The organism is Halobacillus seohaensis (genome assembly GCF_042663045.1).
GTDB classification, from domain to species: Bacteria; Bacillota; Bacilli; order Bacillales; family Halobacillaceae; genus Halobacillus_A; species Halobacillus_A seohaensis.
The window spans coordinates 1-45,953 of sequence record NZ_JBHSZV010000030.1 but is presented as its reverse complement, the minus strand read 5'-3'; the positions used below and the strand labels follow the sequence as shown (position 1 = coordinate 45,953).

Annotated in this window: 38 protein-coding genes, 1 pseudogene and 1 riboswitch; of the genes and pseudogenes, 11 read left to right on the top strand and 28 right to left on the bottom strand. The window is 38.2% G+C overall.

Features of this window, described 5'->3' with window-relative positions:
• Window positions 1–296: 296 nt before the first annotated feature.
• From ACFQIC_RS12165 to liaF, 3 genes are read right to left on the bottom strand one after another with little or no spacing between them, the layout of a single operon-like run.
• The gene (locus ACFQIC_RS12165) at window positions 297–929 is read right to left on the bottom strand and encodes a response regulator (RefSeq protein ID WP_204711194.1); all 633 of its coding nucleotides are present in this window, start codon (window positions 927–929) and stop codon (window positions 297–299) included.
• Window positions 930–932: 3 nt separating this feature from the next.
• Window positions 933–1,991 (bottom strand): HAMP domain-containing sensor histidine kinase, encoded by a 1,059-nt coding sequence (locus ACFQIC_RS12160; RefSeq protein WP_204711193.1) that lies wholly within the window; start codon window positions 1,989–1,991, stop codon window positions 933–935.
• A 14-nt stretch (window positions 1,992–2,005) separates the two neighbouring features.
• Window positions 2,006–2,785, bottom strand: coding sequence for a cell wall-active antibiotics response protein LiaF (liaF, locus tag ACFQIC_RS12155; RefSeq protein WP_204711192.1), 780 nt, complete (start codon window positions 2,783–2,785; stop codon window positions 2,006–2,008).
• A 579-nt stretch (window positions 2,786–3,364) separates the two neighbouring features.
• Here liaF and spoVB point away from each other — a divergent pair.
• Window positions 3,365–4,888: a stage V sporulation protein B gene (spoVB, locus tag ACFQIC_RS12150; protein WP_204711191.1), complete on the top strand. Its 1,524-nt coding sequence runs from the start codon at window positions 3,365–3,367 to the stop codon at window positions 4,886–4,888.
• A 197-nt stretch (window positions 4,889–5,085) separates the two neighbouring features.
• Here spoVB and ACFQIC_RS12145 read toward each other — a convergent pair whose 3' ends face one another.
• Window positions 5,086–5,241: a DUF1540 domain-containing protein gene (locus ACFQIC_RS12145; protein WP_204711190.1), complete on the bottom strand. Its 156-nt coding sequence runs from the start codon at window positions 5,239–5,241 to the stop codon at window positions 5,086–5,088.
• 180 nt (window positions 5,242–5,421) lie between these two features.
• On the opposite strand from ACFQIC_RS12145, the gene ACFQIC_RS12140 reads away from it, so the two are divergent.
• The 5 genes from ACFQIC_RS12140 (at window position 5,422) to asnB (ending at window position 12,726) form a co-directional block, all read left to right on the top strand.
• Window positions 5,422–6,978: an ABC-F family ATP-binding cassette domain-containing protein gene (locus ACFQIC_RS12140; protein ID WP_204711189.1), complete on the top strand. Its 1,557-nt coding sequence runs from the start codon at window positions 5,422–5,424 to the stop codon at window positions 6,976–6,978.
• Between the two features lie 56 nt (window positions 6,979–7,034).
• Window positions 7,035–8,261: a DUF2515 family protein gene (locus tag ACFQIC_RS12135; RefSeq protein ID WP_390217121.1), complete on the top strand. Its 1,227-nt coding sequence runs from the start codon at window positions 7,035–7,037 to the stop codon at window positions 8,259–8,261.
• 59 nt (window positions 8,262–8,320) lie between these two features.
• On the top strand, window positions 8,321–9,262 hold the full coding sequence (locus ACFQIC_RS12130) for a nucleoside hydrolase (protein ID WP_204711188.1): 942 nt from the start codon (window positions 8,321–8,323) through the stop codon (window positions 9,260–9,262).
• A 1,269-nt stretch (window positions 9,263–10,531) separates the two neighbouring features.
• Complete coding sequence (locus ACFQIC_RS12125; RefSeq protein ID WP_204711187.1) at window positions 10,532–11,026, top strand: L,D-transpeptidase family protein; 495 nt, start codon at window positions 10,532–10,534, stop codon at window positions 11,024–11,026.
• A gap of 197 nt (window positions 11,027–11,223) precedes the next feature.
• Window positions 11,224–12,726, top strand: coding sequence for an asparagine synthase B (gene asnB, locus ACFQIC_RS12120; RefSeq protein ID WP_204711186.1), 1,503 nt, complete (start codon window positions 11,224–11,226; stop codon window positions 12,724–12,726).
• An 857-nt stretch (window positions 12,727–13,583) separates the two neighbouring features.
• Here asnB and cysI read toward each other — a convergent pair.
• From cysI to ACFQIC_RS12080, 8 genes are all read right to left on the bottom strand, one after another.
• Window positions 13,584–15,302, bottom strand: a complete 1,719-nt coding sequence (gene cysI / locus ACFQIC_RS12115; protein WP_204711185.1) for an assimilatory sulfite reductase (NADPH) hemoprotein subunit — start codon at window positions 15,300–15,302, stop codon at window positions 13,584–13,586.
• Window positions 15,303–15,340: 38 nt separating this feature from the next.
• Window positions 15,341–17,173: an assimilatory sulfite reductase (NADPH) flavoprotein subunit gene (locus tag ACFQIC_RS12110; protein ID WP_204711184.1), complete on the bottom strand. Its 1,833-nt coding sequence runs from the start codon at window positions 17,171–17,173 to the stop codon at window positions 15,341–15,343.
• Between the two features lie 54 nt (window positions 17,174–17,227).
• A complete protein-coding gene (locus tag ACFQIC_RS12105) occupies window positions 17,228–18,034 on the bottom strand; it encodes a uroporphyrinogen-III synthase (RefSeq protein WP_204711183.1) in 807 nt (268 codons plus the stop codon).
• A 33-nt stretch (window positions 18,035–18,067) separates the two neighbouring features.
• Window positions 18,068–18,811 carry a sirohydrochlorin chelatase gene (locus tag ACFQIC_RS12100; protein ID WP_204711182.1) on the bottom strand — a complete coding sequence of 248 codons (744 nt, stop codon included), beginning with the start codon at window positions 18,809–18,811 and terminating at the stop codon, window positions 18,068–18,070.
• A gap of 15 nt (window positions 18,812–18,826) precedes the next feature.
• Entirely contained in the window at window positions 18,827–19,594 is a 768-nt protein-coding gene (gene cobA / locus ACFQIC_RS12095) for a uroporphyrinogen-III C-methyltransferase (RefSeq protein ID WP_204711181.1), read from the bottom strand.
• A 62-nt stretch (window positions 19,595–19,656) separates the two neighbouring features.
• A complete protein-coding gene (gene cysC, locus ACFQIC_RS12090) occupies window positions 19,657–20,250 on the bottom strand; it encodes an adenylyl-sulfate kinase (RefSeq protein ID WP_204711179.1) in 594 nt (197 codons plus the stop codon).
• A 16-nt stretch (window positions 20,251–20,266) separates the two neighbouring features.
• A complete protein-coding gene (gene sat, locus ACFQIC_RS12085; RefSeq protein WP_204711177.1) occupies window positions 20,267–21,406 on the bottom strand; it encodes a sulfate adenylyltransferase in 1,140 nt (379 codons plus the stop codon).
• Window positions 21,407–21,458: 52 nt separating this feature from the next.
• Window positions 21,459–22,184 carry a phosphoadenylyl-sulfate reductase gene (locus tag ACFQIC_RS12080; protein WP_204711175.1) on the bottom strand — a complete coding sequence of 242 codons (726 nt, stop codon included), beginning with the start codon at window positions 22,182–22,184 and terminating at the stop codon, window positions 21,459–21,461.
• Window positions 22,185–22,275: 91 nt separating this feature from the next.
• Window positions 22,276–22,395: riboswitch (SAM riboswitch) on the bottom strand.
• Between the two features lie 307 nt (window positions 22,396–22,702).
• Between ACFQIC_RS12080 and ACFQIC_RS12075 the strand changes: the two genes are divergently transcribed.
• Window positions 22,703–23,089, top strand: a complete 387-nt coding sequence (locus ACFQIC_RS12075; RefSeq protein WP_204711173.1) for an SET domain-containing protein — start codon at window positions 22,703–22,705, stop codon at window positions 23,087–23,089.
• A gap of 382 nt (window positions 23,090–23,471) precedes the next feature.
• On the opposite strand, the gene ACFQIC_RS12070 is transcribed toward ACFQIC_RS12075, so the two are convergent.
• Entirely contained in the window at window positions 23,472–25,109 is a 1,638-nt protein-coding gene (locus tag ACFQIC_RS12070; protein WP_204711171.1) for a flavin-containing monooxygenase, read from the bottom strand.
• A 61-nt stretch (window positions 25,110–25,170) separates the two neighbouring features.
• Window positions 25,171–26,109 (bottom strand): alpha/beta hydrolase, encoded by a 939-nt coding sequence (locus ACFQIC_RS12065; RefSeq protein WP_390217119.1) that lies wholly within the window; start codon window positions 26,107–26,109, stop codon window positions 25,171–25,173.
• Between the two features lie 142 nt (window positions 26,110–26,251).
• Between ACFQIC_RS12065 and ACFQIC_RS12060 the strand changes: the two genes are divergently transcribed.
• Together ACFQIC_RS12060 and ACFQIC_RS12055 are read left to right on the top strand one after the other, a co-directional pair.
• The gene (locus tag ACFQIC_RS12060; RefSeq protein WP_390217118.1) at window positions 26,252–26,950 is read left to right on the top strand and encodes a response regulator transcription factor; all 699 of its coding nucleotides are present in this window, start codon (window positions 26,252–26,254) and stop codon (window positions 26,948–26,950) included.
• A gap of 309 nt (window positions 26,951–27,259) precedes the next feature.
• Window positions 27,260–27,439 carry an H-type small acid-soluble spore protein gene (locus ACFQIC_RS12055; RefSeq protein ID WP_204711169.1) on the top strand — a complete coding sequence of 60 codons (180 nt, stop codon included), beginning with the start codon at window positions 27,260–27,262 and terminating at the stop codon, window positions 27,437–27,439.
• A gap of 334 nt (window positions 27,440–27,773) precedes the next feature.
• Here the strand turns inward: ACFQIC_RS12055 and ACFQIC_RS12050 are convergent, their stop codons facing one another.
• Window positions 27,774–28,853: a phosphotransferase gene (locus ACFQIC_RS12050; protein ID WP_204711167.1), complete on the bottom strand. Its 1,080-nt coding sequence runs from the start codon at window positions 28,851–28,853 to the stop codon at window positions 27,774–27,776.
• A gap of 138 nt (window positions 28,854–28,991) precedes the next feature.
• On the opposite strand from ACFQIC_RS12050, the gene ACFQIC_RS12045 reads away from it, so the two are divergent.
• On the top strand, window positions 28,992–30,212 hold the full coding sequence (locus ACFQIC_RS12045) for a LysM peptidoglycan-binding domain-containing protein (RefSeq protein ID WP_204711165.1): 1,221 nt from the start codon (window positions 28,992–28,994) through the stop codon (window positions 30,210–30,212).
• Window positions 30,213–30,594: 382 nt separating this feature from the next.
• Here ACFQIC_RS12045 and ACFQIC_RS12040 read toward each other — a convergent pair whose 3' ends face one another.
• From ACFQIC_RS12040 to ACFQIC_RS11990, 13 genes and pseudogenes are all read right to left on the bottom strand, one after another.
• On the bottom strand, window positions 30,595–31,122 hold the full coding sequence (locus ACFQIC_RS12040; RefSeq protein WP_204711164.1) for an RNA polymerase sigma factor: 528 nt from the start codon (window positions 31,120–31,122) through the stop codon (window positions 30,595–30,597).
• Between the two features lie 13 nt (window positions 31,123–31,135).
• Window positions 31,136–33,121, bottom strand: coding sequence for a DUF6449 domain-containing protein (locus ACFQIC_RS12035; RefSeq protein ID WP_204711163.1), 1,986 nt, complete (start codon window positions 33,119–33,121; stop codon window positions 31,136–31,138).
• Window positions 33,096–33,994 (bottom strand): annotated as a pseudogene (locus ACFQIC_RS12030) (ABC transporter ATP-binding protein). Before ACFQIC_RS12030 ends, ACFQIC_RS12035 begins: the two are co-directional and overlap by 26 nt.
• A complete protein-coding gene (locus tag ACFQIC_RS12025; RefSeq protein ID WP_204711162.1) occupies window positions 33,987–34,364 on the bottom strand; it encodes a GntR family transcriptional regulator in 378 nt (125 codons plus the stop codon). Before ACFQIC_RS12025 ends, ACFQIC_RS12030 begins: the two are co-directional and overlap by 8 nt.
• A 63-nt stretch (window positions 34,365–34,427) precedes the next feature.
• On the bottom strand, window positions 34,428–34,640 hold the full coding sequence (locus ACFQIC_RS12020) for a hypothetical protein (protein WP_204711161.1): 213 nt from the start codon (window positions 34,638–34,640) through the stop codon (window positions 34,428–34,430).
• Between the two features lie 878 nt (window positions 34,641–35,518).
• Window positions 35,519–36,892, bottom strand: coding sequence for a hypothetical protein (locus ACFQIC_RS12015; protein ID WP_204711160.1), 1,374 nt, complete (start codon window positions 36,890–36,892; stop codon window positions 35,519–35,521).
• A gap of 191 nt (window positions 36,893–37,083) precedes the next feature.
• Window positions 37,084–37,791, bottom strand: a complete 708-nt coding sequence (locus ACFQIC_RS12010) for a lysozyme family protein (RefSeq protein ID WP_204711159.1) — start codon at window positions 37,789–37,791, stop codon at window positions 37,084–37,086.
• A 579-nt stretch (window positions 37,792–38,370) separates the two neighbouring features.
• Complete coding sequence (locus tag ACFQIC_RS21090) at window positions 38,371–38,445, bottom strand: hypothetical protein (RefSeq protein WP_465260869.1); 75 nt, start codon at window positions 38,443–38,445, stop codon at window positions 38,371–38,373.
• 31 nt (window positions 38,446–38,476) lie between these two features.
• Window positions 38,477–38,788, bottom strand: a complete 312-nt coding sequence (locus ACFQIC_RS21085; protein WP_465260868.1) for an avidin-fold protein — start codon at window positions 38,786–38,788, stop codon at window positions 38,477–38,479.
• Complete coding sequence (locus ACFQIC_RS12005) at window positions 38,706–40,172, bottom strand: protein adenylyltransferase SelO (RefSeq protein ID WP_204711196.1); 1,467 nt, start codon at window positions 40,170–40,172, stop codon at window positions 38,706–38,708. The genes ACFQIC_RS21085 and ACFQIC_RS12005 overlap by 83 nt, the downstream gene beginning before the upstream one ends.
• A 937-nt stretch (window positions 40,173–41,109) precedes the next feature.
• Entirely contained in the window at window positions 41,110–41,889 is a 780-nt protein-coding gene (locus ACFQIC_RS12000) for an SRPBCC domain-containing protein (RefSeq protein ID WP_204711158.1), read from the bottom strand.
• 1,039 nt (window positions 41,890–42,928) lie between these two features.
• Window positions 42,929–44,860, bottom strand: coding sequence for a fructose-1,6-bisphosphatase (gene fbp, locus ACFQIC_RS11995; RefSeq protein ID WP_204711156.1), 1,932 nt, complete (start codon window positions 44,858–44,860; stop codon window positions 42,929–42,931).
• A gap of 376 nt (window positions 44,861–45,236) precedes the next feature.
• Window positions 45,237–45,383, bottom strand: a complete 147-nt coding sequence (locus ACFQIC_RS11990) for a hypothetical protein (RefSeq protein WP_390217117.1) — start codon at window positions 45,381–45,383, stop codon at window positions 45,237–45,239.
• Between the two features lie 410 nt (window positions 45,384–45,793).
• Between ACFQIC_RS11990 and ACFQIC_RS11985 the strand changes: the two genes are divergently transcribed.
• Window positions 45,794–45,953 (top strand): ATP-binding cassette domain-containing protein (locus tag ACFQIC_RS11985; RefSeq protein ID WP_390217120.1); only part of this gene is annotated, 160 nt, incomplete at its 3' end.

Genomic DNA, 45,953 nt, shown 5'->3' with positions numbered 1-45,953 from the left:
TAAGGATACCCCACCTTGTTTTTTTAAGCCTAAAACTTACTTACACAGACTATTGTACGTCATCTCTCATACCGATGACGGAACCGCCGCACAATCTCAGTATCGAGTCTTCAATAATCCTGCCCGTTTGTTTAAGTCTAATCGTACTCAGTCGCTATATTTATTTCAACATAAATATTCAGAGTATCTTGTGTAATCAAGCAAAAACTAATCAACTCCAATTTTATGCCAATTTTCAGGTCAAAATGTAGACTTACAATGGTCTATTGTTACCGAACAAATTAGCATACAAATACTTATGTCTTACGAATCAATTGATTTTTATGCGCGTATACAGCCGCTTGCGTACGGTCTTGGACTTCAAGCTTACTTAAGATATTGCTCACATGGGTTTTTACGGTTTTCACACCTATATAAAGGTGGTCACTTATTTCTTGGTTCGTCATTCCTTCTCCGACGCACATTAATACTTCGAGCTCTCGATTAGTCAGATCATCATGCAACTTTTTTTCTCCTGTGCGAAACCGTGTCATCATTTTTGTGGCTACTTTTGGTTCGATAACATTTTCTCCTTTGTATGCCTTCTTAATCGCTTCTGCAATTTCATCGGCAGAGGAGGTTTTTAACATGTAACTAAAGGCACCAGCTTCGAGAGCAGGAAAGACTTTTTCGTCATCGTAAAAACTCGTTAAGATAATAATTTTACACTGTTCAGTAGACATGATCTTTTCAGTTGCTTCAATTCCTGTGCCATTTTCCATAATTAGATCCATTAATACGACGTCAGGCTTAAGTTGTTTGACTACTTCAACAGCTTCGTTGCCACTTGACGCTTCACCAACGATTTCCAGATCATCTTCTGTATTCAAATAAGTGATGACACCCTTTCGTACAACATCATGGTCATCGACAATAACAACTCTTATCATACGTCATTCCTCCTCATCCATTGCTTTCACGGGAATTCTTAAATCGATATATGTTCCCTCTTCTTCTCTTGAGCGAATAGTGAAATCGCCACCGATCTCTTCACATCGTTCTTTCATGTTTTTCAACCCATATGATGCTTTGTTTACTTTCTTTTCTTCAGTATTAAAACCAACCCCGTTATCTTCAATATGTATAAATACTTCTCCGTTGCTTTTTGATAGCAAAATTGTCACTTCAGTGGCGTTGGCGTGTCGCAGGATATTCGAAAGAGACTCTTGAACAATTCTAAAAAGTTGCTCCTCCACCGTCTTTGATAATCCATGTACTTCTTCCATATTCATATCAAAAGTGATGGGACATTTTTGTTTTAATTCCTCAACTAACTGGGTGATCCCTTCAGCTAATGGTTCTCCTGACAAGTCAACAGGTCGTAAATGTAATAAAAGCGCTCGCATTTCTGTCTGAGCTTGTAGGGCTGTTTGAGTAATTTCTGTTAATTGTTCTTTAGCTTGTTCTGGTTTTTTGTCAAAAATTCTCTCCGTAGCTTGGGCCATCATTGTTAGTGCAAACAATTGTTGGCTAACAGCATCATGAAGGTCTCGAGCTAATCGCTGACGTTCTTCAATCGTGGCTGCCTTATGAGCTGAACGGGCAAGTTCCCCTTTTTCATCGGCTAACTTTAATAGCGATTCCTTTTGTTGGGAGAGTTTCTCCCCAAGTTCATTTAACTCATCACCAAGACCGGCAATTTCATCATTTTCGTTAAAGTAAATCCGTGATGATAACTCTCCTCTCGCTAATTGAGTAATCATTGTCGAAATATAATCGATCCGCTGCTTTAAATCACCACTCGATTGGAACCCGGCATACATAGCCATTAGAAATCCAATTATTACATAAGTCATAATAAAAAACAGAATAGCTCCAGTACTCAGCCATGCTGGTTGAAACCATACATATACCGATAGAATAATAGCTAATAAGATAAAAGTATTGAGGACTAGACCATACATATGAGAACGTATATACATGTATCTAATACTATTCAGTTGTTTGAGCATATACCCACTCCCCCTTACACTTGCTCGACATTGATCGATCCTATGCTATAGTCAATATAAAGACTTAGCCTTCGGGATGCTGTTTTATAATCTTCGGTTTCATACGTTAACTCTCGCTGTAAACCGCTCGCGTCTTGATTCATCACCTTAATATCTCCAGTTTTCATTTTAGCTTCGACTCGAAACGGTATATTTTTAGGGATGAGCATTTTCACATCTCCAATCCAGCCACGAACGATAATCGGAGTATCACCGTCCGGAATAAAAGCCTTCGTAAAATCAAAGTGATAGTCCCCAATGCCATTCCATAGGTTCATCGGTTCTACTTTCCAGTTGTCTTTTTTATACTCTTGACTTCCAATCGCCATCCGTGATGATTTAGGTTTATGATTAGAATGGGAATGTCTAAATGTTTCACTTTCCTTCTCATAATGGAACTCTGCTTTTTGCTTGGTTTTATTACCTTTCAAAAAAATACTAAAGCCAATATAAATAAATAATAACGGCCATAACATCAAAAGATCTCCGAAAGCAAAGTCTATTACACCAAACCGATCAAGGATTAACAGGCTGCTAAAAACGAACAAGAACGAACCTAAAATCCAAAAACCTCCTTGATGTAATAAGGCATCTAACCACAACTTCATCCCAACAGCTAACAATAGAAAGGGGTAAATATTCTCCCATGTTATTTTGATTTCCAGTGAGACGATTTCCAAATTCGCTAACAGCAACAGGATTCCAACAATAATTAATCCTGTCGCCACTACTATATTTGTCATTCCTCTTTTCATTTTTGACCACCCTTTTTATTACTCCATCTTTAAATTATTCTCTAGGAATTTTAAAAATCCTTCATGATACTTTTGATCTCTATTCATAGCTAAATGAGCCACTAATCCCAAAGCAAGGAGCCGAGACAATTAAATATCATCAACTTAGACAAGCCACAAAGGCAATGCGGGGAAAGAAAGAAACCCAAAATAAGTTCACTCTTCACTAATGGTTAATAGGACCACTCAGCTCCCATTATATAAATTTAGTAACCTTCTGCTGAAAAAATTGCTCCAATAATTATAAAAGGTTTTGGTTAGTAAAGGTATTTATCCTTTATTTTCTTCCGTTTGTTTTGTGGTTACCACACCGAGTTCCCCTTTACATTGTTCTTACTTTTAATAGTAAAGGGATCGATCATCGTACGTAACGAACTTTAGATGGTTTGTTTCTCCGCCCCTAGACGGAGTTTTCCAAATAAAGATCTATACTTCAGAATTATTCTAATAACATAGGTTAAAAATTTCAAAAAAATAACACATTCCCCTCCCCCCTTCCATATACATCAAATATGGACAAGGTAAAGGGTGAACGTATCCATGACTAAACAAAGTCTTATCAAAGGAACCATCGTTCTAACTATAGCTGCTCTTATCACAAGGATATTGGGCTTTGCTAATGGGATCGTGTTGGCTAATATTATCGGTGCAGAAGGTATGGGTTTGTTAATGATGGCCATGCCAGTAACAGGCTTATTAATAACGTTAACTACCTTAGGTTTACCAGTTGCTATTTCAAAGCTTGTAGCTGAAGCTGAAGTAAAACAAGACCATCAACGAGTGAAGAAAATTCTCGTCATATCATTAACAACTACAGGGGTCATGGGAATCGTATTGATGATTGGCGCTTTAATCGGGGCAAAAGCATTGTCATCGGTTTTTTTGACGGATCAAAGGGCTTACTATTCCTTGCTAGCAGTCATTCCGATCATACCAATTATTGCTGTATCTTCTGTACTCAAAGGGTACTTTCGCGGAAAACAAAATATGAATCCTATTGGTCTGTCTCAAGTAATTGAGCAAGTGGCAAGAATCGCCTGTATCTTTTTTTTCGTACGGTGGCTGTTGCCTTATGGAATTGAATTTGCCGCAGCTGGCGCGGTATTGAGCGGCATTGTCGGTGAAGCAATTTCTTTGTTATATCTATTATCTGCTTTTAAGTGGCTTAAACAAAAACGGTTTAAGCTTCGTAGTGGTTTCACTAATCATATGAGTAAAGGACAAGGCGTGTTAAAAGATTTACTTCACACGGGTTTGCCTACAACTGGCAACGGCCTAATACACTCTGTAACTGGAGTCATTCAGCCGATTCTTATTACACAAAGTTTAGCTATAGCAGGTGTTGGGACAGCATTAGCTACTCAGCAATTTGGAGTGTTAATGGGGTTTGTACTTCCTTTATTAATGCTGCCAGGGTTTATTACACATTCAATGTCAATCGCATTAATTCCTGCAATCAGTGAAGCCAAGGAAAAAAACGCCAAAGGGTTGATTCATAAAAGAACCCAGCAGGCGGTTAGAGTTTCATTAGTCGTCGGAATGCCTTGCACGATCATTCTCTTTCTTTTTGCTGATCAGTTAACGACCATTATTTATAATTCACCTGAAGCAGCGGTACTTTTAAAATTGATGGCACCTTTTCATCTTTTACAATATTTTCGAATTCCCTTACAATCCGTAATTATTGGGTTAGGCAGAGCAAATATCGTAATGATTAACGATATATTGGCTTCTGTGGCCAGGTTAGGATTTATCTTCTTCTTAGCCTCCCAACCTAATTTTGGTATTTTTGGTGTATGTTTAGGAATTAGTGCCAGTATTATCTTAGGGACTTTGCTTCACTTTTTTACAATAGCCAAACTAATCGGGTTTAGCTTCAAGCTAGCCGATGTCGTCAAAGTCTTATTATCTGCTGCTCTTATGGGGTATATAGGGAGATTTCTTTTCACTTTCTTAAGTAGTGAAGTCAGCAACGAGATTTTTGTGTTATGTACTTCCTTAGCGGTTTCTCTACTCATTTATTTAGCATTATTAAAGTGCTTAAACCTTCTTAATTTTAAATAAGACGGATAGCCCGTTTTTAAAGTCGCAACCTAAAAAATTCGGAATTGTTTCGAGCACCTCTTGTTTTTAACAGTATTTGTCTATAATGGTCGTAGCATCTTTCTTACCTTTTAGTAAAGAATCCATTCAAAAAAGTAGTTCGTTTTGGAGTGGTTTTCCCACTCCAAAACTGAACTACTTACTACCTTTTTTCTAAATTAAACCTCTGGAACGAATGTTTTACAATCCGTTTCCTCACTCTTTGCTGCCTTATCACCTGTATGACTCACTACATAGATGGCATCCGCTGTACACTTATTTCCTTTGCCCCAATATTTACAGTTATTAACTTCACACAATACGTCTTGAGCCATGTTATCCTACCCCCTCTCTAATATTGTTTGCAGATTCAGGGGAATGATACTTTTATGATTTTGGAAATTATCATCGTTTTCACACTTTATAAAATCGTCGCTACCCACTATCACTTTTAAGCCATGACCTTTATAATAGATAAGCATGAACAGAACTTTATTAAAGAAAAGGTGTAGCAAATGAGTTTACTCACAGTTAACAATTTAAGTCACGGATTTGGAGATCGTGCTATCTTCGACGATGTATCCTTTCGTTTATTACAAGGAGAACATATTGGACTAATTGGCGCCAATGGCGAAGGTAAGTCCACTTTCATGAATATTATCACAGGTAAATTAGAGCCTGATGCAGGTACGATTACTTGGTCTAAACACGCACGTATTGGTTACTTGGACCAACATGCTGATTTAAAACAGGGCATGACGATGCGAGACGTACTGCGAACCGCTTTCCAATATCTTTTTGATATGGAAACACAAATGAACAATCTTTTCGCAAAAATGGGAGAAGTCAGTCCCGAAGAACTCGAAGAACTCCTGGAAGAAACCGGACGACTTCAAGACTCGCTTACGAACAATGACTTCTATACGATCGACGCTAAGGTTGAAGAAGTCGCCAATGGCTTGGGGCTGGACGATATCGGACTCGATCGTGACGTTCACGATTTGAGTGGTGGACAGCGCACGAAGGTATTACTGGCCAAATTGCTTTTAGAAAAGCCAGATATTTTATTACTCGATGAGCCAACCAACTATCTCGATGTGGAGCATATCGAATGGTTAAGAAAATATCTTCTTGAATATGAGCATGCATTCGTTCTTATCTCTCATGACATTCCCTTTTTAAACAGTGTCGTTAATTTGATCTATCATATGGAAAATCAGCAGGTCACCCGTTATCCAGGGAATCACGATGAATTCCTCCGTGTGTATGAGATGAGAAAACAACAATTAGAATCAGCATATAAGAAGCAACAAAAAGAAATTTCCAGTTTAAAAACCTTTGTTGCAAAAAACAAAGCCAATGCTGCCACAAGTAAATTAGCGAACTCTCGTCAGAAAAAGCTCGACAAAATGGATGTTATTGAGCTGGATTCAGAAAAACCAAAACCGAGGTTTAACTTCAGAAAAGCACGAACTTCTGGTAAGTATTTGTTTGAGACTGATGATCTTGTCATCGGTTACGACGAACCTCTTTCAAGACCGCTGAATTTATCAATGGAACGCGGTCAAAAAATCGCCCTATCTGGAGCAAACGGTATCGGAAAAACAACTTTACTCAAGAGTATCCTCGGTGAAATCAAGCCAGTATCAGGATCTGTTCAATCAGGAGATTACCTTCATATTGGTTATTATGAACAAGAACTAAAAGAACAAACAAACAACACGTGTATCGAGGAAATATGGGAGGAATTTCGTCATTTTACTCACCATGAAGTTCGGTCTTCCTTGGCTCGATGCGGCTTGACGAAAAAACATATTGAAAGTAAAGTTCAAGTGTTAAGCGGTGGCGAAAAGGCAAAAGTACGACTTTGTAAATTGATTAATAAAGAAACCAATCTGCTCGTACTCGACGAACCAACTAACCACCTCGATGTTGATGCAAAAGCAGAACTCAAACGTGCATTGAAAGATTATAAGGGCAGCGTGCTTCTCATATCACACGAGCCGGAATTTTATCAAGACATCGTCACAGACGTATGGAACTGTGAAGATTGGACAACAAAAGTATTCTAAAATGACAAGGACTGTCTTCGTAATGAAGGCAGTCCTTGTTTAGTCCTTCTCCTTGAATAAGCGAAATTGATCACGTAAATACTAATCATTACAATTATTTTCCATCATGGTTCATCCACAGTTGTATATACACGGTTTCATCGAAAGGAGGGCTGACCATATTTAAGCTGTCAAGAAAACATATTAAAGAGTTAAGACAACACTTAAAACAATCCATTCGCCAGAGCAAACAGGCAGATCATCTTACAGAAGATGAAGAAAATTTAATTCAATCGATCCGCTCCCGCACTCAGAAAAGTAATCAAAACAATGTAACAAGAACTCAAGCCTATTTAGACTTTTATCTAAAACATCAAGAGATCCATTGGGCATTACTAGCCCATTTAGTATCACGCAATGCTGGTTGGAATATGACCGACCTTAAAGGTGAATACTTACCAAAACTGTTATCAGAAAAAGAACAAAAAGATTTCTTTGCCTTCCTTGAGCGTGGAAATTGGTTGATTTTCCAAGATGCTTTTCCTCAGCTATTATTATATGAAGAAAGCAAAAAGCAGGGCCGTCCCCTATTTCATTTATTATCCTCAATGGACATCTCTGCCTTTATGGAACCATTTTGGAAACAATTCTGGTCTCAATCAACAAAGCAAGAGCTAACGATCTCTTTGATTATTAATGAACAGCATTATATTGAAGAGCGCGTGGTTCAAAATAAACAATTCAAAGACACAGTACTTGATACGATCATGTTTAAGCTACAGGATGTTTTTGCCTTTAATCACATTTTGTTACCATACATTTCACCTGTACAAAAAAACACACAATTTGTTGGAGGTACTGTTCATCATTTCTCTTCGGTAGAGGATAGAATTACTTTAGGTAAAGGTTTATATGATTTACTTTTTTCGGAACAAAGTCGTTTTGCACAAACTGTGGACTGGGCGAGATCCACTACTCACACAGGATCACGAAAGGATTTTTGGCCACAATTATTCAATGACGTAAAAGAAACAGCTCCCGGTCATGTACACGAGTTACACAACAGCCCCTGCTCCTTTCAACCTAAAGCACCGCGAATTTACAGTCCCTCTCTTACTACCGTATGGCAAGATTATACGCACAAAAAAAGTGAGACTGGTGATTGGTTTAAAGATAAGAAGATGCTTCAATTTGTGAAAAAACCTGTGAAAGTTTTGAAAGGCGATATTCAAGATACGTATTGCAAGAGAATTGAAGAACTTGAGATGGCCGCCTTTACAAAAAATAGATTTTTAAATAAATGATTATTTAACCATAATTTCCCACCCTTTATAATACAGTAATTTAAAAGGGGGGTATAAGCTTGAAAAAAATTTTATTAATTGTCGATCCCGGAATTGATGATTCTTTTGCCATCATGTATGCCTTGCTTTCTCCTAAGATCGACATAGTCGGAATTGTGTGTCAGTTTGGAAATGTTAGTCGTGAGGATGCACTACGGAATAGCAGTTTCCTGCTGAACCTAGCTAGAAGAGAAGATATCCCTCTAATTAATGGAGCCAGCGCCCCACTTTCAGGTCTTCCACCCGAGCATTATTACGATATTCATGGTACTCATGGTATGGGTGAACTTAATATAAAGAATACCATGTTCAAAAATATCTATCCTTTTCACAAGATCTACGATTTGATAACTAAATATGGGAAAGATCTGACCATTGTAAGCCTTTCACCTTTAACATCGCTAGCTCTCACCTATCTTCATGCTGGAAGTAATATACGCGATGTTAAAGAAATTTTTGTAATGGGTGGGGCCTTTTTAGTACCAGGGAATGCTAGCCATTTAGCCGAGGCGAATATTTATGGTGATCCCCATGCTGCAAAAATTGTCACAACTCATGGAGAAGGAATTACATTTGTACCACTAAATGTTAGTCACCGTTCCATCGTTTCCAAGGAAATGATCCACTACCTGTCCCTACAAACAGATGCGCCCTTCTCCCCTATTTTAAAACCTCTTATGGATTACTACAGTGAACAATACCAATTATCCATGCCTGGAATAAACGGTGCTCCATTACATGATGTTACCTTGCTTTCTATCCTTACAAATGAAGATCATTATACAACCGTTAACCGACAAATTTTCGTTGATACCGATGATCTGACAAAAGGATTGACTCATGCGGACTTTCGGCCTGTTCCAGAAATGGTTGATGACCATCCAATAAACAAAATCGTTCTTGATATTAATGTAGAACATTTGTTGAATGATTTTATGAAGGTTATGAATTCTTCTTCGTAAAGTCAAAGTGGAGTCATTCGTGAAAAATTGAATTTATCCGCCATTTCATTGTATATATCCGCTTGATTATAAATTTATCAGCGAAACGATATGACCGCTTGAAAGAGTTGACACAGTTTTTTTGCTTATTAAAATACAACACTTTTTTCCAGTTAAGGACTGCCCTTATATTTGTAAGAGTGTGTATGATCGTCTTAACAATCATACAACCATTGTTACTCTTATCAATATCGATGCTCACGAAAAGGGTATACATACGAATAGTTATGCACATTGAGGAAGTTGTGCTTGTTGCGCTAACTTAGCAGGATTGTTGAAGACTCGATTCCGAGATGATTGTGTGGAGAAAGGAGCGGTGGGGAAGGAGTCGCTTTCCCCACCGCCCCTTGCCGTATGTTTCTATCGAAATCGTGCTGTTTTACCGTCCCTGTTAAAGCATAAGATATCTGATATAACGCCAATTGAAGCCTGATACAGATCAGGGGATAGGGCCATCACAGATTGAGCCATTAGATAAGTTAAAAATCGGGTGTGATAGCGTGTTTATATGGAGGGTAGGAGATTACCTGTTGTGTATGCCTACCCATCCCCCATGCTCCGATGAAAAGCAACGGAACCACGATTCTTTTATTGAATAATCCGAAGTTTTAAGCGATAGGCAAGAAGGCACCTTCCAGCACAATTCTCACTCGTAAGGAATGCTTTTCACTTGAAGCACCACATCTGATGCTTCCGTTCTCCTCACGAAAGCAAGAAGGTCCGGGAAATTGCGAGACTCCTACCTTTAAAAGCGGAGGCGCCTTGGTCAGCGGCGTATGGACTGGACTGAGTTGTCGGAGATAAAGGAAACACGAAGAACATCGTGATTCGATGTTGACTTATCGTACAGAAGCGAGGGAAGTCTCACTAGCCGCTAGGCGCTGGAGCTGGATAACGCCCGATAGGATTAATGAATTAGATTTAGCCTTCGTCCTTATAAAACGTAAGAGCTGGGATGAACATGATTGGTGAGATCCCGCAAGGCGTAGCCTGAGGAAGCTCACCTCATGCCCACGGAAAGCGAGTGATTTCCCGGACCTTCTAACGCCATCCTTTGTAACGGAAACCACCGTATAAATCAGGACAATGATTAACAAATGTTTTGTTATTAGAGGCTGCCATTCACTATAAAATGGGGATGATAATTTCCAGTAAAGTGTGTCAGTTATTTTAGCAGAAACTGTTTCATTTTAAATGACGATCACAAACGATCAACAAGGAGGGTTCAAGTTGATTCATACAATCAAACAAGGCGAGACCTTGACCCAAATTTCAAGAGATTATCGAACTCCATTGCCCGAAATTATTAGTGCAAATTCTACCATCAATCCAAACCTCATCTATCCTGGCCAAAATATTGTTATACCTGGCTTTCCTGATCCTAATACCATTCCTTTTCAAATTGACGTCTCCCTAACAAACCGCCACTTAAAATTACTCAGAAATGGAGGGTTGCAAAAAGAGTATCCGATTGCGGTTGGTAAAATGCTACACAATACGCCGATAGGAAAGTTCATTATTATTAATAAAGCCCCTAATCCCGGGGGTCCATTTGGTACGATGTGGATGAGTTTATCCAAACAACACTATGGAATTCATGGAACCAATGATCCAAGTTCCATTGGTCAAGCTGTTTCACGTGGGTGTATCCGTATGTACAATCAGGATGTTGAAGAATTAGCAAATATTATCCCTATAGGCACATTGGTTTCCATCCATCCTTAACGTGAAATCTCACAGAAAATTTGACTCATTTCAATGATGTGATAAAGTATGCACTATTATAAAAAAAGCTATGTTAAACGATAGTGTTGATAGTGCTGATTTGAACAAATGCTCTTTAATAAAAAAGGTTTCATTAAGCATTTGTAACACTAAGATTTCGGTAGCCTATCCAGACAAAAAAGGAGAGATCATTATTTATGTGTGGCATTTTTGCTACCGCAGGTCAAATATCAGATAATATAATGAAAGAAGTACTTAATAGTATGGTGCATCGTGGGCCAGATGAAAGTAAGGATAACCGCCTCAATCACTTCCACCTAGGTCATCAAAGATTATCAATTATCGGACTTGATGATGGTATTCAACCGATAGAAAACAAACAGAAGACAAAATGGATTGTTTGTAACGGAGAAATTTATAACTATTCTACGTTAAAAGATGAACTACGATCCAAAACAACTTTTCTTACTGAATCCGATAGTGAAACAGCCTTAAAAATATATGAGGAAGAAGGCGTTGATGGTATTTCCAGATTAGATGGGATGTTTGCCTTTTTTATCGCCGATGAGGACAACCACACCTTTGTAGCTGCACGCGATACGCTGGGAATCAAACCACTATATTACGGGGAAGACGAAAATGGGAATTTTGTTTGTTCCTCTGAACTAAAAACTCTCTACTTAGTTACAGACCAAGTTCATGAATTTCCAGCAGGACATTATTACACACCAGAAGTAGGGTTTGTTTGCTATCGCTCAATTAAAAGGCCTAAAGCTTTATTAGAGCAAGATCATCAAGAAATCACTCATGGGATCAACAAGCATTTAACGAAAGTCGTAGAAAAAAGACTATTGGCAGACGTAGAAGTTGGAGTTTTGTTAAGTGGTGGACTTGACAGCAGTTTGATCGCAGCGCTTGTTGCTAAGTTACAGAAGGATGGTAAAACAGTGAAATCCTTTTGTGTTGGTTCAGAAGGCAGTGAAGATATTTTAAGAGCTCGTGAAGTCGCTGAGGCGATCGGCACAGAACATTACGAATATATTTATAGCCAAGATGAATTGTTAGAAGTTATTCCAAAAGTCATTTATCATTTGGAGTCATTTGAGCCTTCTCTTGTTAGAAGCGCATTACCAAATTACTTTGTTTCCAAACTTGCATCCCAGCATGTGAAAGTTATTTTGTCAGGGGAAGGTGCAGATGAGCTTTTTGCTGGATATGATTATATGAAAAAATACGAGAATACTGATCATCTGAATAATGAAATCATCCGAGTTATTAATTCTCTTCATAACATTAATCTTCAACGTGCAGACCGCATGAGTATGGCTCATTCTCTGGAGTTAAGGGTACCATTCTTAGATCTTGACATAGTAGAATATGCCCTTCAAATACCTGCAAATTTAAAGTTACATAAGGACGAACAAATGGAAAAAACTATTTTACGTCAATCCTTTGAAGATGTACTGCCCCACCATATACTTTGGCGAAAAAAAGAGGAGTTCTCAGCAGGGAGCGGAGCCCTTGATATTTTAAAAGAACATGCCAATCAAGCGATTTCTGATCAACAGTGGACAGAGCTAAATCAAGAGGCCACAGTAGGACTTCGCAGTAAACAAGAGTGCCTATATTATAAAATTTTCAACGAGTATTATCCCCAAAAAACAGCTGTCTCGATGGTAGGCAGATGGGCCACTTCCTAATCAAAAGAAGCTGTTTTCAACGTAATAATTACTATGTTAATTGGTATGCTATTTGCTATGTTGATTTTTATAGACCAAGTAGGTAATTGTAATTTTATGTTAAAATAATTGAAGAGTCTGTGAAGGATTGTTGAAGACTCGATTCCGAGATCATGTGGGGGTTCGTTACCGTATAAGGAACAGGGGTGACTTTAAAACAACTCGCTTTCCTGCGGGGAACTGGCAAGCTCCTTCTCGAGGCTGTTGAAAAAGTGTTTAAACTTAACACGGGCAGAGAACCGCAGTCATCATGTTGATGTTAAAGAAGAAATCACTCGCGGATATAGTTGTTGGTTGAGCTAATTCTCTAATTAAATTCACTTTTTCAGACGTGAAGTAGCTTATCCGATGCTTCCGTTCTCCTCATGAAAGCAAGAAGGTCCGGGAAATTGTGAGACTCCACCTTTAAAAGCGGAGGCGCCTTGGTCAGCGGCGTATGGACTGGACTGAGCTGTCGGAGATAAAGGAAACACGAAGAACATCGTGATTCGATGTTGACTTATCGTCCAGAAGCGAGGGAAGTCTCGCTAGGCGCTGGAGCTAGATAACGCCGATAGGATTGATGAACCAGAATTTAGCCTTCGTCCTTATAAGGCGTAAGAGCTGGGATGAACATAATCAGTGAGATCCCGCAAGGCGTAGCCTGAAGAAGCTCACCACATGCCCACGGAAAGCGAGTGATTTCCCGGACCTTTTAACGCCATCCTTGGTAACGGAAACCACCGGAATGTCTCGAAATTCAGTCTTCCAAATTGTGTGGTACTTGGTACCACACAAAATAAACACCCCTAATGACTACCATAGGGGTGTTACTTATATTACTTATGAAAATCTAAGCCTGAATGAACTTCTTCGACATATCCTGCCCTGATCACATAATCACCGAAATGTTCATTTTCTTCTCGTTCTTTAGCATATTGAAAAATCATAGGTTTTAACTCTCTTAAAATTTCTTCTTCTCCAATGTTCTCTCGATAGAGTTTGCTCAAGCGATCTCCCCTAAAACCTGCCCCCAAATACATATTATATTTTCCTGGAGCTTTACCGATAAAGGCGATTTCACCTAAGGTTGGACGAGAACAGCTATTAGGACAACCCGACATGCGGATAATGATTTCTTCATCCTTTATACCTGCCTCATCAAGAATGACTTCTAATTTATCGATTAATGACGGTAGATAGCGCTCAGCTTCAGCCATTGCCAAACCACAAGTCGGAAAGGCTACACATGCCATAGAACTTCTTCGTAAGGCGGAGTTTTGTTTTCCATCTGTCAGTCCATATTCCGCGACCAGTTCTTCGATTTGATATTTATTCTCTTCTGTTACATTAGATATTATCAGGTTTTGGTTTGGCGTAAGCCTGAAATCTCCCGTGTGAACTTTTGCGATTTCCCGCAACCCAGTCATTAACGAATAGTCTTCTGAATCCTTAATTCGTCCATTCTGGATAAACAGGGTAAGATGCCATTTTTCATCGCCCTTTGTCCAGCCATAACGGTCACCATTATTATCGAATTGATAAGAACGCGCCTCTTCAAGTGACCAACCTAACCTTTCATTCAATTCATTTTTTACCCAGTCGAGCCCTCTTTTATCAATCGTATACTTAAATCGGGCATTTTTTCTTTCGGATCGATTACCGTAATCACGTTGAATCGTAATTATTTTCTCAGCAACCTCTACAATTTTATCAGGTGAACAGAAACCAATCACTCGCGATAGCTGAGGATAAGTATCTGTATCTCCATGGGTCATCCCCATGCCGCCCCCTACTGCTACATTAAACCCTTGAAGCTTTCCATCCTCGAGAATAGCAATAAAACCAAGATCTTGAGAAAAAACATCCACATCATTCGAAGGTGGAACTGCTACGCCAATTTTAAATTTCCTTGGCAAGTATAGCGGTCCGTACATCGGTTCAACTTCCTCGTCTGTGCCTCGACTATCTAATACTTTTTCTTCATCAAGCCAAATTTCGTGATAGGCTCTCGTTTTTGGTAAGAGATAGTCACTTAATTCCTGAGACAATTCGTACACTTCAGCGTGAATGTTGGACTGATATGGATTTGAATTACACATTACATTTCGATTAACGTCCCCACAAGCAGCAATCGTATCCATTAGGGAATGATTAATTTCCTGAAGGCTTTTCTTCATATTCCATTTCAATACCCCATGTAATTGAAACGTTTGTCGGGTAGTAAGTTTTAGCGTGCCATTTCCATAATTATGGGCAAGATCATCCATTGTAAGCCACTGTTGTGGTGTGGCAACGCCTCCGGCTAAACGAACGCGCACCATAAATTGATAGGCTGCTTCTAACTTTTGCTGTTTTCGTTCAAGACGTAAATCTCGATCATCTTGCTGGTAGCTCCCATGAAACTTTAATAACTTTGTATTTTCATCAGAGATTCCTCCACTGATCCTATCTTCGAAGCTTTCTACAAGAGTCCCGCGGAGATAATCACTACCTTCCTTAATTTTCTCCATTTCACTCGGTGGTCCATCTTGTTTCGTTATACTTTTATTCGACATGCTTATGCTCCTTCCTATCGACTGCCCATTTCATTTTCTTAATAAATATCCCTTTGATAGCGTTTTTGATTGCGCATGTCAGCTAGATATTGTTCAGCCGCTTCCTTGCTCATGCCGCCTTCTTGTTCAAGGATAAATAACAGCGCCGCCTCAACGTCTTTTGCCATATATTTCTCGTCACCGCACACATAAACTGCTGCACCATTTTCTAGCCATTGATAGATCTCTCGCCCTTTTTCAAGCATTCGATGCTGCACATAAATCTTCTCAGAAGTGTCTCTTGAAAACGCGACATCAAATCGAGAAAGGACCCCTTCTTTCAGCCACTTTTGCCATTCGACTTGATAAAGAAAATCGGTTACGAAATGTTGCTCACCGAAAAATAACCATGTTTCTCCTTCGGCTCCAATCTCTTCCCTCTCTTCTAGAAAAGCTCGGTAAGGTGCAACCCCTGTTCCAGCTCCGATCATAATTACAGGTGTGTCCGGATTTTCTGGAAGTTTAAAATTTTGATTGCGCTGGACGAATACTGGCAGTGAATCACCAGACTCTGATCGTTCAGCACACTGGACCGAACAAACACCCGTACGATTTCGTCCATTCGTATCATACCGGACCGCTCCGATCGTGAGATGCACTTCGTCTGGATTTGCTTTAGCGCTACTCGCAATGGAATAAAGACGAACAGGAATCTTACGAAGAATCTTAATAAATTCGGCAGCAGATACTGGCCACGGTCCATAGTCCTGAACTAAATCAATCAGGTCTCGACCATATATATAATTTTGCAGTTCTTCTTTACTTTCCGGGCTAAGCAGCTTGTTCAGTTCCTCATTGTTTGTAAGTTGAGATGCTTTTTCTAGCAATGGTTTCGTTAAGCTCGTAATTTCAAAAGTAGTAATTAATGCATCTCGTAATGGAAGTAGCTCCCCCTGTTTATTGATAGAAACTTGTTCCTCAGCATTCCAATCCATTTCTTGTAATAGTTGATCTACGAGAACAGGATCATTATTAGGAAAAATACCTAAGCTGTCACCTGGTTCATATTCTAAATTAGCACCTTCTAAGTCAAGCTCGAGATGACGAGTTTCTTTGTTAGAACCACGTCCGTTAAGGTTTAAATTTTCTAAGATTTCTGCCTTAAACGGATTTTTTCGTGAATAATTCGACTGATTCTCTGTAGTATCTTTTGGTCCAGGCTGGGAGGATGGATCACCAGCTTGAGAAACGTCTTTTGTATCGTTTAAGATAGCTAAGACTCCGTCAAACCACTCTTCCGCAGGTTCTTCAAAATCAAGATCACAATCAACCCGCGGATAAAGTCGTTCTCCCCCTAATTCCTCTAGACGTGCATCGAAGTCTTTGCCTGTTTGACAATAGAATTCGTAGGAACTATCCCCTAAGGAAAGCACGGAGTACCTTAGATCTTCTAACTCAGGAGCTCGTTTACTATGTAGGAAATCATAGAGTGAGATTGCATTGTCCGGTGGATCTCCATCACCATGAGTACTTGTTAGAATAAGTAAATCTTCAACTTTTTTTAAACCTTTTGGCTTGAAGTTTTCCATGGAAGATAGCGTGACTTTATATTCTTGATGTTCTAATTTTTTGGACAACTCTTCAGCTAAGGCTTCGCAATTTCCAGTATGAGAGCCATAAATAATCGTTATTTCACGTGTTTTATTTTGTGCACTGTCTTGTAAAGCAGTGTTTGTTTCTACATTACTTTGTCCAGACGGAACGGTTGACTGAGTGTTAGCCAAATATCCGCTCAACCAAATTTTTTGGGTTTCTGTTAATGTTGGTAAAAGCTGATTGAGTAACTCTCCTTGTTCTTGACTAAAAGGACTGTTTGTCACTTGTAACTGCAAAAATACCCACCTCGCAAAGTTCTTTTTATTTTTTCATAGCCATTCATTCAACTATCAAGCGTTGATCGATTGGTAATAACGGTCGATTTCTACGATCATAGCTCCCATTTTCGGGTTCTCCGGCTGAAGAACATTGACTATACCGCTACGCTCAAGTTCATTGGCTGTAACTTTCCCAACCGCAACGGCCAATACTTGTTCATTAAAAGCTTGAACAATGTTTTTCGTATCAAGTTGCTCTGACAATATATTCTTGACCTGTGTTTTACTCGTGAAAACTACAGCATCAAGCGATTGTTCTATAATCTTCTTCTTTAAATTGCTGAGTACTTCGTGATCCGGTCGTTCATAGGAATAGGGCTTTGACAAGTAAACGGAACATTGGACTTTCTCAAGTTCTTCTTTTAGCTGAGCATCATCTTGATTATAAGCCTGAAGGAAGACTTGCTTTTGTTCTACCTGTTGATCAGCAGTAAAAGCTGCCAAAAGATTTTCCATGGTCCCATCCTCGGATATTCTATGAACATTTACTGTATGTTTTTTACACCAATCGAGCGTCTTTTTGCCACGAATTGCCACGTTTGTTTTGTTCAATTTATCAATAAATGAGGAGTAAAGGTCATTTTCGTACGCCGCGTCTGACAAAGTTTTGGCTCCGATTCCTGTTGTTAAAATCACCCAATCAAAACTGTTCTTAAGAAAATACTGAATATTTTCTATACAAATTTGTTCATTCAACATTTGTTTTCCCTGGATGGAAAAAATTTGAGGATGACCTTCATGTTTTTGAATCAACTTGCTGATCGATTCGGCACTACGATCGGCCGCTACTCCGATTTTCTTACCAGCTAAACCTGCCATTCTCTTTCCACCCTTTCTATTAAACTAAAAGACTCAAACAGAATAACTGTTACTTTCTAAAGCTTCATACACACGGTCTTTTAAAGCGTCTATTATAAAGGGATGGTGCCCAAGGTATTGGCACAGTATGACTTGCTGTTCTAATTGTTTAACCTCGTTAATTTTCTTTTGCATTGAGTTCATGAGCACACCGGTAAACCAAAGATAAGGAATAACAAAGGTTTGTTTCTTCCCTTTTATCCCTTGTAACCCCTCCTCAAAAGAAGGAGAACACGCTGCTAAATAACAAACATCCACGGTAGAACCGGTTACTTTCCCTTGTAATTTTTGAGCAATTAGTTCGATCGACTGCTTCGTCTCAGGATTTCTACTCCCTCTTCCTACAAGTAGAATATGTGCATTAGGAAGACGGGTAACATTTGTTTCTTGTATTCTTTGGACTAAAATATCGACCAATCGATCTTGGACACCGAGCGGTTCACCATATACAAAGTTAATATGTGGATGGCGAACTTTCGCATCTTCAATTTCACTTGGTATATCCTTATAATAATGCCCTGCACTTAATAACAACACAGGCATAATGACGATTTTCGTAGCTCCACGGTCGACGAGTCGTGAAATCCCTTGCGTCACATCCGGTTCAGCTAACTCTAAGAAGCAAGTTTCCTGCAGAGGGATATCCACTTGCTGCTGGACGGTTTGAATAAAGGTAACAGCTTCCTTTCGTGCTTTCTCTACACGGCTTCCATGACTAACGTATAGTACAGCTTGCATTAAACCATCCTTCCTTTATGATACAACCGAACGAATCGGCCCTTGTATTTCCTGATGTTCAAACCATTGCAATTCGTCTCTAAGCTTTACGACCTCTCCAACTATAATCATAGCAGGATTTTCGACAGCATGAGCTTTTTCTACAATATTATTAAGAGTCCCAACTACGGTTTGCTGCTGTTCGGTAGTACCCCACTCGACAAGAGCGATCGGAGTCGTAGCTTCACGACCATGGCGAATCAGTTGTTCAACTATTTCGGGTAGTTTCCGAACGCCCATATAAATACATAACGTGTCTGCGCTTTTGGCTACATGTTCCCAATGATCATCTGAATCTTTCATTTGGCATACTCCCGAAATAAAAGCTACAGAAGAACTATATTTACGGTGTGTAACTGGAATCCCCGCGTAGGCCGGGGCTGCTACTCCAGATGATATACCAGGGACAACTTCAAAGGGAATATTTTTCTCAGCCAATGCTTCCGCTTCTTCTCCCCCTCTGCCAAAAATAAAAGGATCCCCTCCTTTTAAACGGGTTACAATCTTTCCTTGTAAGGCGAATGTACAAAGAGCATTGTTAATCTCTTCTTGGGATAGCGAAGGATGATCAGGACTTTTACCACAGTAAATGAGTTCAGCTTCTTCTTTCACTTCCTTTAGTAAATCTCTATTTATTAATCGATCGTATAAAATAACATCTGCTGCTTGGATAGCCTTCAGCCCTTTTACTGTAATTAAGTCTGGGTCACCGGGCCCTGCACCGACAATATACACTTTTTTCATGAGACAGTTCCCTCCTTTCTTTTCATCATTTAAGACTTCCACTTCGCCATCCCTCTATTATCTTATATCCATCCTTTATTCTCTAGTAAAGATATGAGTTGAGCTGCACAGTCTTCTTCACTAAACTCATGGGTTCTCAATACGATCTCAGGAGATTCAGGTACTTCATAAGGGGAGTCAATACCCGTAAAACCTTTTATTTCCCCGCTTCTAGCTTTTTCGTATAAGCCTTTTGGATCTCGGACTTCACATTCAGATAAAGGACAATCCACATGGACTTCGAGAAAATCTCCTTGTTCAAGAATATTCCTTACTTGATTACGATCTTCCTGATAAGGAGAAATAAAAGCGGTCAACACGATAGTGCCACTTTCTGCAAATAGCTTGGCAACCTCGCCAATTCTACGTATGTTCTCTTTTCGATCTTCCGCTTTGAATCCAAGGTCAGCATTCAATCCGTGACGAACGTTGTCTCCATCTAATAGATAAGAGTTTACCTTTTTTTCATAAAGATGTTTATTGACTAGATTGGCAATACTTGATTTACCAGATCCAGATAGTCCAGTCAGCCAAATCACTCCACTATGGTGTCCATTTTTAGTACGATAATCTTCGGTTAATACACTCGCATTATGCCAGACAATATTGGATTCCAACTACTTCACCCTTTTGTTATTGTGTCACCTTTAATCCATCTATTAAAACCTCTACAACTTCAGGACGGCTGAAAGTCTTAGGCGGCTTCTCGCCATTTCGCAGCAGTTCACGTACTTTCGTCCCTGATAAGATAACATGCTGATCATCATCATGAGGGCACGTTTTATGGGAAACCATCGCTTCACAAGACAAGCAATAAAAGCTGTGTTCAAAGAATAATGGCGTGATGCCTAATTCATCTTCTTCGTAGTTACTGAAAATTTTCTGTGCATCATAAGTGCCGTAATAATTTCCGACACCTGCATGGTCACGTCCGACAATAAAGTGAGAGCAACCAAAGTTTTTCCGTACAATGGCGTGGAAGATCGCTTCCCTCGGGCCTGCATAACGCATAGCCGCATTAAACACAGCAAGCACCACTCGATTAGCAGGATAATAATGTTCTAGTAAAACTTGGTAACTCTTCATTCGAACATCACTCGGAATATCATCACTCTTTGTTTCTCCTACTAAAGGATTAAGAAATAGTCCATCGACAATTTCTAAAGATGCCTTTTGAATATATTCGTGAGCTCGATGGACAGGGTTACGCGTTTGAAACCCGACCACTTTATTCCATCCGAGTTCCTGAAAATGCTTCCTCGATTCTGCAGGGTCCAAATAAAACTTATCCTCATGTTCTCGAACTGATTGGTTAAGCATTTGTATTTCTCCAGCTACGTAATAGTCCGGACGATTGAAAAGCTTTTTCACCCCTGGATGCGCTTCTTCTGTTGTTAAGTAAACTTCTCTTGCTTCTTTCTCTTTATCTGGTTGGTAGATCTCTTCGATTTCGATAACTCCATACACTGTATTACCTTGATAAAGCTCTGCAACATCACCTGGGTTTAAGCTCGACGCCTGCTCAGCATGAACAGGTAATGTAATAGGAATACTCCATGGCGTACCATCAGCTAATCGTAACGTATCAACGACTGATTGATAATCCTCTTTATTTAAGAAACCTTTAAGTGGACTGTACGCCCCATTCGCTATCAATTCTAAATCGCTCAAAGCCATAGCATCTAATTCAATACTATCTGTTGGTTTTGATGTAAACCCTTCTTGATTCCATTGATTGACTAGGTACCCGCCATGTGGCGTAATAAGTGACATATAACTCTCTCCTTCATTTAGTTTTATAGTATAATCCATTCCATCCCTATTCTTAATTTCCTGAAGTGTGTAGCCCACATTCCGTTTTAGTTGACCCCTTCCATCTACCTGAACGATCGTCATCTTGTTCATTCACAGCAGACGTGCAGGGCATACAACCAATACTAGGATAACCTTGATCATGTAAGACATTGTAATCCAAGTCGTTTAGTCGGATATAATCCCAAACATCATCCCAGGTCCAGTAAATAAGGGGACATACCTTAATTGATTCAAATCGTTCATCCTTATTCACAAAGTTCGTATGGCTTCTACTAGGAGACTGTTCTCTTCTCAATCCTGAAATCCAGGCTGTCGCTCCAGAAAGAGCATCCTCAAGCGGTTTGATTTTTCGAATGTAACAACATTGATTGGGCTGTCTTTTCCAAAGAGCAGAACCGTACTGACTTGACTGCTCATCTAGTGTTAAATCCGGCTTTTTTAAATGAATGTTAAGCTCAGGGTATCTTTTTTTTACTTTATCAATAAGTTCGTAAGTTTCTTGAAAATGGACATCCGTATCAAGAAAAACAATTTCCGCATCTTTCTTTACTTTGGAAATCAAATCAATTAATACAATTCCTTCCGCTCCAAAACTGCAAGCATATACAATTGACTCTCCATATGATTCATAAGCCCACTGCAAAACCTCAGCAGCACCTTTTGTATCATCAGTTGGTTGCCATCCTTCAAATGGGTCACTAGAGAAACGGTCATAATAAATAATATTGTTTCCCATAATTACCTCCCTCTAAGCCAAATTAAAAAACCTCGCTTCTTTTAGTAAAAATAAGAAGAGAGGTTTACGATGCATTCAGTAAGTTCCAATCTTCTTATCTATCGAGCGCCTGAAAAGCACTGCTGGAATTGGCACAGTGTTTAATGATTTGCTCATTAAATCCGTTGCCGAGGTTTCAAAGGGCCAGTCCCTCCACCTCTCACGATAAGAAAAGTCGTATGAAATTATTGATATTTAATGATTGCTACATATAATATGCTTATTCACAATAAATGTCAATAGATCATGAGAAAATTACAACCATTCTGTTTTTTAAAACCAAGTAAATTACTATGTTTATTAGTATATCGTAATACAAGTAAAAAATAAATACATTTATGAATGGACTTTTCAAAAAAATTTATTATCCATTCCCAAGCTAGGCTTTAGATAACCTAAAAAGGTTGCTTTCATCTTACTCAGCTGTCAAACTTAAGAAGTTACAAATTTTGATCGAAAAGAAGGCGTAGGTGACTATCATGATTGAAGTAAGACTGTCCACACTCACTGATGAAGAGTTCGGAAGAGGAGTGTTCGCAACACGCAATATAAGCAAAAATGAGCTAATCCATGAAGCTCCAGTCCTTCCCTATCCTAATGATCAGCATCAATTTATAGAGCAAACTCGGCTTGCGGATTATGCGTTTGAGTACGGAGAAAATCACACTGCTTTTCTTTTAGGATATGGTATGATGTTTAACCATTCGTATGAGCCTAATGCAAATTATGAAATTAACTTTGAGAAAGACACGTTTGACTTTTATGCTTATAACGATATAAAAGCAGGTGAAGAAGTCCTCATTAATTATAACGGCTTTGTTGATGACGAAGACCCATTATGGTTTAACGAAGAAGAAGAACAATAATTCATTTTGTTATGTAAGCACCCAATTAGTTTGGGTGCTTTTTTTATTAAGCTATGTTAAACGTCTACCATCGGGCAATATGTTGAATAAAGAGTTAAAAAATGGTTCCGTTAGTAAAGACAGAGGAATGGAACCACTTTAAGTTTAGAAAACAAGTCTGCTACGTTTCGGTTAAATAGTATAAATTCTTAAAGAAATATCACTCGCATATATAGTGGTTGGTTGAGTTAATTTTCTTATTAAATTCACTTTTTCAGTGGCCTCAGCTCTAGTAGGAGACTTACCGTCCTCCCCTCAGAAAACATGCCTGAGCCCTTTCTCTGTATCTAACGACAGAACCATTAAGTTAAGAAGCGAATCCCCCCCCCCTAAATTATTGCTTTTAAATCACGAGTTTCTTAGAAATGACCATCGTAAATCCTGGGTAACCTTCATTGGCAATTTCACTGCATTTCTCTCGATAAGCTCCCACTCCTCCAAGATAAATCAAGAATCCCCGTGGTTTTCCTTCAATATTTGCACCTGTATACCATGACTCAGTTTTTGTGAAGAGCGTAGCTTCGGCCACCTCTCTACAATGTGTACTCCATGCATTCTCAGCTTCTGGAGTTGCCTCGATATAATCTATATTATGTTCACAAAGATAATCAATACAGTCAGCAATCCATTCCACATGCTGTTCAATAGAAACAGGCATATTACTTAGCACGGAAGGACTTTCTGGTCCAGTAATCATAAACATATTAGGGAAACCTGCATTGGTCAAACCAAGGTAAGTTTTTGTCTGTGCTCCACCACCCCATTTCTCTTTTAAAGAAACCCCTTCTCTACCACGAATATCAATCTTTAACAGTGGACCTGTCATCGCATCATAACCTGTCGCAAAGATAAGTGTGTCCAGCTCATACTCTTCTTCCGTCGTTTGAACACCCTTCTCTGTTATTCTATGAATCGGAGTGTTTTTCAGATCAATGAGCGATACGTTTGTTCTATTAAATGTTTCAAAATAATTTGTATCCAATACTGGACGTTTCGTTCCATAATAATAGGATGGCATTAATTTCTCAGCAATCTTTTGGTCATGGACAGTTTCACGAATCTTTGAACGAACGAATTCAGCTAATGTTTCGTTGGCATCCTCGTTAATCGTGATATCATTATATGTGTTTTGCATATAAAAGCCGCCTTTTTCCCAGGCTTCTTCAAAAACCTCCTGCCGTTCTTCCTGTGTATTTTCTAAAGCTGATTGGGTTGGAAATTCTGCAGGTATCCCCCCTGGTGAGTTTCTCATTTGTTCCTTAATTTGATAAAAATTTTCTTTTGAATATTCAATTGTTTCTAAATCATAAGGGTGATTTTTTGCTGGCGTACTATACTGCGGTGTACGTTGAAAAACAGTAAGATGATCCGCTTCCTTAGCAATAACGGGAATAGACTGAATACCACTTGAACCAGTTCCAATGATCCCGACATGCTTCCCTTTGAAATCCACCCCTTCGTGAGGCCAGTGTCCGGTATGGTAGGATTCACCAGTGAAAGTATCCTTACCTTTTATGTTTGGAATGTTAGCTGCTGACAGACAACCTACTCCGGTAATAAAGTATTTCGCAGACACATTATTTCCATCGCCGGTCTCAATATTCCATTTGTGGTTCGTTTCATCATAATGTGCTGCCTTAATTTTGGTGTCAAACTGGATATCTGTCCGCAGTTCAAACTTATCAGCCACGAAATTAAGGTAATCCAAAATTTCTGACTGTTTTGGATAGCGAGAAGACCATGTCCATTCCCTATATAACTCTTCAGAGAAAGTATAATTATAATAGATACTTTCCGAATCACAACGAGCGCCAGGATATCGGTTCCAATACCACACCCCACCCACACCATCGGCTGCCTCATAAACTCGAACAGAATAACCAGCTTCTCTTAAACGATGAAGCATATATAATCCAGAAAATCCTGCACCAATCACAATTGCATCGTAATCAGGTGCCTGATGTTGATTAGTAGATACCATAATTCTTTCTACCTCCTTGTATACTTTTTAACTCTTTTTCAAAAGAATCGGGTTTACAAGACTATACATTTTGTTTGTTTTTACTTAAGAACTGATTGATTTGAGTAATAGTACCTTTAATTCGATCCGAAAAAACGGCCATTGTTGTAAAATATCCATGAACCATTCCAGCTTCCCTGATCGTTTCAACTTTCACTCCTGCTTTTTTAAGTTTTTCAGCATAAGCTACTCCTTCGTCACGCAAGACATCATTTTCTGCTGTTACGATAAGTGTGGAAGGTAGATTTTCTAAATGATTTGACGCTAATGGTGCTGCATACTGACTTCTTTTGTCCTGTTCTTTAGAAATATAATGATCCCCAAACCAGATCATTAAGTCTCGATCTAAACCAAACCCTTCTTTAAACTCTTGATAGGAATCCGTGTCGTACTCTAAGCTCGTCACAGGATATAGCAACACTTGTCCTTCAATTTTCGGTCCGTTTTGATCTCTTGCAATCATAGAAACAACAGTTGCTAGATTTCCACCCGCACTATCTCCACCTACTATTATATTGGAAGCGCTTCCATTAAATGATATAGCATTTTCATGTGCCCATAGCAAAGCTGCATAGGAATCTTCTACGGGAACCGGAAACTTATGCTCTGGAGCTAAACGATATTCCACTGAAACTACAATGTTACTAGTTTTATTAGCTAGCATGCGACAGCTGGCGTCAGAAGTTTCAATATCACCTAACACCCATCCACCTCCGTGGTAATATACAAAAACAGGAAACGGGCCCTCTCCTTCTGGTGTATAAATTTTAACTTTTATTTCTTCACCATTTCCAACATCAATCATTCGATCTTCGGTTTTAGCTAAAGGGGCCATTTCTACTTCTACAGGAGGAGCCTGTGCCATCATTTCTCTTACGGTTTGGGGATCCATCTTATGCAAAGCCGGCATTTGATTGAACGTCTCCAAATACAATTTTGATTGAGGGTCTAGATTTGCCAATATAATCCTCTCCCTTTTACAAATAGTAAGTACATTTCTAGGAAAACCATCCTAAAATGTCTACCTTCATGATATAATTTTATTTATAATAATAATATTCCCAATTTTCTATATACTGACCTAACCAAAAGGAGGTATAAAATTGACATCTACTTCTACCATTCATGACCATGTTCGTAAGCTAGAGGTCGATTCATGTCAAGAAGAACAATTGTATAGAATTATCGAAACGTATATGAAACTCTTCCCCGTTAAAAACTCATATCTTTTTAGATATTCGCCGTTAGGTTACTTAGGAGAAGGAATTATTTTAATGACTTCTTCAACTGACTTGGTATATATCAATGACATTAGAGATGATATTAGGTCTTTGCCAATCATTTACAAATCCATCAGAGAAAAACAGGCAAAATATTGTACAGGGATAGAATTTTTAAAACAAACGAGCAGTAAATATGTTATTCCTTCCAGTGTCAATTCCATGTTAGTTGTGCCGATTTGTTTTGATTCCATCGTGGTCGGATATTTTTGCAGTACAGAATTTGAAAAGGGCATAAAGTTAGATAGCGATATGCTTTCATCTTTCACTTTATACGGAAAGCTGATTGGTAAATTTATTCAAACCATGAACCATACCTCGGACTCAGATCTACTAAGTAAAAGAGAATTTGAAGTCATGAGAAGGATTGCCCAAGGTGAAAGCACAAAAGAAATGGCAGATGTAATGAAAATAAGTGACGCCACAGTTAAGCAATATGTGAAATCAGCCATCAAAAAGACCGGAGCACATAACCGTACCCATGCTGTTGCCGAGTTATTTCGGAGAGGCATTCTTTCCTAATTTTGTAAGCGCTTACTTTAACGTGCAATGAATGTTCCAGTACCCTGCATACATTACATATTAACAAGCCGGGTACTGGAACTTTTTTATTCAATAAATAAATGTTGCCAGCAAAACAGGCTTTTATCTTTCTGTCATACTTATTGATTAATACTGAATTTCAGACTCTCGTAGCATTTCGTTTAAACGGAGCACATATTATATTCGATGTTAAAAGAATAACTAATGACAAGATAACTCATATTAACCATGTAACGATATTTATTGTTTAATTACTTACAGATAACTTGCAAAAAGGAGGACAAACTCATGGACACACAACGAGCAAAAGAAATTCGAGAATCAGAAAATTTGATTAGCGTTACTTATCAAGGCAATCCCGTTTACATTGAACAAATTGATGAACAACACAAAACCGCAAACATTTATGTACTCGAAAATCCACAACAAAAAAATCTCGTACCTCTTGATGAACTACACGAAAAGTAGAGAAACTTTAAACACCAATGGCACTGCTTGCCTTAAAGGTTCTATAAAAGGAAGCTTAGCAAGGACAACGGGTTCCGTTTCCTATCGGTCTATATCAGACTTCAATTGGCGTGGTGGGGAAGGGGGAGACTCCTTCCCCACCGCCCCTTTCTCCACACAATCATATCGAATCGAGTCTTCTACAAATATTTTCACAAAAATTACAAGTACCTAATTGGTCTATAAAAAATACAATTAACATAGTCATTAGCACGTTGACAACAGCTAATATCATTATGTTATTTGAGTTTTAATCCTCAACCTCATCCTATAGGGTCAATTAAATCTTCGGATTCTATATCGGCATTTCTTTCCATCGTTTTAAAGTTTTTAACATATCAAATGCGATTAAACTAGGTGCCTCTTTCACCCACCCCGATTGATTTAAAAAGTAGGTACTCAAATAGATGTATTGGATAGGAGCTAAACATCTTGCTATATCGAAATCACGTTGACGTTCATCAAAGGTATACCAAGGGATCTCCTTTAAATATGCCTCACGAATAACCAATTCCGAGGGCGTGTAAGATAATCCAGTGGTACTTTTAATACGCGTTGAACCAACTTCATCAAATTGGCGGGCATCACCCAATAATTTTTCGAGTGAGAAAAATGGATGACTTATAGTTGCTTCTTCCCAATCAAAAATTAATATATTACCGTCAAACTGACTGATAGCATTATTAGTATGCAAATCAATATGATAAATCGAATTAGGATACTCTCGATAAGAAAGTCCCTCACTCCATTCTTCGATAAGCGGCAGATAGGATTCAATAAGTGGTAAATCAGTAAGCTCTTTTACTTCTTCTAATGGTAGGTTGAACTGCTCAGACAAGGATACTGATTCCCTTTTCCATACCGCAATATATTTATCTTTTATATCATTTAAAATCGATCGATATAAATCAGGTATCTTTTCTATCCCGATAGTCGGTATATCAAACTCTTTAGTTTTTATCTCTTCACTTACGCTAACCTGGATTTCAGCTAATGCTTTTGCTGTGTTCACTATCGAATCCATTGTTTTGGTGTCCCTAACGAGTTCTCCTTTAAACATAGTGAATAACATCCAAGTTTGTTCTTTATCATATTTCCAGTCTAATAGCTCAGGAACATTATCAGGACAAGATTCACTTAACAACTTGTAAATAACGGGCGAGGATTTAAAGATAGGCAAGAAACCAATTTTACATACAATATCTTCCTTCCCCTGTTCATAGAACAATCTAAACCTTGCTGTTATCCCCCAATCATTTGCACGAAATATTTCTTTTGGGCCAGCTACATCTTTTACATTAACCACAGATGACTGGATCCATTCACGGACGTCCTCTAACTTGACACGGTCATTCAACCAAATTAATTCTGCCATACGCACCCTCCTTTGTAAGTAGCATCGTTTAGTTAAAACTTTATTCTTGTATAGTACTACACCTGGGACGGTCTGAATAGAGAACACTTTTTTACTTAGACTAATGAAAAATGAGGCTAATTGGAAAGGACTATGGATATGAAAAAATTTCTTCTTACATTTTTAGTTATTACTTGTATGCTCCCTATGTCAAACGTTCATGCGAGTATTATTTATACCGTCAAAGAAAGTGATAGCCTATGGGGAATTTCCGAAAAATACAAAACTTCTCCAGATAAATTGCAAGAAATCAATGGCATAAAAGATCCCTCCAAACTTTTGCCTGGCCAATCATTATCTATTCCAGGTAATGAGTATGTAATAGACCAACAAGATTCTCTCTGGAAAATAGCGAACCTTCATCAGACTTCTATTGAACAAATAGTGAAGCTAAACAACCTATCATCCGAAACTGTCCATGTAGGACAACGGTTAAAAATTCCCCAGAGTACTAAACGGAATATCGATGCAGGAGCGTTCTTTTTACCATCCACACCAGCAGAAAATAAATGGATGATGGATTTCTATAGTGAATATTTGAGTGCAATTGGATTCTTTGAATACCGTGCCAATATAGATGGAGATTTAAGTAGCTTACATGGGGAGGAAGCCATTAAACTGGCATGGCAAAAAGGATTAACTCCTTATGCTACAATTACCAACTTAACCTCCCAAGGGTTTGACTCTGATCTTGCTCATTCGTTACTTGCTGATTCTAGCAAGCAGCAAACACTTATTGAAAATTTGGCCACATTAGTAGATCAAAAGCAATATAAAGGCGTGATCATCGATTTTGAGAACTTAAAGCCAAAGGACAGGGCTCTTTATAATACATTTATCGAAAAATTAAACAAGCGCATGAAAAAAATTGGCGGAGAAGTTGGAGTGTCCATACCACCGATGCAAGGGAATCGACAGCCCGCTCATCACAGCGCCTATGATTACCAAACTCTAGGAACACATTCAGATTTCATATTTTTAATGACTTATAATTGGCACTGGTCTGGAGGAGAAGCCGGATCAATTGCACCAATAAAACAAGTAGATGAAACGATCAATTATGCTGTCTCCGTGATCCCAAGCAACAAGATTTACTTAGGCATTGCTATGTATGCCTATGACTGGAATACTACATCAAAAGCTAAGGAAGCAGAAGCCTATTCTCAACAAAAAGCACTAAGCATTGCCGCTAAAAAATCAGGTAAGATTAATTACAGTTTTGAAAAAGCAACACCATGGTTCCGTTATTATGACGATGCCGGAGACCTTCATGAAGTTTGGTTTGAAGATGCTAGGTCCCTTCTACCAAGTATCGCTTAGTTAAAAAATATAATCTCAAAGGAATCGGCGGATGGAAAGCCGGTTTTAGGTTCCCGCAGGCGGGATACTTGTTGAAAGATGAATTCAATATCTTAGATGGTAGGCCCTGAAAGTTTTTTTATCAAGACTGTGGTAAATGTTATCGGGATGGAAGATGATGGGTAAGGGTTGATTGTCTAAGAGCTGCATTGGTTCTCCACTTCTTTAAGATGTCTATACGAGTATAAAGCTAAAACACAGTTGATAAGTCCTACTGTTGATCACCCCCCCCCCTCTCATGTACATCTATAATTGAACGCAGATCATATTATCGACTTGCCGTCCTATACTCTTGAAAAATTAAACAAAAGGTGTTCCAACTAGTGGTCGGAACACCTTTTTGTTATGCCGTATTGTGTTCTTCAAATCTGCTCTTCATTTTGTTCTTCATTGCTAATCGCGCACGGTATAGTCGAGATTTCACAGCAGCCTTCGATAAGTTAAGCTTACTAGCAATCTCACTTTCTCTTAGCTGCTGATTGTAATGTAGTTGAAAGACCGATCGAAGCTTCGGAGATAATGTACTAATTTTTTTCTTGATTTCTTCTTCTAAGATGATCTGTTCACATTCGTTTTCTACTTTTGATTCAGCAATTTCAAATGGTAGAAGTATCGGATAGTCTTCGATCGATAACAAGACGATTTTCTTCTCTTTTCTCAGAAAATCAATTGCCTTTCGTGAAGCAATAGTTGATAACCACGCCCCAACCTTGTTTACGTCTTTTATTTCATTGAATTTATCATAGGCTTTGATAAATGTTTCTTGGAGTACATCTTCAGCAGCGCTTGTTTCTTTAGTAATTTTAAGAGCTGTATAATAAACCCGACTGTAATATTTAGTGAATAAATCATTAAAGTTGATATCCGACACATCCTTGCCCCCCTTACTCTTTGCCATCGAAGTAATCCTTAACAAAGCTAGGCGCTTCGTCTTTTTGGAAGCTTAATACAGCATCAGCATGGGAGAATCTTTCGCGAAAATATATCCCTGCTAAATAGGAACCGTTCTGTTGATTTGTTTTCCCTTGTAACACCTGCTCAACCTCTTGCGTGTCTTCTATTCTCAATGGATCGATGTTTCCTCTTTGCATCTGTTCAAAAGCAGCATGAACTGGTATTTCGGTAGATTGATCCCAAGGATAAACCTCTACGTAATTGACATCTTCTGCTTGAACAATCACTTGATCGTAAAGACCCTCCGATTGTAACCATTCATTTGCTTTTTCATAAAATCTTTCCAAGGAAAATTGGACAGGTTCTTCTCCTTCTAGCATTATTTCTCCATACGATTCCAGACCTTGTGACGATCCCATATTTTCATACGATCCTTCATAAATATCTTCTTTTATCTGTTCTAAGAAGCTACTTATCTTGACAGGATCGACGATATACACCTCATCACCCATATGTGGGGAATGTAAGTTTATCCTCTGCGCTTGATTAGCATCTACATTAAGGATAGGGTAGTTCATTTCTTTATATTCTTTTGTTTCCGCTACAGTTTGTAACGATGTTTCCACTCTATTTTGATCGATTTGATAAGAACGCTGTACCTTATCCCCATTTTTCATTTCGTAAGCAATAAAGAATCTTTCCCCATTACGGTCCAGCGGATTTCCTTCTTGAATCATCTTTTCATGGAACTTCCGGACCGCTTCTAACGTTTCACCAGATTGTATGAGCTTTCCTTGACCACTACTTATATAGTTTTCATAGTGATAATAATCCGTGCCCAAAAATACACTCTCTACTTCACCACTCTTTGGTACATGTTCTTCATATCCCATCATTAGTAACGGAATCACACTTAACAATATGGCAACCGCCAGCCCATACCATGCAAAACTTTTCCAATAGGAGAAAGAAAACACTCGCCATGTCTTTTTCACCAGCATGGTAGATAAGAAGTAACCAAACAAACCGCCAAGAACATATCCACAAATAATCCATGGATAGGTGTTTTGGGTCCCACCGAAATACATAGCACCAAATAACGCAAAACAGAAGGTCACTCCATATTTGAATATTGGTTTCAGCCATGTAACGGCTATCGCCTGGGACGCTGATTCCAACTGACGTTTTTTGTATATAAACTTAGAAACTAAGTAAAAGAGAACGGCTACAACAACATAGATTCCTAAGGTTACATAATCGACCGGTAAGAAACCTTCACCTGGATTCATAGGGTAATATTCTACGACATCAACAATAGGTGATAATTGTTGGCCAAGTTGATCCAATACCACACTCTCTGAAAATCCAGTGATATAGAAACTTAAGTGAAAAGAAATTAAACCAAAGATTCCTATAGGGAAAACCAACAAGATATAAGTCAGAACCCCTTGTACTGCAGATAACCCTGTCAATGTACCAACAAAAACACCAGACATGAAAACAAGCAATGTAACGATTACCATTAACCCTGTCCAGTAACCAAGATCGTTGACAGTATAAAATTCAGAAACGTCCGCCGCTCCGATAAACACTAAAAGGATGATACTATTCAAGATAATGGGAGCGATTAAGAAAACAAGACCTGATGCTATATGATAATTAAATAATTTCTCCCGTCGAATCGGCAAACTATGGATAAAATCAGAAGACGATTTAACATGCATATAGCGAAATAGAAAAACTGCCATCAATACCGGCATGATAAAAAGGAACAAACACTGGATCTCAAATATGAAGGTTGATGCAAACAACCCTGCACTACTTGGTTCGACGCCATAGTCATCACTAAGTGCCATCGCTAGTTGAAGAGGTAGCGTGAATAGCAACCCAACCAAGTACATGATACTGACCCAGCCTACATTTCGAAAATCCTGTTTGAAAATTTCCTTCTTAAACGAGGATGTTTTCAATGGCATAACCGGCACCTCCCATTTCATAAATAAATATCTCTTCTAACGTAAGAGGTAGCCGATCAAAAATAACTGGATGATATTTTTGAATGATATTGGTTACTTCCTCTTCGCTTCCTTTCACTATCATCAGGACGACACTTCCCCTTTTTTCGTGGTACAGGATCTCTAGATCGCTTTGCAATATAACTTCTTGTTCATCTTTAAAGGCTACTTGGATCTTATGCACATCTGCTTTTAAATCATCCAAATCTCTTTCAAGAAGCATTTCACCTTTATGTAAGATTCCGACATGATCACAAATATCCTCTACTTCTCTAAGATTGTGAGAGGATATCAAAACGGTCATTTCTCGATCTGCCACATCCTGGATGATCAGACTCCTCACCTTTTTTCTCATGACGGCATCTAACCCATCGAACGGCTCGTCTAAAACAAGTACATCAGGCATCACAGACATCGCCAACCAAAAAGCGACTTGTCGTTGCATACCTTTAGAAAATTGACTAATCTTTTTATTTTCATCCAAATGGAAAATCTCTTTCAACTTTTGATAGCGTTCCTCATTCCAAGATGGATAGATTTCCTGATAGTAATTACCCATCTGCTTCACTGTATATTGGGGCAAAAAATAAAGGGTATCTGGCAGAAAAACCATTCGCTTTTTCACGTTTTCATTTTCAAAAACATCTTCCTCTAGAACACGAACTTACCCGATTGCTGCTTCAATATACCGGCAATCATTCGCATCAACGTTGTTTTTCCAGCACCGTTTGACCCTAACAATCCATAAATAGACCCTTGTCTAACATGAAACGTGACATGATTCAAAACTTCTTCTCTTTCAAATGATTTATCAACATTCCGCACTTCAATCATTCTTTTGACCTCCTTCCACTTCACGGAGAAGTAATTCAATTTCCTTAGAAGTAATTCCAAGATAAATGGCCTCAGCGAATAACTTTCTCAACTCTTCCCGCACTTTGTTCAACTCCTCGTCATTATCTGTTTTATTCACGGGATATACAAAACTTCCTTTTCCTTTTAATGAGTATATATATCCTTGTGACTCAAGCTCTCTGTATGCTTTTTGTATCGTATTGGGATTTATCGTCAATTGCTGGGCAAGTTCTCTGACGGAAGGAAGTTTTTCATCCTTCTTAAGAACTTCATTGATAATAAGCTCCTTCAGCTTCTCCACTAGCTGTTCATAGATGGGCCTTCGACTTCTAAAGTCCAATTCAAACATGTATACACCTCCAAATCGATGTTTATTACAACTGTATTAACCGTATTAGTATAAATAGTACAGTTATAGTATATCGAAACCATCTCCATTTGAGAAGTTCTTTTTTAAAATTCCCATAAATAATAACGCATTTCTGGTAACAGAGAAGCGTTGATCATTTGTGATATACCATTTAAACAATGAGAAAAGCTTATCTGCGACAAACATAATAAACAAAGCTGCCAAAAACTTTTGGCAGCTTCTTAATGCATAGTCACACACTACTTTAAATTCCATGTTAGATTTCCTTACATGTTTCTATGAAAGTTATAGGTAGCGTGCTATTCTTATTTTAGTCGAAATAATAAGACAATTAGGAGGGATTAATCATGAGAAAAACAAAGAATATTAATCTGTTTACATTTTTAGTTCTTGCTATGAAGATGAGTTTTTCAAAATAAAGTTCTATAAAACTAAAAGGATCCGAACATAAAATATTTATAAGGGCTAACACCAACAATTCATTCAAAACCATTTCACCCCTTCCTAAGCCGTGGGGGTGAAATGGTATCCATTATTAATTATTATTAGCGTAGTCTGTAATTAACACTTTCAACTTTCACAAGTTACTTTTTAACTGAAGCAATAGCTATTATAAAAATAAACAAGAAAACAAGCCCCACTCCAATCAATATAGTTCCTATGCTCATATAATCACTCACTCCTTCATTACAATTATTCCCCTCATTAAACCCCAAATGACAAATATGTACTTCCAACAATTGAAACTATTATTGCTTTAATATTCTACGATACTATTGTATAACTGTATTAACATAAAAAGACCAAGTGATGGTTGGGATTAAATTGAAGTTAAGTGCTGAGCAGGACTGCATTTTAGTCTGAAATCATTTTTTAAAAAAACAAGAAAAAGAGTATCAGCAAAGATGCTTGCTGATACTCTTTTTTCAATATTACTTTTTAAAATCGGCTTATTCCCTAGTATGTTCGAATACGAGATATTTGTCCCCAATAACCTCTTTGGCCTCATTGAGAAATTCCGTGTACGTTGAGTAATGCAAACAGCCGACGGAGAAACTCATTATGCTAAAGACGGGGATTGCTATGTCAATTTTTTATCAAGCTTCCAGTTACATATTTCCAATAGCGTACGATTAATATATTTCCAATGTAAGCAAAGCGACTAATATTCCTAGGAAACCGCACAACAAGCTGTATGGAAGGTTTTTTAATACGATTTCATATGGATTCATTCTTAACCCCACAGAAGTTATCGTTACAATCAACCCATAAGGAGCAGAAGGCACTGTTGCTATAGCACTGCTTGCTAAAAGTACAGTTAGCGTTACTGTAGGTAAAGCTCCCATTAGTAACTCGCTGACTCCACCAAAGATTCCCATCGTAGCTAATGGATGAACACCTAACACAGTCATACCAAGAAACGCGGCTTGAATGAAGAGCATAATTAGCAGCGGATGTCCTTCGAGTGCAACAATAGGATCCTGCAAAATTTGTAAATACGGCGAAGCATTCAACGTTTCTGTTAGAAAAGATAAAGACAACAATAATACAACAAAGTTATTTAAATGATTTGTCTGCCTTTTCCATGCAGGCCATCCTATTTTTAAGAAGCTCTTTTTCCGTTTCATTAAAACCGCCCATGTTAACGCAAAAGGGAAGATCGCAATCGTTACGGCAAATAAAAAGTCAAACTGGACTACATTCGCCAAGAAAACTACGACGAATAAAAAGAGCACAAGCGCGATTATGAATTGCATTAATTTCTTTTTATTTACTTCCCGATTCTCTGCCTCAGACGCGAGATTTCCAACGTCATGTTTCCGAAAGAGCATTTTCCCAATTCCCGCATCTACTAAAAATCCAAGCAAAGCAATAAGTAACATCCAAGGTAAAACCTCTAAGTAATTTGCTCCCGTAATAAATATAGACGTAGCTAATAAAATCTCTAGCGGACTCCAAAGCAATGCGAGTGAATACCCTCTCAAGGTAGACATGACAATAAAATTATTCTTCACCTTGGTTTTTACTTTATTTAACTGAGTCTTTAACAAGTCTTGAGATATTGTCGCTGAAGATAAATTCAAAAAAGCAGCAAGTGACACCATCGTCACTTCACTGCGCACGTATAAAGACCCCATATCTTTCACGTTACCTCCAAGCAAAGACTGCAGCAATTTATTATACCTTCCAGCCTTCACAACACTATTCATCCATGGAAGCATTGACAAAAGAAATAACAACCCGATATTCCCGGCAAAAAAGGAAGGAATTGATCCAGCAGACACGTCACTTGAGAGAAAGAAAAAAGTACCCGCTGCTAAGAGAATCCCTCCAAGAATCTTAAAAACACGGTCGGATCGAGGAAAGTTAATCATCATCATTATAATCCCAAGAATGCCAATAATCGAATAAAGAACAGGGTGAGACCAAAAAACATGGATCACATTTAATAAAAAAACAAACGAGTAAAATATGTATAAATGGTTAAAAACATTTAAATGACGCACAATGAACCTCCTATCCATAGGCGAACAATCCAATTCTTAGATTATATGTTCGTCTACGTTCTTTGTTATTCACAATATTCTTTCGGTAAAGATGATTATTTCAAGAAACATAAAAGGATCATAGAAGAGTAGATTTCTAACTTTAAAGGACCCGTTCTCCAATTGAAAAGGATAACGGGTCCTTTTGTGTTTTATGCTGATATTCTTTCTTCATCAGCGTTATCAATTATAACGGACCATTCAGAGCCGTCATCTTCATTTTCCGATTGATAATACCCCAATACCGCACCTACATAATATATATCACCGTAACAAGCATCATACTGTTCGGCTTCAGAACGAATACAGCTATAATTTCCTGTATGTTCTAATTCATTATATTTCATGGCTGAAAATTCGATAGCTAATTCTTGTGTGTATTCTCCACCATTGTTCATTACGTAATCAATAAAACCAGCACCAAAATTATAGGATTGAAGGGCTAATTTTACGTCTTGTCCAGATTGCTCTAAAGTATGTGCAAAATAAGAAACGCCCTGTTCTATGGAGCGTTCAGGATCAGTTATACAACCGACAGAACCACAAAGCGATTCCGAAGCTTGCATAGGGTCATCCCCTCTCCCTCCAGATTCTTGCATCATTAAGGCAAGAAGAATTCCAACGTGATCCTCTATACCTTCTTCTCGAGCATACTTACTTACATCATCTTCATACTGTAAAACTTGCTGCGATAAATTTTCTCCTGTGCTAAAGCCACTGGATACTCCCTCTCCTATGATACTACTATTTATGAGAGCGTAAATAACCACGAAAAATAGCAGGATAGGGAGAACAAACTTAAAGAATTTCCCTATCCTAACTATTCTTTCAGCATTCCTTTTAGCAAATCCCCTCGGCATGTTCTCCCCCCTAGCATTATATATATACTTGTTTATGATATATATTTTAACATTAATTCAGTTGATTACTAGATTAATAGTTTCTACTTTCGTTTTGACCAGGAGAATTGTAACAATTATGCACTACATAAAGTCCACCGCCGCTCCCCTATTATAGTGCCAAACAGACTTATTGTTTCAAAATAAAGTAAAAATATCAATCTATTGTTCAATGAAATATAAAAAAAAAACGTACTCCTTTGGAAACATTCTTATCAGAGAAAATGAAAGCGCAAATAACCCCCGTTGTAGGAAACATAAAAAAATCCCCTCCCCAAGACTATAGTCTTGGGGACGAGACTTGAAATCATCGTAGCGTCATCCCAGTTTATTAATATCTCGCCATATCAATCTTTCGAGGTATGACAAACGATATCAGCTATCTACAATAACCCTTGATCAAGTTAATAATATTATCTTCACATGAAGTTGAACAATCTGCTTAAAAACAGAAACAAAAACAATTTGTATTTGTACATGGAGATTACAGACGCAATCCATTAGTGTGGAATTGCGCCCTTTCCCCATGAATAAGCATGATTATACTTCTCTTATAAGGGATTCCCCTTCGTTTTGTTCCCTGTCTAACCACTGCCAGTTTTCAAATAATTCAATTCTTCCGTCAGATGTTAACCTAGGTTTGGACTTACATTTCCCCCCTTATTTCATAAAGTGTATTTACATGATTGTATCGAAACTCAAGAGAATCATCATCATGAACGACACCTATAATTTTACCTTTTAGTATTTCTCCACCTGGATAGTCTGCATATAATATTTTCCCCTCTTGCTTATAATTAAAATAAGTGTTCGAGGAGACTTCCCCACTTTCCGTATTTTCCCAACATTTTCTCAGCCTTACTTTACAGCTCACATTATGTTCCGCAAAAGGTTCGATATGGACCACTTGATGGTTCGGGCAATTTGGTATATTCCTCCTGTTCAGGAGAATACGCATAAGGATTTGAAAGCACATCCATAAGCTGCTCCATCACACTGTAGTCTCCTTTGTTCACTGCAGCTTCAAGCGCCTCTTCTACCCTGTGGTTACGAGGGATAACAGCAGGATTCGAGCTCTTCATCAACTGATAGGAAGAGGTTTTTGATTCTTCCTGTCTGGCCAGTCTTGTCTGCCACTGGTCATACCAGTGAGTAAATTCTGTCGTCCCATTCATGACCGTATCCTCCGGTTTGCCTAACGTTAAGGCCCGAAACGTATTGGTAAAGTCGACACGATGCTTCTTCATAATACTGAGAAGGTCTTCGATTAAGGCCTCATCCTGCTCCTCTTCGTTCTGTATTCCTAGTTTTTTCCTCATTCCCGCAAGCCAATGACTATGATACAGCTCCTCAAACTTAGCATGAGCCTCCTGAGCCAGTTCGACCGCATGATCTTGACTCTCATGAAACAGTGGCAAAAGGGCTTCCGCAAAGCGTGCCAGGTTCCACTGACCAATCGGCGGCTGATTCTGATAGGCATAGCGACCTTGAACATCAATCGAACTAAATACCGTTGCCGGGTCATATTCATCCATAAAGGCGCACGGCCCATAATCAATCGTTTCTCCGCTAATGGTCATGTTATCAGTGTTCATCACTCCATGGATAAAGCCGACCAGTTGCCATTTGGCAATGAGCGCGGCTTGACGCTTGATCACTGCTTCAAATAGCGAAAGATAACGATCTTCATTATCTTCAATGTCTGGAAAATGACGTTCTATTGCATAGTCAGCAAGCATCCGAAGTTCCTCTGTACTACCCCAATTTGCCACGTATTCAAAGGTTCCAATACGCAGATGACTGGCAGCTACACGGGTTAGAATGGCACCAGGTAACTTGGTTTCGCGAATGACAGCCTCCCCGGTTGTCACTACAGAGAGACTGCGGTTGGTAGGAATACCAAGGCCATGCATGGCCTCACTGATGATATATTCGCGTAACATAGGGCCAAGTGTCGCTCGTCCATCACCCCCGCGGGAAAGAGGTGTTCGTCCTGACCCCTTAAGTTGAATATCAAACCGTTCATCTGAAGGGGTAATCTGCTCACCAAGCAGTACAGCTCGACCATCACCTAACATGGTAAAGTTCCCGAACTGATGGCCTGCATAAGCCTGGGCAATAGGCAAAGAACCTTCGGGAATTTGATTGCCTGCCAAAACTTCTATACCTTCTTCACTTTGTAAATGCTTAATGTCCAACCCCAAAGATTTCGTCAAAGAATTATTAAGAATGACCAACTCTGGTGAGCTTACAGGAGTTGGTTCAACGCTTTCATAAAATGACTCCGACAGACGCGCATAACTGTTATCAAAGTTCCATCCTATTTCATTATTTTGTGTCATCATATCTCCTTAGAATGTTTTGTCATATTTCTATCCATGTATATTCTTCTACAAAAAACAAAAAATCATAGACACTCTATGATTTTTGTTCATACTTTTCGTATAACCCAATTCGTATCCACTACTTTATTAGCAAAGATTTACCCTACGACTACCATTATTCAGTATTGCAACAATATCTCCCTTGGTCCTATTTTATAATTGGCTTACATGAAAATGTTAATCACACTACCCTCAGTTCTCCATATAAGGCCAATTAAAATGATTATTGGAAAAAAATTAAGTGAGGAAATAATTCCTTTATATAACTTATAAAGATGATGATGTTAGCCCTGTTCTTGATTCACAATCTTCTCTTCTCTTGAGCAGTACATTGTAAATTTCTTATATTTCATCCTACATAAAATCCCAAACAATTAAAAGACTAAACTTTCACTAATCTTTTTCTAACTTCCACATTGAGGAGGTTTCTTCTCCTATTCAACAATCTCCCCAGATTGTTGAATAACAAGAAGATCCGTTTGCCGTATAGAGTTTGGGAGGGCAGACGCATTCTCCTATGCTAGGGGTTCGTTCATTTTCATGTCGAATGGGGTGGCTTGGAAACCACGAGACCCCACAGGGAGTGTCAACGATTGAGGAGGCTTGCCAGTTCCCCGCAGGAAAGCGAGTTGTTTCAAAGTCACCCCTATTCCTTATACGGTAACGAACCCTATGATCACGGTATCGAGTCTTCAACAAAGGAGAGTTGGCGTCTGCCCACGGAAAGCTGGAGATTTCCCGGACCTTCAAACGCCATCCTTTGTAACGGAAACCACCAAAATGTCTCGGAACTGACCCTTCCATAATCTAGGTATTTAGTTTAACAAGTGTGATGGGTTTTCCCGCTAAATAATATCAACAGGGCAACATAAATAAAAATCAGCAAATTTGGTATTTATTGTTTTTCTACATAATTTTTAAGTAAGGTTCCAAGAAGATATTCCCAACCCTTAGAGTGATCTTGCTCCCAATTTTCTTGAATAATACCAGATGCTGAATGTGAAAGCTGAAATAGTGTTCCACCATCTTGCTCAATCAAACGATAGGTATAGGAACTGTTTACTGCGCCTTGCATACCAAGGTGACCATATAAACGAATTTCTTCTGGAGCATTCACATAATAAACGTTTCCCCAGATTGCTCCATCATTCTCCCCCCATTTTTCGATAAATTGTCCTCCTGGAACTGGCTCAAATGTAAAATAAGATGTTTTACCTTCTGGAGCCAACCGGAATTCCCACCAATCTTGTACTTTTTCTGTTAACGCTTTAAACACTTCTTCTCGTGGCGCAGCCATAAATATTTCTTGCTCGATATGAAAATTATTATCGTTCGTTGTCATTGTCTGTTTCCCTCCGTTTTGTTCTACAGTTGCTCGTAAGTTAAGCAATGAACTAGCAGTTGTTTGAATATACTTACCTACCCACCGGTTATGCACTTCTTGAAGGGGTACTGCATTAAGAAAGTTTCTTCTATATTTCCCTTCACGCCTGACCACCACTAAGTTTCCTTCTTCCAAAATATTTAAATGCTTCATAATCGAATACCTAGTAACGTTTGGAAAAAAATCATTTAATTCACCGGTTGTTTTAGGTGATTCCTTGAGTAAATCAAGAATTTGCCTTCTAATCGGATGCCCTAATGCCCTAAATACACTGGTAAGCTCTCTTTCCATGACATTATTCCTTTCGTAAATCGTATATAATCACCATCACATGTGACCAATTAGTAACTTATAATATGTGACATAATAGTAACATGTTGATAAATACTGGTCAACTAGTCTAGAACCAACCTTATACCAATTTACATAAAATCGACTAGCATCGTATTTCAAAAGAGTTTATCCAAAGAGATTCCATTTAAATTAAAAAAGGACGCTATCATTACAGATAAATAGTTCGGTTTTGGAGTACAAAAACATATGTAGAGGGAAAAATAGCAACAGAATTATCGAACTAATTAACATACTAAATAACATTACAATTGGTAAAGAAAAACGCTTGGACATTTTAATATCCAAGCGTTTTTCTTTATATTTTCTTCTTCAACTAAAGCATCCTTTAGCTTCGAGAGATGTTGTTTCCGTTATGGTTGAAAGCGTTTGGAGGTCCGGGAAATCGCGAGACTCCTTGCCATTGTGAGACAGACGGAAACCTCAGTAATTGGTTCTTCAAATTGTAGGCTATTCATAGATAGGAGTTTGCAACTGCACACTTGTTCCATATGTTGTAGCGAACACAGAAGACGACTTATGGCAGTAGGGCCGTTCATTAAAAGCAAAGGATGAGTGGCTAGGAAACGGGGAGATTCCCAAGCCCCCCACCATTCGATGTGTGAGAAACGAATCCCTTTCCCAGAAGGACTATCTACATGCAAACTTAGGAATGGCTGCCTTTTCTTGAAGGGGTATCGAGACACTTATATGGTAAAGGGGCGGAGGGAAACGGGGAGACTCCTATGGGATGTGCGGGACAGCTGAGACCCCACAGGACGAAGTCCGAGGAGGCTCAGCGCCCGCCCCATGGAAAGCGAGCCGTTTCCCGCAGCCCCTACATTCACACAAACATCTCGAATTCAAGCACAACCTCTGATCTTATGCTAATTTATATGTTAAATACCGATATTCCTTGTTATTTCATGTTTTGTACTCGAAAACTGAACCCGTTACATTACAGATAACTGTCCTTTTCTTTAAATTGTTAGGAGTGACCTCAATTCATATAACGATATTCCATCAAACTATTCAAAATATAAACTTCCTGTAATAATTCCTCTCCAACATTTGTTTCCAGAACTTTTTTTCTCTCCAGTTCTTTATCCACCAATCTTTTTACTGATAAAACATCTGTTCCATTTAGTAGAACATGCTCTTTGGAATTAAAATGCTTATGGGCGACAAGTTGCATGCCGTAGGAGTTATATAATAAAGTATATCCAGCAATACCCGTTTTTGACTGATAAGCCTTTGAAAAACCTCCATCGATGACAATCATCTTTCCATTTGCTTTAATTGGACTTTCTCCGTCAATTTCTTTTACTGGTGTATGGCCATTTATGATATGACCTTGGTCAGGATTAAGATCAAATTCGGTTAGGATGTTGCGGCAGGTTTCCTCTTTTTCGCGTAAATGGTAATATGGATTCTTTTTCTCTTTATGGATGTCCTTATCCTTAATGAAATACCTTTCAAAGGTTGTCATTGCTCTTTTCCCAAAGAGTGATGAATATTCTCCCGTCCATAAATACCAGACCATATCTGTCGCAAGATCATCGGTTTCTTCAGGATGTGCAAAAGCATGCCGTAAATAATGTTCAAAAACATCAAGTAAATCACGACCTGCATAGGTTTTATTTTCTATCATCATTTTTTCCATATTTCCTTTTTCATCTAAAGGAATACATCCATGTATTAATAAATTTCCGTTATATTTCAAATAAAGATTGCCTTTTTTCATAAGAAAGTTCATATGTCTGGACAGCTTTTCCGAGTGTTGGATAGAAAATAACAGTTTTTCCATCACTTGCTCTTCTTCCTCTAATAATTGATCAGGCTGTTGCGGATTAACCACGGTAAAGCAGGTATCTTCTAGTGGATACGTTTGGTCATGAATCGTTATTTCGTTTTTATCATAATCAATTTTCTCAAGTAAAAGCCTTTCCGACATATTAAAGTACGAGCGCCGCTTTATAATAGAGCTTTCAAGTTTGAACTGAATAATTGCAATAGCTTGATGAATTTTTGTGATTTGTATTCTTTCATGATTAGATGGTTTTTCGTCTGAATGTATTTTAGGTCTAAAAGCTGGATTGTCATCATAGTATTTCTCCGCAAGATTGAGAAGTGGTCTTAGATTTATCCCATACACATCTTCAATAATTTCCAAATTGTTGTATCGAGCACAAATACGAATAATATTAGCGAGGCAAACCTTTGATCCAGCAAAAGCACCTATCCATAATACATCATGATTTCCCCACTGAATATCAACGGAATGATAATTGATGAGAGTGTCCATAATTCTATCAGGTTCGGGTCCGCGATCGTAAATATCCCCTACTACATGAAGATGGTCAACAACCAATCTCTGAGTGGTATAAGCAAGACCTATAATAAGCTTATCTGCCTGTCCGAGAGAGATAATTTGCTGAACTATCTTTGTATAATAAGATTCCTTATTTGTGAAATCATCCGTTTTGTATAGTAGCTCTTCTATAATATAAACAAACTGATCAGGTAATGCTTTACGTAATTTCGAGCGTGTATACTTGGAGGATGCATAAGAAATGAGCTTAATCATCCGCTCAATGATTTGGTTGTACCATTGGTATAATTCGTTCTTATTGTCAAAAGCATTCTTAATTAACTTTATTTTCTCTTCAGGATAATAAACTAATGTCGCAAATTCATCAATTTCTTTTTCAGGCAATACATCTTTAAAAAGGTCTGTTATTTTCTCTTTCACTCTCCCTGATCCATTTCTTAACACATGTTGAAAAGCTTGATATTCCCCATGTAAATCACTCACAAAATGCTCTGTTCCTTTTGGAAGATTAAGAATAGCTTTAAGATTAATAATTTCTGTGACTACTTTTTCTTCACTATCATATTCTTGGGCCAGTAAATCTAAGTATTTTGTGTGCAAAATTATGTATCCCCTTTCAAAATTCATCGCTATTAACCATCTAAAAACTTGCAATTACTACTTTTTATTTCAGGAGAAATCTAAGATTGAAATTATAACAGCTCATATTTCATTGTGTTGTTCGCAATTGTGGAAAAATTATAAATTATATATGATAATAACACATTTTTACTTTTATAAATAGGAAGTGTCTCTTTAAGCCTTCTTTTATTGAAGACTTGAAATGAAGATAAGTAAGTAAAAGAAGGAACTCCTTATGCAGAAGAAAACCTTATTTTAACAATCTTTCCTTTTGCTTATTGGATAGGTCAAACTTAATCGAACACATCTGTTAAGGTCATATATACTTGATTCAAACAAATCTGAGAAGACACAATTATGGCTGAAGAGAAAGAAGATCATTTCCAAAGGCCATTGTTCGCTGCATGTTTCTGGAAACCCCGCACTGAAAAATTTCCAAGAAGTACGTATTAACGGTTAGCGCTGTCAATTCTTCATCCTGATCATCACGGTTAAATTGCACAATCTTATAAAAACTAAAACAGAACTTAATCTATCACAGTAATAAATACAGGTGTATTAAATATGCCTTAAGTGAGTGCTTGAACAATGAGATTTAAGAATAGAATATAACTCAACTATCTTGCGAATAACTCTTGACATACTATAAGTACAGAAGTAATATTGCCCTAAGGAAACTTTTTTTAATCAATGCATAATATGTTCTCAAGCGCAATAAAAACCTTTCACGCGATTGAAAACCTTTTTTCAACCCCCTCACTACATTGTTAGTGACTCAAAAATAAATTCAGGTTGTTGTACTACTTTTTTTACGGAAAAAGTTGCATTAAGGAAAAAAAAATTACTTTAAGGAAAATTGATTTGCTGTTTGAAACTTTAATTGAAATATTATAAAAGAAAGGATTGATATTCATGTCACATGCATTATTTGTCAGAAATTTGAACGTATCGTATCTTGGGGAACCTGCACTAAGAGAAATATCTTTCCAAATTAAAAAAGGGGCGTTGGTTGGTATTATCGGACCAAATGGTGCTGGTAAATCGACTTTAATTAAAGCAATCATGGGACTTA

Excerpts from the sequence above, each read along its gene's own strand:
- ACFQIC_RS12050 (WP_204711167.1), bottom strand. The coding sequence starts at position 28,853 with ATGGCAGAATTAATTTGGTTGAATGACCGTGTCAAGTTAGAGGACGTC.
- ACFQIC_RS12045 (WP_204711165.1), top strand. The coding sequence starts at position 28,992 with ATGAAAAAATTTCTTCTTACATTTTTAGTTATTACTTGTATGCTCCCT.
- ACFQIC_RS12100 (WP_204711182.1), bottom strand. The coding sequence starts at position 18,811 with ATGCAAGCTGTACTATACGTTAGTCATGGAAGCCGTGTAGAGAAAGCA.
- ACFQIC_RS12145 (WP_204711190.1), bottom strand. The coding sequence starts at position 5,241 with ATGGCTCAAGACGTATTGTGTGAAGTTAATAACTGTAAATATTGGGGC.
- sat (WP_204711177.1), bottom strand. The coding sequence starts at position 21,406 with ATGTCACTTATTACGCCACATGGCGGGTACCTAGTCAATCAATGGAAT.
- ACFQIC_RS12010 (WP_204711159.1), bottom strand. The coding sequence starts at position 37,791 with ATGCCGAGGGGATTTGCTAAAAGGAATGCTGAAAGAATAGTTAGGATA.
- ACFQIC_RS12035 (WP_204711163.1), bottom strand. The coding sequence starts at position 33,121 with ATGCCATTGAAAACATCCTCGTTTAAGAAGGAAATTTTCAAACAGGAT.
- ACFQIC_RS12165 (WP_204711194.1), bottom strand. The coding sequence starts at position 929 with ATGATAAGAGTTGTTATTGTCGATGACCATGATGTTGTACGAAAGGGT.
- ACFQIC_RS12000 (WP_204711158.1), bottom strand. The coding sequence starts at position 41,889 with ATGGAAAGAGAGCTTACCAGTGTATTTAGGGCATTAGGGCATCCGATT.
- ACFQIC_RS12070 (WP_204711171.1), bottom strand. The coding sequence starts at position 25,109 with ATGGTATCTACTAATCAACATCAGGCACCTGATTACGATGCAATTGTG.
- liaF (WP_204711192.1), bottom strand. The coding sequence starts at position 2,785 with ATGAAAAGAGGAATGACAAATATAGTAGTGGCGACAGGATTAATTATT.
- cobA (WP_204711181.1), bottom strand. The coding sequence starts at position 19,594 with ATGAAAAAAGTGTATATTGTCGGTGCAGGGCCCGGTGACCCAGACTTA.
- ACFQIC_RS12160 (WP_204711193.1), bottom strand. The coding sequence starts at position 1,991 with ATGCTCAAACAACTGAATAGTATTAGATACATGTATATACGTTCTCAT.
- asnB (WP_204711186.1), top strand. The coding sequence starts at position 11,224 with ATGTGTGGCATTTTTGCTACCGCAGGTCAAATATCAGATAATATAATG.
- ACFQIC_RS12020 (WP_204711161.1), bottom strand. The coding sequence starts at position 34,640 with ATGGAATTTAAAGTAGTGTGTGACTATGCATTAAGAAGCTGCCAAAAG.
- cysI (WP_204711185.1), bottom strand. The coding sequence starts at position 15,302 with ATGTCGAATAAAAGTATAACGAAACAAGATGGACCACCGAGTGAAATG.
- ACFQIC_RS12140 (WP_204711189.1), top strand. The coding sequence starts at position 5,422 with ATGAGTTTACTCACAGTTAACAATTTAAGTCACGGATTTGGAGATCGT.
- ACFQIC_RS12080 (WP_204711175.1), bottom strand. The coding sequence starts at position 22,184 with ATGGGAAACAATATTATTTATTATGACCGTTTCTCTAGTGACCCATTT.
- ACFQIC_RS12105 (WP_204711183.1), bottom strand. The coding sequence starts at position 18,034 with ATGGCAGGTTTAGCTGGTAAGAAAATCGGAGTAGCGGCCGATCGTAGT.
- ACFQIC_RS12025 (WP_204711162.1), bottom strand. The coding sequence starts at position 34,364 with ATGTTTGAATTGGACTTTAGAAGTCGAAGGCCCATCTATGAACAGCTA.
- ACFQIC_RS12075 (WP_204711173.1), top strand. The coding sequence starts at position 22,703 with ATGATTGAAGTAAGACTGTCCACACTCACTGATGAAGAGTTCGGAAGA.
- ACFQIC_RS12055 (WP_204711169.1), top strand. The coding sequence starts at position 27,260 with ATGGACACACAACGAGCAAAAGAAATTCGAGAATCAGAAAATTTGATT.
- ACFQIC_RS12005 (WP_204711196.1), bottom strand. The coding sequence starts at position 40,172 with ATGACACAAAATAATGAAATAGGATGGAACTTTGATAACAGTTATGCG.
- spoVB (WP_204711191.1), top strand. The coding sequence starts at position 3,365 with ATGACTAAACAAAGTCTTATCAAAGGAACCATCGTTCTAACTATAGCT.
- ACFQIC_RS21085 (WP_465260868.1), bottom strand. The coding sequence starts at position 38,788 with ATGCGTATTCTCCTGAACAGGAGGAATATACCAAATTGCCCGAACCAT.